This is a genomic window from Collinsella sp. LCP21S3_C7, assembly GCF_052118485.1.
Taxonomy (GTDB): Bacteria; Actinomycetota; Coriobacteriia; order Coriobacteriales; family Coriobacteriaceae; genus Collinsella.
On the sequence record NZ_JBQKHC010000009.1, the window covers coordinates 1 to 57,671 of the forward strand.

At 58.2% G+C, this 57,671-nt stretch carries 49 protein-coding genes, 7 tRNA genes and 1 rRNA gene (1 of these 57 running past the window's edge); 28 read left to right on the forward strand and 29 right to left on the reverse strand.

What is annotated here, in order from left to right:
- The 11 genes from ACTQ1E_RS04870 to ACTQ1E_RS04920 form a co-directional block, all read right to left on the reverse strand.
- Window positions 1–109 (reverse strand): 16S ribosomal RNA (locus ACTQ1E_RS04870); the annotation flags it as partial.
- A 596-nt stretch (window positions 110–705) separates the two neighbouring features.
- Window positions 706–781: transfer RNA gene (locus ACTQ1E_RS04875), tRNA-Lys, on the reverse strand.
- 28 nt (window positions 782–809) lie between these two features.
- Window positions 810–2,090 (reverse strand): aminopeptidase, encoded by a 1,281-nt coding sequence (locus tag ACTQ1E_RS04880; RefSeq protein ID WP_441565076.1) that lies wholly within the window; start codon window positions 2,088–2,090, stop codon window positions 810–812.
- 93 nt (window positions 2,091–2,183) lie between these two features.
- Complete coding sequence (locus tag ACTQ1E_RS04885) at window positions 2,184–2,759, reverse strand: hypothetical protein (RefSeq protein WP_427717870.1); 576 nt, start codon at window positions 2,757–2,759, stop codon at window positions 2,184–2,186.
- Complete coding sequence (locus ACTQ1E_RS04890; RefSeq protein WP_154516897.1) at window positions 2,760–3,638, reverse strand: phosphoribosylaminoimidazolesuccinocarboxamide synthase; 879 nt, start codon at window positions 3,636–3,638, stop codon at window positions 2,760–2,762.
- Between the two features lie 118 nt (window positions 3,639–3,756).
- Window positions 3,757–5,322, reverse strand: a complete 1,566-nt coding sequence (locus tag ACTQ1E_RS04895) for a sensor histidine kinase (protein ID WP_154516828.1) — start codon at window positions 5,320–5,322, stop codon at window positions 3,757–3,759.
- A gap of 11 nt (window positions 5,323–5,333) precedes the next feature.
- A complete protein-coding gene (locus ACTQ1E_RS04900; protein ID WP_006236208.1) occupies window positions 5,334–6,056 on the reverse strand; it encodes a response regulator transcription factor in 723 nt (240 codons plus the stop codon).
- A gap of 152 nt (window positions 6,057–6,208) precedes the next feature.
- A complete protein-coding gene (locus ACTQ1E_RS04905; protein WP_441565114.1) occupies window positions 6,209–7,372 on the reverse strand; it encodes a hypothetical protein in 1,164 nt (387 codons plus the stop codon).
- A gap of 47 nt (window positions 7,373–7,419) precedes the next feature.
- On the reverse strand, window positions 7,420–7,683 hold the full coding sequence (locus tag ACTQ1E_RS04910) for a TIGR03905 family TSCPD domain-containing protein (RefSeq protein ID WP_441563780.1): 264 nt from the start codon (window positions 7,681–7,683) through the stop codon (window positions 7,420–7,422).
- A 129-nt stretch (window positions 7,684–7,812) separates the two neighbouring features.
- A complete protein-coding gene (purB, locus tag ACTQ1E_RS04915) occupies window positions 7,813–9,159 on the reverse strand; it encodes an adenylosuccinate lyase (protein WP_427729011.1) in 1,347 nt (448 codons plus the stop codon).
- 383 nt (window positions 9,160–9,542) lie between these two features.
- A tRNA-Gly gene (locus ACTQ1E_RS04920) sits at window positions 9,543–9,617 on the reverse strand.
- A 298-nt stretch (window positions 9,618–9,915) separates the two neighbouring features.
- Between ACTQ1E_RS04920 and ACTQ1E_RS04925 the strand changes: the two genes are divergently transcribed.
- Entirely contained in the window at window positions 9,916–13,347 is a 3,432-nt protein-coding gene (locus ACTQ1E_RS04925; protein ID WP_441565078.1) for a SpaA isopeptide-forming pilin-related protein, read from the forward strand.
- A gap of 62 nt (window positions 13,348–13,409) precedes the next feature.
- Here ACTQ1E_RS04925 and ACTQ1E_RS04930 read toward each other — a convergent pair whose 3' ends face one another.
- Together ACTQ1E_RS04930 and ACTQ1E_RS04935 are read right to left on the reverse strand one after the other, a co-directional pair.
- Window positions 13,410–13,628: a hypothetical protein gene (locus ACTQ1E_RS04930; protein WP_441540310.1), complete on the reverse strand. Its 219-nt coding sequence runs from the start codon at window positions 13,626–13,628 to the stop codon at window positions 13,410–13,412.
- Window positions 13,629–13,648: 20 nt separating this feature from the next.
- Window positions 13,649–16,759 carry a hypothetical protein gene (locus ACTQ1E_RS04935; protein ID WP_441565080.1) on the reverse strand — a complete coding sequence of 1,037 codons (3,111 nt, stop codon included), beginning with the start codon at window positions 16,757–16,759 and terminating at the stop codon, window positions 13,649–13,651.
- A gap of 198 nt (window positions 16,760–16,957) precedes the next feature.
- On the opposite strand from ACTQ1E_RS04935, the gene ACTQ1E_RS04940 reads away from it, so the two are divergent.
- Entirely contained in the window at window positions 16,958–17,980 is a 1,023-nt protein-coding gene (locus tag ACTQ1E_RS04940; protein WP_154516810.1) for a helix-turn-helix transcriptional regulator, read from the forward strand.
- Window positions 17,967–18,884, forward strand: coding sequence for a helix-turn-helix transcriptional regulator (locus ACTQ1E_RS04945; protein WP_441565082.1), 918 nt, complete (start codon window positions 17,967–17,969; stop codon window positions 18,882–18,884). Before ACTQ1E_RS04940 ends, ACTQ1E_RS04945 begins: the two co-directional genes overlap by 14 nt.
- On the opposite strand, the gene ACTQ1E_RS04950 is transcribed toward ACTQ1E_RS04945, so the two are convergent.
- Both ACTQ1E_RS04950 and ACTQ1E_RS04955 read right to left on the reverse strand, forming a co-directional pair.
- Complete coding sequence (locus ACTQ1E_RS04950; protein WP_441565084.1) at window positions 18,881–21,775, reverse strand: helicase C-terminal domain-containing protein; 2,895 nt, start codon at window positions 21,773–21,775, stop codon at window positions 18,881–18,883. The genes ACTQ1E_RS04945 and ACTQ1E_RS04950 overlap by 4 nt on opposite strands.
- Window positions 21,769–22,734: a D-alanine--D-alanine ligase family protein gene (locus tag ACTQ1E_RS04955; RefSeq protein WP_441565086.1), complete on the reverse strand. Its 966-nt coding sequence runs from the start codon at window positions 22,732–22,734 to the stop codon at window positions 21,769–21,771. Before ACTQ1E_RS04955 ends, ACTQ1E_RS04950 begins: the two co-directional genes overlap by 7 nt.
- An 85-nt stretch (window positions 22,735–22,819) precedes the next feature.
- Here ACTQ1E_RS04955 and rlmN point away from each other — a divergent pair, with 85 nt between their 5' ends.
- Window positions 22,820–23,872 carry a 23S rRNA (adenine(2503)-C(2))-methyltransferase RlmN gene (gene rlmN / locus ACTQ1E_RS04960; RefSeq protein ID WP_154516799.1) on the forward strand — a complete coding sequence of 351 codons (1,053 nt, stop codon included), beginning with the start codon at window positions 22,820–22,822 and terminating at the stop codon, window positions 23,870–23,872.
- Between the two features lie 193 nt (window positions 23,873–24,065).
- Here the strand turns inward: rlmN and ACTQ1E_RS04965 are convergent, their stop codons facing one another.
- The 9 genes from ACTQ1E_RS04965 to rpmH all read right to left on the reverse strand — a co-directional run bounded on the left by ACTQ1E_RS04965 (window position 24,066) and on the right by rpmH (window position 29,101).
- On the reverse strand, window positions 24,066–24,320 hold the full coding sequence (locus ACTQ1E_RS04965; RefSeq protein WP_154516796.1) for a hypothetical protein: 255 nt from the start codon (window positions 24,318–24,320) through the stop codon (window positions 24,066–24,068).
- Window positions 24,310–25,188, reverse strand: coding sequence for a ParB/RepB/Spo0J family partition protein (locus tag ACTQ1E_RS04970; RefSeq protein ID WP_427795191.1), 879 nt, complete (start codon window positions 25,186–25,188; stop codon window positions 24,310–24,312). The genes ACTQ1E_RS04965 and ACTQ1E_RS04970 overlap by 11 nt, the downstream gene beginning before the upstream one ends.
- Before the next feature lie 19 nt (window positions 25,189–25,207).
- Window positions 25,208–26,008, reverse strand: a complete 801-nt coding sequence (locus tag ACTQ1E_RS04975; RefSeq protein ID WP_427729019.1) for a ParA family protein — start codon at window positions 26,006–26,008, stop codon at window positions 25,208–25,210.
- A 130-nt stretch (window positions 26,009–26,138) separates the two neighbouring features.
- Entirely contained in the window at window positions 26,139–26,870 is a 732-nt protein-coding gene (gene rsmG, locus ACTQ1E_RS04980; protein ID WP_441565116.1) for a 16S rRNA (guanine(527)-N(7))-methyltransferase RsmG, read from the reverse strand.
- A 102-nt stretch (window positions 26,871–26,972) separates the two neighbouring features.
- A complete protein-coding gene (locus ACTQ1E_RS04985; protein ID WP_441565088.1) occupies window positions 26,973–27,542 on the reverse strand; it encodes a Jag family protein in 570 nt (189 codons plus the stop codon).
- 44 nt (window positions 27,543–27,586) lie between these two features.
- Window positions 27,587–28,357 carry a YidC/Oxa1 family membrane protein insertase gene (locus ACTQ1E_RS04990; protein ID WP_441056460.1) on the reverse strand — a complete coding sequence of 257 codons (771 nt, stop codon included), beginning with the start codon at window positions 28,355–28,357 and terminating at the stop codon, window positions 27,587–27,589.
- A gap of 29 nt (window positions 28,358–28,386) precedes the next feature.
- Complete coding sequence (gene yidD, locus ACTQ1E_RS04995) at window positions 28,387–28,611, reverse strand: membrane protein insertion efficiency factor YidD (RefSeq protein ID WP_154516787.1); 225 nt, start codon at window positions 28,609–28,611, stop codon at window positions 28,387–28,389.
- Window positions 28,608–28,946 (reverse strand): ribonuclease P protein component, encoded by a 339-nt coding sequence (gene rnpA / locus ACTQ1E_RS05000; RefSeq protein WP_154516785.1) that lies wholly within the window; start codon window positions 28,944–28,946, stop codon window positions 28,608–28,610. The genes yidD and rnpA overlap by 4 nt, the downstream gene beginning before the upstream one ends.
- A gap of 20 nt (window positions 28,947–28,966) precedes the next feature.
- Complete coding sequence (rpmH, locus tag ACTQ1E_RS05005) at window positions 28,967–29,101, reverse strand: 50S ribosomal protein L34 (protein WP_019127408.1); 135 nt, start codon at window positions 29,099–29,101, stop codon at window positions 28,967–28,969.
- Between the two features lie 366 nt (window positions 29,102–29,467).
- Between rpmH and ACTQ1E_RS05010 the strand changes: the two genes are divergently transcribed.
- The 14 genes from ACTQ1E_RS05010 (at window position 29,468) to typA (ending at window position 44,767) form a co-directional block, all read left to right on the forward strand.
- The gene (locus tag ACTQ1E_RS05010; protein WP_441565090.1) at window positions 29,468–30,823 is read left to right on the forward strand and encodes an ATP-binding protein; all 1,356 of its coding nucleotides are present in this window, start codon (window positions 29,468–29,470) and stop codon (window positions 30,821–30,823) included.
- Between the two features lie 15 nt (window positions 30,824–30,838).
- Window positions 30,839–32,542 (forward strand): DnaA ATPase domain-containing protein, encoded by a 1,704-nt coding sequence (locus ACTQ1E_RS05015; protein WP_441565092.1) that lies wholly within the window; start codon window positions 30,839–30,841, stop codon window positions 32,540–32,542.
- Window positions 32,543–32,780: 238 nt separating this feature from the next.
- Entirely contained in the window at window positions 32,781–33,884 is a 1,104-nt protein-coding gene (dnaN, locus tag ACTQ1E_RS05020; protein ID WP_427748154.1) for a DNA polymerase III subunit beta, read from the forward strand.
- A 9-nt stretch (window positions 33,885–33,893) separates the two neighbouring features.
- On the forward strand, window positions 33,894–35,000 hold the full coding sequence (recF, locus tag ACTQ1E_RS05025) for a DNA replication/repair protein RecF (RefSeq protein ID WP_441565094.1): 1,107 nt from the start codon (window positions 33,894–33,896) through the stop codon (window positions 34,998–35,000).
- On the forward strand, window positions 34,987–35,550 hold the full coding sequence (locus ACTQ1E_RS05030) for a DciA family protein (protein WP_441565096.1): 564 nt from the start codon (window positions 34,987–34,989) through the stop codon (window positions 35,548–35,550). Before recF ends, ACTQ1E_RS05030 begins: the two co-directional genes overlap by 14 nt.
- Window positions 35,551–35,654: 104 nt before the next feature.
- Window positions 35,655–37,685 carry a DNA topoisomerase (ATP-hydrolyzing) subunit B gene (gene gyrB / locus ACTQ1E_RS05035; RefSeq protein WP_427717924.1) on the forward strand — a complete coding sequence of 677 codons (2,031 nt, stop codon included), beginning with the start codon at window positions 35,655–35,657 and terminating at the stop codon, window positions 37,683–37,685.
- 185 nt (window positions 37,686–37,870) lie between these two features.
- A complete protein-coding gene (gene gyrA, locus ACTQ1E_RS05040) occupies window positions 37,871–40,582 on the forward strand; it encodes a DNA gyrase subunit A (protein ID WP_441565118.1) in 2,712 nt (903 codons plus the stop codon).
- A gap of 300 nt (window positions 40,583–40,882) precedes the next feature.
- Window positions 40,883–40,959 (forward strand) — tRNA-Ile (locus ACTQ1E_RS05045).
- Window positions 40,960–41,026: 67 nt separating this feature from the next.
- Window positions 41,027–41,102, forward strand: a tRNA-Ala gene (locus ACTQ1E_RS05050).
- Between the two features lie 4 nt (window positions 41,103–41,106).
- A tRNA-Ile gene (locus ACTQ1E_RS05055) sits at window positions 41,107–41,183 on the forward strand.
- A gap of 257 nt (window positions 41,184–41,440) precedes the next feature.
- Window positions 41,441–41,941 (forward strand): bifunctional nuclease family protein, encoded by a 501-nt coding sequence (locus ACTQ1E_RS05060; protein ID WP_441565098.1) that lies wholly within the window; start codon window positions 41,441–41,443, stop codon window positions 41,939–41,941.
- Window positions 41,942–41,974: 33 nt separating this feature from the next.
- Entirely contained in the window at window positions 41,975–42,331 is a 357-nt protein-coding gene (locus ACTQ1E_RS05065; RefSeq protein WP_441036911.1) for a hypothetical protein, read from the forward strand.
- Window positions 42,332–42,361: 30 nt separating this feature from the next.
- A complete protein-coding gene (locus tag ACTQ1E_RS05070; RefSeq protein ID WP_154516767.1) occupies window positions 42,362–42,811 on the forward strand; it encodes a hypothetical protein in 450 nt (149 codons plus the stop codon).
- Between the two features lie 117 nt (window positions 42,812–42,928).
- Window positions 42,929–44,767: a translational GTPase TypA gene (gene typA, locus ACTQ1E_RS05075; RefSeq protein ID WP_154516764.1), complete on the forward strand. Its 1,839-nt coding sequence runs from the start codon at window positions 42,929–42,931 to the stop codon at window positions 44,765–44,767.
- Window positions 44,768–44,871: 104 nt separating this feature from the next.
- On the opposite strand, the gene ACTQ1E_RS05080 is transcribed toward typA, so the two are convergent.
- From ACTQ1E_RS05080 to ACTQ1E_RS05095, 4 genes are all read right to left on the reverse strand, one after another.
- On the reverse strand, window positions 44,872–46,017 hold the full coding sequence (locus tag ACTQ1E_RS05080) for a polymer-forming cytoskeletal protein (protein ID WP_441565100.1): 1,146 nt from the start codon (window positions 46,015–46,017) through the stop codon (window positions 44,872–44,874).
- Between the two features lie 184 nt (window positions 46,018–46,201).
- Window positions 46,202–46,891, reverse strand: a complete 690-nt coding sequence (locus ACTQ1E_RS05085) for a trimeric intracellular cation channel family protein (protein ID WP_229770653.1) — start codon at window positions 46,889–46,891, stop codon at window positions 46,202–46,204.
- 300 nt (window positions 46,892–47,191) lie between these two features.
- Window positions 47,192–47,282 (reverse strand) — tRNA-Ser (locus ACTQ1E_RS05090).
- Window positions 47,283–47,330: 48 nt separating this feature from the next.
- Window positions 47,331–47,421: transfer RNA gene (locus ACTQ1E_RS05095), tRNA-Ser, on the reverse strand.
- A 493-nt stretch (window positions 47,422–47,914) separates the two neighbouring features.
- Between ACTQ1E_RS05095 and rpsF the strand changes: the two genes are divergently transcribed.
- From rpsF to ACTQ1E_RS05120, 5 genes are all read left to right on the forward strand, one after another.
- Window positions 47,915–48,208 carry a 30S ribosomal protein S6 gene (gene rpsF, locus ACTQ1E_RS05100; protein ID WP_006235831.1) on the forward strand — a complete coding sequence of 98 codons (294 nt, stop codon included), beginning with the start codon at window positions 47,915–47,917 and terminating at the stop codon, window positions 48,206–48,208.
- A gap of 48 nt (window positions 48,209–48,256) precedes the next feature.
- A complete protein-coding gene (locus ACTQ1E_RS05105) occupies window positions 48,257–48,709 on the forward strand; it encodes a single-stranded DNA-binding protein (protein WP_006235830.1) in 453 nt (150 codons plus the stop codon).
- 72 nt (window positions 48,710–48,781) lie between these two features.
- Entirely contained in the window at window positions 48,782–49,048 is a 267-nt protein-coding gene (rpsR, locus tag ACTQ1E_RS05110; RefSeq protein WP_006235829.1) for a 30S ribosomal protein S18, read from the forward strand.
- A gap of 15 nt (window positions 49,049–49,063) precedes the next feature.
- The gene (gene rplI / locus ACTQ1E_RS05115) at window positions 49,064–49,603 is read left to right on the forward strand and encodes a 50S ribosomal protein L9 (protein ID WP_117843040.1); all 540 of its coding nucleotides are present in this window, start codon (window positions 49,064–49,066) and stop codon (window positions 49,601–49,603) included.
- Between the two features lie 218 nt (window positions 49,604–49,821).
- Entirely contained in the window at window positions 49,822–50,904 is a 1,083-nt protein-coding gene (locus tag ACTQ1E_RS05120; RefSeq protein WP_441540327.1) for an IS1595 family transposase, read from the forward strand.
- A 71-nt stretch (window positions 50,905–50,975) separates the two neighbouring features.
- Here the strand turns inward: ACTQ1E_RS05120 and ACTQ1E_RS05125 are convergent, their stop codons facing one another.
- Window positions 50,976–51,470 (reverse strand): nucleotidyltransferase domain-containing protein, encoded by a 495-nt coding sequence (locus ACTQ1E_RS05125; protein ID WP_441565102.1) that lies wholly within the window; start codon window positions 51,468–51,470, stop codon window positions 50,976–50,978.
- Window positions 51,471–51,660: 190 nt separating this feature from the next.
- Between ACTQ1E_RS05125 and dnaB the strand changes: the two genes are divergently transcribed.
- The 5 genes from dnaB to ACTQ1E_RS05150 all read left to right on the forward strand — a co-directional run.
- Window positions 51,661–53,058, forward strand: coding sequence for a replicative DNA helicase (gene dnaB / locus ACTQ1E_RS05130; RefSeq protein ID WP_427718155.1), 1,398 nt, complete (start codon window positions 51,661–51,663; stop codon window positions 53,056–53,058).
- A gap of 92 nt (window positions 53,059–53,150) precedes the next feature.
- Window positions 53,151–54,437 (forward strand): adenylosuccinate synthase, encoded by a 1,287-nt coding sequence (locus ACTQ1E_RS05135; RefSeq protein WP_441565104.1) that lies wholly within the window; start codon window positions 53,151–53,153, stop codon window positions 54,435–54,437.
- Between the two features lie 120 nt (window positions 54,438–54,557).
- Complete coding sequence (purD, locus tag ACTQ1E_RS05140) at window positions 54,558–55,862, forward strand: phosphoribosylamine--glycine ligase (RefSeq protein WP_441565106.1); 1,305 nt, start codon at window positions 54,558–54,560, stop codon at window positions 55,860–55,862.
- A gap of 21 nt (window positions 55,863–55,883) precedes the next feature.
- Window positions 55,884–56,579 carry an NUDIX domain-containing protein gene (locus ACTQ1E_RS05145; protein WP_195838565.1) on the forward strand — a complete coding sequence of 232 codons (696 nt, stop codon included), beginning with the start codon at window positions 55,884–55,886 and terminating at the stop codon, window positions 56,577–56,579.
- Between the two features lie 82 nt (window positions 56,580–56,661).
- Window positions 56,662–57,671 carry the 5' portion of an ABC transporter ATP-binding protein gene (locus tag ACTQ1E_RS05150; protein WP_441565108.1) on the forward strand. 760 nt of this gene lie beyond the right edge of the window, so only the first 1,010 of its 1,770 coding nucleotides appear in the window; it begins with the start codon at window positions 56,662–56,664; its stop codon lies beyond the right edge, outside the window.

A 57,671-nucleotide genomic window follows, 5' to 3' on the forward strand; every position in this document is an offset into this window, starting at 1 on the left:
ACTCAGCCGTTCGCCACTCGCCTCTATCCGAAGATAGGTGCCGTTCGACTTGCATGTGTTAGGCGCGCCGCCAGCGTTCATCCTGAGCCAGGATCGAACTCTCCGTCCAAAGTAAATGGGCCTCGAGCCCGTCCGGTCCTCTCAGTCATCGCTGATCGGTTCCGTTCGATTCATATGGTTCTGTTTGATAGGAAAAGGAATTTCTCGGGGCCGCCTCTCGGCGGCCTTGCGAAAAACGAATCCAAGTCAGACCATTTCAAATGGTTCGATGTCTGCCCGGATGCGACACATCATGTGTGTCCATCCTCGCAGTATCCGGTTCTCAAGGTGCACGCCTGCGCCGGTTCCCGGTTCGACCGGGCCGCGCGGCAAGGAGATATATTGCCAGACCGGAGGGGCCCGCGGGGCGGGAATCCCGCACTCCATATTTTGTTCACAAATAAATTGATCCTTCAGCTGTTCCACTGAAGTCATATCTGAAGCATCGGCTTCCGGTATTGGCGATGACCAGCTGGTTTATAGGTGTTGAGGTATCGGTCATCTCTGGTGCGCTACTTTACTCTAACGGCATCTGGTTTTGGTTTCCTGTCGGTAAAAGGCTGGTTTTGGCCGCCAGGCGTCCTTATATATAGAGAAGATCGGGTTCGAACCCGTGCACCGGCAACAAAAAAGCGGCCGGCATCCGCCAGTCGCTTTTCTATTCTATGGTGGGCCGTCAGGGGTTCGAACCCTGGACCTTGGGATTAAAAGTCCCCTGCTCTGCCAGCTGAGCTAACGGCCCGCGGATGGCATTGTACCACGGTCTGAGACTATTCCCAACTCCATTGGCCGTTCTGGAAAATCACAATTTCACGTCCATCAGGTGTAATGCCCGTAATATCGATGTCGTCCGTGCCAATCATAAAGTCAACGTGCGTGCTCGAAACGTTGACGCCATGCTCCATAAGTTCCTCTTTGGACATGTCATACCCGCTTTCGATGCACTCGGGAAAACCGACACCCAACGCAAGGTGACAGCTGGCGTTCTCGTCATAAAGTGTGTCGTAGAACAGAATGCCGCTTTCACGAATCGGTGTGTTCTTGGAAATAAGCGCAACCTCGCCCAGATGAGCAGCGCCTTCATCGGTTTCAATAATGCTCGCAAGCGTTGCCTTACCCACGCGAGCGTCATAGTCCACTACGCGGCCGTTCTCGAACTTAATCCAAAAATCGTCAACCTTATTGCCGTGGTGAATGAGCGGCATAGCCGAGTACACGATGCCGTCGGCGCGCATACGATCGGGCGAGGTGAAGACCTCCTCGGTGGGAATGTTGGGGAAGAAAGGGTGACCGTCGGGAGTTTTTCCCTTGCCGCCGGCCCACTCATGGCCTTTCGTCATTCCAATCGTCAGATCAGTTCCATTCGAAGCGGTGTAGTGCAGGCAATCAAATTGATTATCGTTTAGGAAGCGCAGGTTTTTTTCGAATGTGGCGTCATGGAGCTCCCAGTCGCTCTCCGGGTCCTGGCCATCAGCACGAGCGGTGTGCAGAATCGCATTCCACAGCTTATAGACTGCAACCTCATCGGCGTCTCCCGGGAATACCTCGCGCGCCCAAGCAGCGACCGGAGCGCCGGCGATGCACCACGGGTTAATGTTGTAGTCCAGTCCACGGCGGAAGACCTTACACTGCATGTTCCTCGCCTTAGAAGCTGCGGCAGGCTTAGCGGGATCGATGCCCTTGAGGGCAGCAGGGTCCGTGCCCTCAATAAAGATAAAGCAGGCTCCGTCCTGAGCCAACGAATCCAGCTGCATGCGCTTCCACTCGGGAGTCTGCTCAAAATAGCTTTTCTCGACATACTCGTAGGTAAGCCTCGTCACGGCATCGTCAGCCCAGATGACCGTCACGTGACCGGCACCGGCGTCATAAGCCTCCGCAACCACCACGCGCGCAAATGACGCGCACTCGACGGGAGACTGAACGACGACCTCCTGACCGGGCTTAACGTTGACGCCCTTGCGGACAACGAGACGCGCATAATTTCTAATCTTGGGCTCCAGGGACTTCATACCCTCCAGAGCCTCTTCGACCGTCAGGGCAGCTCGAATCATGTGCCACTCCATCTATCTACAGGACAGTAAAAAGGCGCGCCGCAAAAAACGACGCGCCTTATATCTTAGCGATATCTATAGGTTGTAACGCTACTACTTCTTCTTGGAGGCCTTCTTGTCCTCTTTGGCAGCCGAGCGCTCGATAATAGCGTTGAGCTTGTTATCGGACATGCCCTCGGCCTGCGCGCGATACATATTACGCAAGGGACGGATGCGCACGAAGTCGTAGATGAAGTCACCCAGAATGACGATGTAGGACAAAACAATGCCGGCCATCTGGACGGGGCTGGACACCATGCCAGCGGGAGCGAAGTACAGCGAAGACCAAATGGCCACGACGAGCACCATGCCGATAGTAAGCACGGCCCACCAGATGCGACGGCGCTTGGTGTAGTCCTCATCCTGCTTGAGAAGAATGCTCGACACCGTGTAGATGCGGTCCTCCTTGGCGCGCCGCTTAGCCTTGCGGGCGCGCTTCTCCTCTTTAGAGAGGCCCTCGAGGCTCTCGCCCTTCTCGAGCTCCTTGCGGCGTGCCTTGGATGATGCCGGCACGACGCGAACAGAACTCGCTGCCTGACGAGCTGGCTTGGCGGATGCGGCGGACTTGCGCGCAACCCCGGTAACCTCGTGGGATTGCGTGCGCTTGTTCGTGGCGCTGCGGGTACTCACTTACGCGTTCTCCTTCATGCTTGTAAACTGGGAGCCCGTGATGATCTGGAAGGCCTCGCGATAGCGCTCGGACGTGCCATCGATGACCTCGGCGGGCAGATGCGGGGTCTCCCCCGTCATATCCCAGTTGGCCTTGAGCCAATTGCGGACGAATTGCTTGTCGTAGCTAGGCTGAATCTTACCCTCCTCGTAGCTGGCGGCAGGCCAGAAACGGCTGGAGTCGGGCGTGAGGCACTCGTCGATCAGCGTGACCTTGCCATCGATGACACCAAACTCAAACTTGGTGTCGGCAATGATGATGCCACGGGTCGCTGCATACTCGGCGGCAGCCTTGTAGATCTTAAGAGACAGATCTCGGATCTGCGTGGCGATGTCCTCGCCAACGATCTCGCAGCAACGCTCAAACGAGATATTCTCGTCGTGATCACCGATCTCGGCCTTCGTGGACGGGGTGAACAGCGGCTCGGGGAGCTTGGAGGCCTCGGTCAGGCCCTCAGGCAGCTGGATGCCGCAGACGGTGCCGTTCTCGTCGTAGGTCTTCTTGCCCGAACCGGTCAGATAGCCGCGGACGATGCACTCGATAGGAATCGTCTGGGCCTTCTTAACCAGCATGGCGCGGCCTGCGAGATAGTCACGATACTCGGCAAACTCCTTGGGGAAATCCGCCGGATCGATGGAGACGAGGTGATTGGGGACGATATCGGCAAACTTGTCGAACCAGAACGCCGAGATACGGTTGAGCACCTCTCCCTTAAACGGAATTTCGTCGGGAAGAATAAAGTCGAACGCAGAAATGCGATCGGTGGCGACCATCAACAGGTTTTCGCCGGCATCGTAGATATCACGAACCTTGCCACGGGAATCCGGACGACGCTCCATCGTTGTCACGTGAGTCACTCCTTACCTAAATACGACAGAAATGCGGGTTCTTTACCGCACGTTTTCGCAAACTCGGAGCGGCAGGGACGCGGTCCCTCCTTCACCGAATAGCGAAAAGCTAGTGCTCCATTGTAGTAGATGCCGCGTCCGCCGTGTGCTCGCGGGGCAGATGAATCGTAAAAGTCGTACCCTTTCCAAGCTCCGACTCCACGGATATGTAGCCATGGTGACGCTCGACGATCTGTTTAGTTACGGCGAGGCCGACGCCCAGGCCGCCAGCTTCGCGGGCGCGGCTGGCATCGGCGCGCCAAAAACGTCCGAAGATACGCGACAGATCGTCCTTGGCAATACCGATACCGGTATCCGAAACGGCAATACTGACATGCTTGCGGTCACTGAGCACCGACACTACGACCCAACCGCCCTCGGGGGTGTAGCGCATGGCGTTGCTCATGAGGTTGATGACGCATTGCGTGATCATGTCGGGATCGGCCTCGACGACATCGTCGTGCCCCTGGGTTTCATCTGCAAAGCGAAGGCGAAGGTCACGGTCGGCAAACAGACGCTCCTGGCCGTTCACAATCGATCGCACGAACGGAACCATGTCCACCGGTTCGAGATTGAGCGGAGCCGTGCTGTTTTCCATACGCGATAGGTCGAGCATCTGCTGCACCAAACGAGCGAGGCGACGCGTCTCGGAAGCGACCGTCTCCAGATGCTCGTCGTCGGTGGGGTACACGCCGTCTTGCATGGCCTCGACCGTTGCAAGCATGGCCATGAGCGGTGTACGAAGCTCGTGTGCGACATCCGAGGTCAGGCGCTTTTCGTGCTTCATATCTTTCTCGAGCGAGGTGGCCATCTCGTCAAAGGTCTCACCCAGCTGATCGATTTCGTCATCGCCGCGCAAGCCCGTACGAGCAGACAGATCGCCGTCGCGAATTTGCTTGGCTGTGCTCGTAATACGATGAATCGGCTTGGTAAGCATGCGCGACACGAGCGATCCGATAACGACCGAGATGCAGATTGCAACAACCGCGGCAAGAGCCATGGCGTTAAAGGTCTTCTCCCTAAACGCAGAATCTGCCTTAGTGAGCAGAGCGTCGGAGCCGATAGCCCATAGCTTTACCTGTCCGACATGCTCGCCAGAGGACGTAACGATTTCGACGTTGGCAACGCTATCGGAGTCGGTGGGCGCTGACGAGACCGGGCTATGCGAGGCCTTTTTACCGCTCGAGCTGCTCGACGGCAATTCGCTCTCGCGCACATCGGCGGTCGCACTTGCCGAAGGCCATGAGTCGTCATAAACGACAACGCCCTTTTTGTTGACGACCTGCATACCCAGGTCGTCGGACACCAAGCTCGATGTCGCGACCGTGCGCAGCTCGCCCGCAGTCCAATTGCCGTTTTCCTCATACGACGTCGCAAGCTTTTCGGCAGCAGAATTGGCGATCTCGACGATATTGGAGCGCGTGTAATCCGAAAAGACGGTACCCCACACAACGGAGACAACGCCCACCAGCACCAATACCGTCATGAGCGATGTCAGGGCAAAAGCCAAAGCCATACGCGAGGGATAGCTCATCGCCGGCCGTGAATCGGAACGAGGCGTGTTCCAACTTGCCTTGGAACCCGCCTCGTTCTCCTGCTTGTGCTTTTGTCCGATTTCAAAGCGCGCAGGTGTCATATGTGATTTACCTATTTCTCGTCCGACTTATCGGTCTTGGCCGGAGCCTCGAAGCGATAACCGACGCCGTGAACGGTATAGAGCCACTTAGGCTTCTTGGGGTCGTCGCCCAGCTTGGCGCGAAGGTTCTTCACGTGGCTGTCGATGGTGCGCTCGTAGCCCTCAAAGTCGTAGCCGAGCACCTTCTCGACCAGCTCCATACGGTTATAGACGCGACCGGGATGGCGAGCAAGCGTGGTAAGCAGCTTAAACTCGGAAGCGGTCAAATCAACTTCCTTGCCCTCGACCAAGATCTTGTGGCCCGAGATATCGATGACCAGATCGCCAAAGTCGAGTACCTCAACGGCGGGCTCGTCTGCCTGGTGAGCACGACGGAACAGGGCGCGAACGCGGGCGACGAGCTCGCGCGGCGAGAACGGCTTGATCAGGTAGTCGTCGGCACCAAGCTCGAGGCCGATGATGCGATCCTCGATCTCGCCCTTGGCGGTAAGCATGATGATGGGCACATCCGAGGTATCGCGGATAGTGCGGCAAACGCGCTCGCCGGGGATCTTGGGGAGCATAAGGTCGAGCACAACCAGGTCGAACTGGTGCTTCTCGAACTCCTCGATCGCAGACTGGCCATCGCCAACGCCAACAACCCAGTAGCCCTCGCGCTCGAGATAGGCAGCGACAGCGTCACGGATCGCCTTCTCGTCCTCGACCAGCAGAATCTTTTTTGCATCTGAAGCCATAACACGGCCCCCCTGTCTCAATTAGCTAAGAACAAGCCCATTTTAACGCACCTGAGCCCACCGGGCATCGCATGGGCGCGACAGCTCGGCGGGCGGTACTCACGGTTACAATGGGCTTATTCCCCCGTTGGCGCCTTTTTAACCCCTCGGCGCTAAAGAGAGAACAGGCGAGCGGTAACCGTCTCGGGAATTCCTTGGCTATTACGCACCGTGGCATAGGTTAAAAACGTATTCGATTTTCCCGCCGTAGCTGGATAGTCGCCATATTCGAGAGCGCGGTCGGGCGACAGCAGCGAACCATAGGTTTTAGCGGAGGTATCGATCAGAAAATGCGACGCCTGAACCTTAACCAGATATTTGCCCTTCCTGCCGGCGGCGCACGCAAGCGGTTCGCGCGATAGAAATTGATACGGGCCGCCCTCGTTACCAATGTAGGTACCCATATTGCCCAGGCCGCCCACGCCGGCATAGGTCGCCTCAATGGAGAACACAAACGTATCGCCCATATATACGGCCTCGAAAGGTGATACCGACGAAGGAAGGACCAGCTGAGCCCTCTTGGTATTGTTGCCGTCCGTCAGGTCGATCGCCGTCATGCCGTAGTAGACGCCCTCGTCATTGCGCACGCGGGGTGAGATAGTCAGGATGCCATCGCTCACGCGCGGTGCAGACGCAAAGCGGCCTGTCGACTTCCAGATTGCCTCCGCTTTAGATTCATCGAGCGAACGGCGGTAGCAATATGAATCGCTGCCGGTCTTATTGCCACCGGTCGAAGGCATCTTGTACCAGATGACCGACGAGTCAAAGGCGGTAAACAGCGGAGGGTCGTAGTCCTCACCACCGCGATCAAGCTCAACGGCATTACCAGTAAGCGCCGCGCCCGACAGGGTTTGCGCATAGAGCTTCCACGACGAATTCGCGTAGTTCATCTCAACCCACGCATACACGCTATCGGTGGCGCGAACGTCGTAAAACGCATAACCGGAACCCTCGACAGGATCGTCAATCAACGTGGTGAGTGAGCCGTCCCCCATGTTGAACACGCCAAGCGTGTTGGCATGCAGCGCAGATGCGGGCGCCATCATCGCCGCAGCGTAACCGCCATCGCAGTAGTACAGCAGCGTCCCCAATGGCAACGTCCACGACGCCGTCGGCTTAAGATCAATGTCGACGGCCTCATACTCTTCGGTAATCGAGACGATCTTGGAATCATCTTTGATAACCTGCGGCTCACCGGCAGCATCATCGCTGGTGCCCGTTTTTTTCGAGCACCCCGCAAGCAGCGTGGCAGCACTCGCGGCAGCACCACCCAACACAAATCCTCGGCGCGTTACCCCATTCTTAACGCGATCAAAAATACTCATTAGGCAATCTCGGCACGCGCGGCCTCGATGGCACGCGTAAGCTGGTCGGCACAGGAGGTCTTTTTCATGCCGCACGTATTGCCGGCCAACACCTCAATCACGCGATCGGAAGAAACACCTTCGACCAATTTAGAGATGGCCTTGAGGTTGCCGTTGCAGCCGCCGGTAAACTCAACGCCCAGCACTTTGCTGCCGTCATCGGAAAGATTGAGGTGAATATTGCGAGTACACACGCCCTGGGGCTTGTAATCAAACGAAATCATGCGATCTCCTTCTCAGAATGTCATTCGAGACGACTATTATCCCCGTCTTTCCATAAATGCAACGAGGCGCTTTACCGGCAACACACATTACCAGCAAAGCGCCCTAAAAAGCTAACGTTATGCCCGAACCTACTCGAAGCTCAGCTGCTCCAGACGATCGAAGACCGTATCGATGCGGGTGAGGAAGTCCCACGGATCAAAGATCTCGTCGAGCTTCTCCTGGCTGACGGTGCAGCGCGGATCGGCCTCGAGGCGCTCCTTGAAGGTGGGGCCGGAAACGCAGTCCTGCACCTCATGCCAGGTCGCCATGGCGTTTTCCTGCACGATTGCGTAGGCGTCCTCACGGGTAATGCCCGTATCGACGAGGGCCAACAGAACCTTGGAGGAGAAGATGAGACCGCGGGTCTTGTTGAGGTTGGCCATCATGCGGGCCGGATACAGCTGGAGGCCATCGATAACGCGGATAAGGCACTGGAACATGTGGTCAAGCGCGATAAAGCTATCGGCCTGGGCGACGCGCTCGGCAGAAGAGTGCGAAATGTCACGCTCATGCCACAGGGCAACGTTGTCGAAGGCGACCTGGGCGTTGGACTTCACGATGCGCGACAGGCCACAGACCTTCTCCATGGTGATGGGATTACGCTTGTGCGGCATGGCGGAACTGCCCTTTTGACCCTTGCGGAACGGCTCCTCGGCCTCGAGTGTATCGGTCTTCTGCAGATTGCGAACCTCGGTAGCGATGCGCTCGCAGGTGGCAGCCGTGGTGGCAAGGACGCCGGCGAGGTAGGCATGATGGTCGCGGCTGATAACCTGCGTGGACAGCGGGTCGTGAACCAAACCCAGGTGCTCGCAGACATACTCCTCGACAAACGGCTCGATGGAGCTGTAGGTGCCAACGGCACCCGAGATGGCACCGAAGGCGACGTTCTTGCGAGCGTCCTCAAGGCGATCCAGATCGCGCTTGAGCTCCCAGGCCCAAGAGCCAAACTTCATACCAAAGGTCATAGGCTCGGCGTGGATGCCGTGAGTGCGACCGGCGCAGAGCGTGTTACGCTCCTCGAAAGCGCGACGTTTGCAGATCTCGCCGAGTTTCTTGACGTCCTCGATAATTAGGTCGCAGGCCTGGGTAAGCTGATAGCACAGGGCCGTATCGCCCAAGTCAGAGCTGGTCATGCCATAGTGAACCCAACGGCTGGGTTTAGGCTCGCCCTCGGGAACATCGGCGTCGATATACTCCTTCATATTGGTCAGGAAGGCAATGACGTCATGGCGCGTGACTTCTTCGATCTCGTCGACCTTCGCCTTCTCAAAGTTGGCGTGGTCGCGGATCCACTGAGCTTCTTCTTTAGAAATACCGATCTTGCCGAGCTCCGCCTGGGCCTCGCAGGCCAGAACCTCAATCTCCTGCCAAATGGCGTACTTGTTCTCGAGGGAGAAGATGTGTCCCATCTCCGGGCGGGTATAGCGATCGATCATAGCGGCTCCTTTTTGGTTATTGGCACGTTGGTCGTAACTCAACCATTGTACCGTGCGCAGGTGCAAGTATAGGCAGCAGGTATTGACCTAACATTTTGCCATTTGCTTAACGCTCACACCCTGTCGGGTTCGAGTCCGGGCACTTTATTGAAAAAAGCACGGTACCGCAGCGGTGCCGTGCTTTTATTTTTTGGAGCGGGCAACGGGACATCCGCGCATTTGCTTCGCAAATCCGCACCGGCTTCAGGCGCCTGTCGGCGCCTTCACCTGCTCGCTACAAACGCTTCGCGTTTGCTTAACGCTCGCACCCTGTCGGGTTCGAGTCCCGGCACTTTATTGAAAAAAGCACGACACCGTGATGGTGCCGTGCTTGTACTTTTAACTGGAGCGGGCAACGGGACTCGAACCCGCGAGTGTCAGCTTGGGAAGCTGATGCCTTACCACTTGGCGATGCCCGCATATGTGGGGGATAGTATAACGCGGTTGTCTTGTTTGATACAAGGGCGCTAACCCTTGTTTTACGCATGGAAAATCATCTTCTTGTTGCTCGAATTGCGAAAACAGGGACTCGAGTAACCTGTTTTACACCGTCTTCTACCTGCTTTTTTGTTTGATTATCTAAAACCGGTCTCCATTTGTTGGGAACTTGGCAAGTTCTTGGTCAGCTCGCGGTACTTACCCGTATGACCCCCGGCGCTAATCTCATCCCACGCGCCGCAATCTCCCAGCGCGGCGCACAAAGGATAAGGAGCAGCCATGTCCAATGCACCCACGCACTCTGTCCACAGCGCAATCGCAACAGCACCGCTGCTCCTATTCCTCTTGTTGTTTCTAGCCTGCGCCACGCCTGGTACCGCCTGCGCCGTCGATGGAAACGATACGCTTAGTTTTCGCACCATCAGCGATATGTGCGGACCGTTTGGCATTGGCAAGTACGAGGCACAAGACGCCTCGATTTCTTACTGCATGAACCAAGACTGCCCCGGCCCCAGCAGCCCAGGAGGACCCTGGCGGACCTACAATCAGGGTTGGACATGGCTCGACAACGAGTTTGCCGCCGTCATCTGCCATGGATACCCCTCCGCCACATCATTTGGCGGCCATAACCTAACGGCCGAACGCGCCCGCGCCGCAACCCAGATTGCCGTGTGGATGCTCAAAGGAACCACGCGCCCCGATGGCTCTTTTGCGTATACAAACAACGCCGGCGTTGCCAAAAGCGGCAAGTTCGATCAAGACGCCGAGGTTGTCGCGGCGGCGCGCTGGCTCTACGACAACGCAAAAGCCGGAAATATTAAGGCCGACCCGCATCGCGCCAGACGCTATCACGGACCCGTCTCTAACGAAGGCCGGCACCAGGATATGCTCTACGTTTTGCCCACCATCAACGTATCCTTTGAGAAAAGATCTGCAGACACTGTCATTACCAGCGGGAACGATACGTATCAGTTAGGTGGGGCGACGTTTAACATCTTTGAGGAAAACACGGACAAACACGTCGGCAGCATCAAAATGGACGGCAACGGTCGTGCACGGGCAACACTTTTGCCCAACACGGCATACTACCTAATCGAAACCAAAGCGCCGACAGGCTATCTGTCCCGACGCGATCGCATTGCCTTTACCACCGGAAAGAGCGGCGGACATGTCACAATCAACGAGCAGCCAGGTTCTATCACGCTGCGTGTCGTCAAAACCGATGCCGCCACGAGTGCCGGAGCGCAGGCGGGAACCTCGCTCGCCAAAGCCGAATTTACCTGTGTCTCGCAATCTACCCCTGGGTGGACGCGCACCTTCACGACCGAAGGCGATGGCCAGGCGACCTTAAGCGGCATTCCCCTGGGAACCTTTACCCTCTACGAATCGAAAGCACCAGAGGGCTACCTGCTCCCCCATGACAGCTGGACCTATACAGTCGGCCCCAATCAACTAAACGACATGGGCGTCGTTGAGCTCGAACGCCGCATCCCCAATACTCATGTTGCGTTTGACCTCGAGATTTCCAAGTTCAAGGATTACGGGAACGGCGAGCAATCGGGATTAGAACAGCCAGCGGAAGGCGTCGTCTTTGAAATTGTCAGCAACAGCTCTAAGCAGGTCGTAGGCACATTGACGACAAATATCTATGGCTTCGCATCCACCAAAGACCAGACCAAGGCCTGGTTTGGCGCGGGCACACGGCCGGACGGCGTCCATGGAGCCATCCCCTACGATCGTGAGGGGTATACCGTTCGCGAGGTCCCGGAAACTGTTCCCGCAGGCTTCAAGCGGGCAGAGGATTGGATCATCGCGCCCGAGCAAATCGCCGACGGAGCCAAGCTTCAGTACATAGTGGACAATCACACCCTTTCGACACACCTCCAAATCATCAAACGCGATGCCCAGACGGGAGCTTCCGTCCCCCTTGCCGGCTTTAGTTTTCAGCTGCTCAACAGCAACCGTGAACCCATCTCTCAAACATGCTGGTATCCGACGCACAACGTTATGAACACCTTTACCACCAATGCGACCGGCACCGTCACGTTGCCAGAATCGCTCAAGCCGGGCACATATTACGTACGAGAAGTCGCAGCCAAAGCGCCCTACCTTGTGGGCGACGAACTGAAGGTGACGATTCCTGCCGATGCAGATCTCACACCTATCGCCGCCGTCTCGTATTTCAACAGCGCGGCAACCGGAAGCATCGAGATCGCGAAGGCTGACGCAGTAGACGGCAGTGCCCTATCTGGTGCCAAGTTTGAAATTCGCGCTGCCGACGATATCGTTTGCCCCGATGGCCACATTGCCGCCCTTGCCGGTGAAGCCGTTGCCGCCGTCACAACTGATGAACAGGGTAAAGCTCGCGTAGACAACCTTTCGCTGGGTTGCGGAACGGCACGATACGAAGTCGTTGAAACCCAGTCTCCCGACGGCTATCTACTTGATCGGACAGCACATATCGTTGAGCTTACTTATATCGACCAGAAGGTCCCCGTGGTCGAGTCGCAGATCGAATTGTCTAATGATTACACCAAGGTCGATTTCTCCAAGGTCGATATAACAGACAAGCATGAAGTTAAAGGCGCCCGACTGGTCTTATGCGACGCCGATGGAACAGAAATTGATTCTTGGATATCATCCGAGCAGCCCCATCGCGTGGAGCACCTTGAACCCGGTTCTTATACCCTACGCGAAACAATGTCCCCGCGCTCCTATGACCTCGCTGAAGACGTATCCTTTGAAGTCGAGGATACGGGGAAGATCCAGGCCGTAACCATGACGGATGCACCGATTGAGATTAAGGGGAGCGTCGACAAGCGACAAGAAATCGCGCGGCCAACCGCAAAGGGAACAGTGGCGAACGGCGACGGTAAAAACCGGGCGGCGACGCAACCCGACAGTAAGGGCTCCTATTCCTACACCATCGACGCTCAAAACGAATCGAGCACCTGGGTCGACGAGTTCACCGTCACCGACGATCTCGAATGTGCCAAAGACGGCACGGCCAAACTTGTCGCCATTAAAACCCCGATCGCCGTCGGCGACTTAAACGGGCTCTGCAATGTTTGGTATCGAACGTCACCGGCAGACAAGTTGGGCATAAAGGAAAAGGCCAACGCCACACTTGACGATGAACACACCAACCCGTGGCTCGAGACAGCCGAGGTCAAAGAGCGGCTGGGCGAGGATGTGCGGATTGTCGATTACGATGGCTGGAGTCTTTGGAAAGCCGATGTCTCGACCATGGAGTCTTCCACCCTCGAAGTAAAGGACCTTACGCTTTCGGACGACGATGTTATCACGGGGATTCGCTTTGAGTATGGCTCGGTTTCCGCAGACTTTACGACCCGGCGCGACAACGATTCTTGGAATCGCAATGGGCTTAAAGACGAGCATGACGACCTTGATGATGCGACGGCATCCCTCAAATCGGATTTACACGGAGCAATCATCCGGATGTGTGCAACCTCATCCTATACGCCCCAAACCGCACTCGCCAACAGTGCCCGTGTTGACCTTTGCCGCAACGGAGGAGGCGAAAAACTCGAGTCGCACGATAAAGATCGTGTTGTTCAAAAATGCGCCATTCCGCAGGATCTTCCAAATACGGGCAATGCACCCATCATCTCTTTTCTCACCGCATTATTGACCGCCGGTGGCACAGCAATTTGGCTCACTTGGCTAAGCTCGGCATCAAAAGAGGAGTAGGTAGAAATAACGGGCGAGCCGATATGCCGGCTCGCCCGTTATCTGGCATATGTAACCAAAGGCTATTCCGTAGGCGCAGACCCGCCGTCAACAAGTTCCAGATCGCCATCCGAAATGCCGTCGGCACCCAAACTCTGCTCTTGCTCCACCTCTTCGCTCATCGTGGACCTGGGCGTCGACCCCTTAGCGCCCACGATATATGCGGCCCCCAGACCCATAGCGATGGCGATCAAAAACAGAACCACATAGACGGGCCAATGGCGTTTGATGTATGAAAACACGCTAACTCCTTAGAGGTCCGCTACGAACGGCGGATGACCTCGGTGACAACCTCGGACACCGTAGCGATGTTCGTCGGGTTGACGTTGTACGGCAAATCGTCTTCGGTGCGCGCGCAGGCAAGACGCGGGCCATCGACACCGGCAATTGTGAGGGCGCGACGGCTCGCCTCGAGCGCGGCATAGGCATCGGTCTTGGCATAGGGCATCTCAAACGCGCCACAATCAACGTGGAACGACTTGCACACCTTGCTGACCAGATTCATGATGCGGCGATCACCCTTGAGCAACTGTTGCTCGCCTTCGACCGTCACGACCGAAAGCCTACCGGCTCCAATGGACTCAAGATTGATAAAGAACACACCACGCAGCTTATCGCGATGGGCTTCGAGGAACGCCTTCATACCGGCGCCGTCACAATCCGAGGCACCCGTTGCCACAAACCAGATATCGTGACCAAGCAGCTCGTCATCACCCATGGAGGCAACAGCCGAAAGCATGTCCTCGGCAGAAGCGCCGTCAGAAGAGGTGGCACCGCCCTTCCAGCCGTTATCATCGTCCTCAAAGTTATCCCAAGAGCCGATACCGCGGCCAGACTTCTTGGCATCGTAGTCATCCTCGACGCCCAGCCAGTCGCTCATGCTGTTCTGCTCATTCTTCTTTTTGCGTCCGAACAAGCCGCCCAGACCGCGCTTCTGAGGCTTTGCCTCCTTGGCGACGGGAGCCGAGATGGTTTCGATGGGCTGAGCGCCCGAAGAAACGGGCATGGAGGGTGCAACCGGTGCCGACGTGGGCTCGGGCCCCTGAGCCGTCGCGAAAGGATCGTCGGCCTGAGCCGAGGGGTCGGGGAGATCGAAGAGGGATGTGCGGGATGCGACGTTGGCCTGCTGCATCGAGGGCAGCGATGGATCGGGGACCGAGGCAAGCGGCGAAGAAGAAGGTGTGAGCACCGAAACAGAAGCGGGATCGGGGATATTCATCTGCGGACGCGGTGCGGCCTTGGATGAAATCTGTGCCATGAGCGAATCAACCGTCTCGACCTGCGCCGATGCGGGGTTGGCAACCGTGGAGCCGGGATCGCTCGGGGCAGGCATGGTAAAGATCTGCGTAGAGTACGGCCTGGACTCATCGGCGTTAGAAATCACCGGTGTCTCTTCTTGCTCAACGACGACCGTCGCTTCGGCTTCAATCTCGTCGGCGGTGTTCGGCTCGGCGTCAACGTTCTCAACCTGCTCGGCATCGACACTCTCAGCCGGCTCGGCTTCGGGCGCCTCGATCTCATCTGCAGCATCCTGGGACTCATCGGAAACAGAAAGGGGCTCGGCGATGGCAGTACCCTGCTTCTCGAACGTTATCGTGGCATCGAACTTCGCGGCATCGAGCGTCTCGGTGGCGTCGATTGGCTGCTGGGCCTCAAAGGACGTCGTAGCCTCGGCGACCTCCGTCGCGGCAGGCTGCTCAGCCTCATGCTGTTCAAATTCCCGCGCCGCACGCTCACGCTCGGCCTCGGCAGCCTGCTGGTGGGCAATAGCCTCCTGCTCTGCCACCTCGCGCGCAGCGGCACGCTTTTCCTCAAGGTCGTCGACAAGTTTTTTACCCTTAGCGAGTGCGCCCTTAAAGAAGCTTGAAGCGCTGGCTCCAATCGAAGAGAACGCAGATGCTATATCGGCATGGGGCGTCGCGACCGGTAGATCGGCCGAAAAATCGGTATCGCTCTCATAGGAAACGCGCTGCGGATACTCATCGTAATCGCTGGCGGAATCGTCGTACACATCCTGAACCACCGGAGCGGGTGCAGCGGTGTCCGGCTCGGGTGCAGGGCTGGGCTCGGGTTCCGTCTCGGGCTCGGTATCGACGACGGGCTCGTCGGCGGGCGCGGCGACAGGTTCAACCGAAGCAGGCGCGGGATCGATCGTCGGCTCCTCGCCCTCTTCGTAATCAAGCGTGCACGACTCGGGAAGCATCCCCAAGGCACGAATGGCATCAGAACCAAAGCGAATATTACCGGCGGCATTGCGATACGGCTTGGGCTCGGGCTCGCTCGGCTCAGCGACAGCGGGCGCACCAATCGACTCGACGACATCCTCATCCGCGACCGGCTCGGCAGCAACCTCGGTTTCAGCCTGAGCCTCGGGAGCAATGACACCAATCAGGGTTTCGTCAGCTGAGGCACCCTCAAAGCCATCGATCTGCTCGTCAAAAACTTCGCCCTGCTCGGATTCGGGAGCGATCGGCTGGCCAAACTCGTCCTCGGTGTAGGAGGGTTCTTCGTACTCGATCGTGTTGCCGTAGTCGTTTTGCTGCTGGGCAGCGGCATACTCAGCCGCCGCGCGCGCCATCTCCTCGGCACGACGCTTTTGCTCACCAAAATAGTCATCAAACGGAATGTCGTTGGGGAACTCGTTTTCGCCCTGGTAAGGGGCAACGTTATCCATGACACCGAGCATCGCGGCTACAGAAGACTTATTGCAGACCGCACCGGACGTATAGGGAAGAACAAAACGGTTGGCAATGATATTGGCCGCGTTGGCGAGCGCCACAAGAGAGGCGAGGATCGCAACGATCCAAAGCAGAACCTTAAGAGCGCCGGGGAGCGGCAGAATGCGCAGAATGGCGACGGCAGCGGGGACAATCGTGGCGACCGGCAGCATCTTGGCGATGAGCGCGCGATACGGCGCGTACGGTTCGCGAGCGAGCAGCTCGGCACGCGGAGAATCGTAATGGGCGACAACAACCACCGGACGGTTGCGCGGAGATGCAAGCGGACCTGTGGCCTTGTGATAGGCAATGACATTTTGACTCACGCCCGTCTTGCCCAGGCGAGAGATAACAGGGCGACCGGTACGTTCGAGCACATACAACACGGCACCGGCGATGGCCAGCAGAACACCGATTAAGCCGATGCTGCCGCCAATACCCATAAGCAGGGCACCGGCAAAAGACAGGATGCCTGTGACGGCAAATGCCAGCCTGCTGGGTGCAGGAGCGTTAAATTCCTGGACTTCGGGATCAAAGCCATGATTGCGGAAGATCTGGGCGATATCCTCGGCAGCCAAACGCTCTTCTTCGCTGCACGCCGGCGTGATGCCCGTGCCCTGCAGCAGGTGATTGATATAGTTCTGGGTGTTCGCCATGTGCGCTCCACATCCATAATCCGACAAATAGGCCCAATGCTTGCACATTAGAACCGTATATAGTCGAAAGTATACCCCGAGCGAACGCAATCGGCCGAAATCTGGGCATCTTAACGCACTGAGCGGACAAGGATATAGCCTAATCTCCATATCGGATTAAAATCATGGCATCAAATAACCTTCCCATGCGAGGATTCTATGACGGTAAGCGATATGACCGCGACAAACAAAACAAATGCGCCAGAACCCGGTTTCGACAAAACCGCCCAGCGTATCCTCAACCTTTTCTTTGTCCTCAACAGTTCCCCCGAGCCCTTAACAACCGAGCAGATCGTGCTGGATTCTGACCTAGGCTACGGATCGGGCAACGTCGACTCGGATAAGCGAAAGTTTCGCCGCGACCGCGACAAGCTGCTCGAGCGGGGCATTGTGATCAAGGAAGTTCGCGCCGCGGGTGCCCAGGAGACCGAGGAGAGCGCCTGGACAATCGACCGTGAGCATACGTTTGCCGCGGGCGGCTTGATCACCGCAGACGATGCCGACATTCTGCTAAACGCTATCGATCAGACCCTCACCACGGGCTCTTCGGCCTTTGCGACCCCACTCGCCGACATACGCTCCAAAATTGCCTATCTTACCGGCGAGACGAATACGGCCGAGCCCCCCGTTGTTCACTCGCCGACGGTCGATGCGGTATGGAGCGCGTTTGCCGACCGATGCGCGCTGCGTTTTTTGTATCAAAACGGACGGGGTGAGCAACGACAACGCACTGTTTGCGTCTACGGCATGTTCGAGCGCGAAGGAACAGCCTACTTTTGCGGCCTCGATGACGCCACCGGAAAAATCAGAACCTTTCGCTGCGATCGCATCGTTCGTGCGTGGCGTCCATCGCGGGCCTACGCCATTCCCGCGGACTTCAATCTCAACGATTACCTCTTCTTTGAATTCGATTTCTCCGATTGCCAGCCCGTCACGGCAACTTTCTCGTTTGCTCCGCAGGCTCAATCCGACATGGTCCACGGCCTCACACGTGGGCGAGGAAGGCTCGAGCACGCCAAAGACGGCTGGACCTGGACCGTTGACGTTCGCGACCTGAATGCGGCGGCGTCATTTTGCATGGAACACAGCGTTGACGGTATGAGGCCCGTAGCGCCCAACGAACTCAAGCAGGCGTGGAACCGCCTCATCGAAAGGACAGTGAGCGCTCATGGCCGTGCGTAAGCTCACCAGCGAACAAAGGCTCTCGCGCTCCATCGACATTATGGAGGCACTCTATGCCGCCGGCGAGGCGGGCATGACGCGAGACGATATCTGCAGTCGCTTCGATATCTCCGGAGCTTCGCTCGACGAGATCATCGGCATCATCTCGACGCTCGCAGACCGCGAATCGGGCGCGCGCATCATTTGCGAATGCCGCGATGAACGTGTGGTTCTCATCGGCGATGCGGGCCGTGTGCTGCCGCTTCGCCTGAGTGCCGCCGAGGGCGCCGTACTCAACCATGAATTGGAGTCGCTCGGAATCGAAGAGTGCGCGGCGGCGCGCATCCGGCGCGCACTCCTTCCGGCGGAACTCGGATACAACCAACGCGTTGACGATACCGTCGCCCGCGGATCTTATTGGCAGCAACTCTGCTGTGCAATTCAGGATGGCGTGCGATGCCTCGTCACCTACCGCTCCCTGGACGACCAGCATCCACGCAGGCGATTGATCGACCCCCTAAAGATCACGACCAACGGCGACCAAACGTACCTGATTGCCTGGGATGTCGAGGCAGACGGGCAGCGCTCCTACCGTATGGACAAGATCGAGGAGCTTCTGCTGACGGAAGACTCCGTCGTGCGTCACACGACCGAAACCACGTCCCTGCACGATTCCCTTGCACAGGCAAGCCAGAGCGTTAAGCTCCTGATGCCGCTCGATATGGCAGAACGCGTGAGGTGGGCAGGTATCAGGTCAATTAAAGCCGATGGGGAGGATACGGCAAGCGTGACCGTTTGCTATAGCTCCGAAAACTGGCTGTTTAGCCAGATTATCGCAGCGGGCGGAGCTATCCGCATCGCAGACGACCCCGCCCTTTCAAAGCGCCTATGTGATGCCGCCGAGGCAATGGCCTTCCGTTCTTAGCGATGGCATTCGTGCGCTTGGCGCCATAACTGAAGATAGCGGCCGATCTGCGCCGTTTCGATACGCTGATACGAGCTCGTAGGCAGCGATGTCAGAAATTTCTTGCCGTAACCCTTCGTCACCAGACGCGGGTCGGCCAAAATCAACACGCCGCAATCGGTCGATGAACGAATCAGGCGACCAGCCGCCTGCTTGACCTCGAGAACCGCCTCGGGCAGCGAGTAGCGTACCCAGGCGCGGTCCTCGCGCAGATTGCGCTCGCACGAGAGAGGATCGGTGGGGCTCGAGAATGGCAGCTTGGGGATAATGACGCATCTCAGCGTTTCGCCGCTGGCATCGAAGCCCTCCCAAAAAGCCTTGAGAGCAAAGAGCGACGAGGTCGGCTCGTTGATAAAGCGATCGCGCAAGCGACGGGGAGACGAATTGCGCTGCTGACAATTGAGTTCCAGGCCGGCACGCGCCAGCTTGGGCTCAACCCGAGCATACAGGTCTTCCATATCGCGGCGATTGGTGAACAGCGTGAGTACCGACCCGCCCATGGCAAGATGGGCATCGACCAGTACGCGCTCGAGCGCGGACAGATAGCCCTCGCGGTCGCGAGGGTCGGGAATGTCCCCCGCCACGACTACGGCCATGTTCGAATCGAAGTCATAGCTCGAATCCAGGTGCAGTGACGAGGATGCCGAAGCGCCAATGCGATCGAGGCCTACGGCATGGTTAAAGTGCTCAAAGCTCTTGGACACCGTCATGGTTGCCGAGGCAAAGATGGCCGTATGCACCTCGGGCAGCCACTCGTTCGCCAGGGCCTCGCCGATGTCGATGCGCTCGGCGGTCATGGATTCTCCGCCCGCACGTAGGCGGCGGTTGACCTGCAGCGAGTACACATAATGCTCGTCGGTGCCGTCAATGATGAGCTTGAGGTTCTCGGCCAGCTCGTGCAGACGGCGCGAAATATCGCCCAGGTCGACGACGACCTCGGGTTTATCGGCAGCGACAGCCTGCACCAGCGCGGCAACATTTTTATCCGCCTGCTCCAGGGCATCGATAGCAGCGCTGGCAGACTGCAAGAAGTCATGCCAGTCATCCGACTCGCGCAACTCGGGGCCAATCCACAGATTTGCGCTGTCGTAGCCACCGCGGGCGCGACGGCCGAGCTCACGCACGCCGTCAAACACCTCGGCGAGTGCCATGCTCGCGCGTGCGACCGTAGACGTCGCCTTCGCGGTGAGCCCCAGATAAAGCGTGGAGCCTTCGGATGTCGCCAAATCACGAGATACCTGGCTCAATGCACCGGAGCTCGACCCGCCAAGGCGCTCAAATAGCACGCGAGATTCGTCTGCCGAGACCACGCGCGCCCACTGGCGGCGCGCCTCGCGCTCGATGGAATGGGCCTCGTCAATTACCCAGTGGCGGATGGGAGGCAAAATTCTCCCTTCGGCCGCAACGTTGCGAAACAGCAGGGAATGATTTGTGACCACGACATCGGCATGCGCCGCGCGACGACGGGCACCGTGGACGAGGCATTTATCGGGGAAGAACGGGCACAGGCGGCGAGCGCATTCGCGTGAGGCCGTCGTAAAGTCGGGACGGTTGACGCTGCGCCAGCGAATGCCGAGCGAATCGAGGTCACCATCGGCAGATTGGCACACATACGCCATGATCACCGCAACCGCTGTGAGCGTGTCGGCAGGATCGCGCTTGGTGGTAATCTCGGCCTGACTTCGGCTCATGCGCTCGAGTTTGCGCAGGCACGGATAGTGGTCATATCCCTTGAGCGCACAGAATGACAAGCCTCCGTCCAGCTGTTCGGCGAGTTTTGGCAGCTCGTGGTACATAAGCTGATCGGCAAGATTATTCGATTTGGTCGCAATGCCAACGGTAATGTTGTTTCGGCGGGCGGCCTCGGCAAAGGGCACGAGATACGCCATCGATTTACCGACGCCCGTACCGGCCTCTATCACGCGATGCGTATCCGTAATCAACGCGTCGCGTACCTCGAGCGCCATGGCAATCTGCTCGTCGCGCGGCTCATAAGTGGGATACATGCGATTGACTAGACCACCGGGGGCATAATCCGCCTCGATCTCTTCGCGGCTCGGCATGTTAAGAACCGGCAGCTCGTCGGCATCCACGCGATCATCGGCGCGATCGGCCTTGAGCACGTCGGCGCGGGCGGCGGCAAGCGAGAAAATCGAGCCGGGGTTTTGACCTGCCAAAAACGAGAAAATGGGACGATAGGACCAAGGAACATCCGCGTGCATATCCGCCAGACGCGCCATAAGGCCCTGCGGCAAGTCCGTAAGGGCAACCAGCAGCACGCGCCACACCCCACACAGGGCATCGACATCGGCATTTGCACGGTGCGACACGGAGTCGCAGCCAAACAGATCGGCCATAAAGGACAACTTGTGCGATGCCAGGCGCGGCAGCGCGATACGGGACAGCGCCAGCGAATCGATCCAGATGTCGCTGACGTTGACACCGCCCTTGACCGATTCGATGAACGATCGGTCAAACGTGGCATTGTGCGCGATAACCGGGCACCCGCCCACAAAATCGGCGAGCGCAGCCACGGCCTCTACAGCCGAGGGGGCATCGGCCACATCGGCGTTTGTGATGCTTGTGAGCTCAGTGATTTCGGCAGGGATCAGCTGCTTGGGATGCACAAACGTGTCAAAGCGGTCAACGACCTCACGGCCCGAAAGACGGGCCGCGGAAATCTCGATAAGCTCGTTGTCCTGGACCGAAAGACCCGTGGTCTCGGTATCGAGGACGATAATATCCTCCTCGATAAGGCCAAACGATTGTGTGCGGGCACGCTCGGCAAGCGTTGCATAGGAATCAATGACAAACTGCGGCGTTCCAGGAGATACAGCATCCTCGATTAGCATGCAATGCCCGCTCGACGGAGACCCATGCGAATCAGACTGTCACAGACCTGCGGGAAGGTCATGTCTTTGGTATGACGAATCTCGTCCGGATACAGCGACGTATCGGTCATACCGGGAATCGTATTGGTCTCGAGGATGACGGGGCCGTCCTCGCTCACGATAAAATCGCTGCGCGAAATGCCCAGACAGCCGAGGGCTCTGTGGGCCGCACAGGCAAGTTCCTGGGCAAGAGCATAGTTTTCGGGCGAAATCTGCGCCGGAATACGGTGGATATCCGTGGGATCGACGTACTTCACATCCAGGTCGTAGAACTCACAGTCCTCAGGCTTGCGAATCTCGACGATCGGCAGGGCGCGCACGTCATCCTCGCCGTAGACGCCTACGGTAATCTCGGTTCCCTCGATGCACTTTTCGACCAGCACCTTATCGCCGTACTCAAAGGCCTTGGCGATGGCGGCAGGCAGCTCAGAGGGCTCGTGTACCAGGGAGATGCCGTAGCTGGAGCCGTTGACGGCGGGCTTTACAAAGCAACGCTCGCCGCAAATCTCAACGATGCGATCGATATCAACCTCGTCGCCCGCCTCAAGCGCCAAACCGGGGGCAATGGGGATGCCTGCCTTGGCATACAGAAGCTTTGAAACCTCTTTATCGGCGCCACACGCGCTGGCGAGCACACCCGACGCCGTATAGGGGATACCCAGCGTCTCCATGGCTCCCTGCATGGCGCCATCCTCGCCGCCGGCGCCGTGCATGGCGATAAACGCCACGTCAAAATCGCCAGTTGCCATAGTCACCATAAAATCATCGGCAGCCGTATCGAGCAGCTCCACCGAAGTGTAGCCAGCCTCCTTCAGGGCCACCACGACGTTCTTTCCCGAATTGAGCGAAATCTCGCGCTCGGCGGAATGGCCGCCCGCCAAGACCGCTACGTGCATGTTCTCTAGGCTTTTACCCGGCATGGGCAGACTCCTCCTCTATGATTTCTGCAGCTGATACCATATTGTAGCGATACCCCTTACGTTTCCCCAAAATCGAAAGGCTTCCATGAATCCCAGGACTAAATCTCAGGACATTCGCGACTTGAGCCAAAACGATATTCGCGAGCTCGTGGCCGAACTCGGCCAGCCCGCTTTCCGCGCGAAGCAGCTCATTGAATGGGTTTTTGAGAAGAACGTTTGTTCGTTTGACGATATGACCAACCTTCCCAAGGCTTTCCGCGAGCAGTTAAAGGAGGCCTTTGCCTTCGACACGCCGACCGAGCTCACCAAGCAGGTGTCCAAGGACGGCTCTCGTAAATATCTACTCGAGTACCACGATGGCATTTCTGTCGAGACCGTCGGCATGCCTCGTCGTAACAAGCTCTCTGTCTGCGTATCCACCCAGGCCGGCTGCGGAATGGGCTGCGCTTTTTGCGCTACCGGCCTCAACGGCCTCAGGCGCTCGCTGACCGCCCAGGAAATCGTCGACCAGGTACTTCATGTTTCCAATGACTTTGGCGAGCGCGCGACAAGCGTAGTGTTCATGGGCCAGGGCGAGCCTTTTGCCAACTACGATGAGGTTCTTAAGGCGCTGCGCATCCTTAATGACCCCGACGGTATCGGCATTGGAGCGCGCCATCTCACCGTTTCTACCAGCGGTGTCATTCCTGGCATCCGTAAGTTTGCCGACATTCCCGAGCAGTTCACCCTAGCTGTCTCGCTGCACTCCGCTATCCAGTCCACACGCAATAAGCTCATGCCCGGTGTCAAGAAATACACACTCCTGCGCCTTCACGAGGCACTGCAGCTCTACACCGAGAAGACCGGCCGCCGTCCGACGTACGAATATGCCATGATCGAGGGCGTCAACGACACCAACCCCGAAATGCAGGCGCTCTGCGACTTCTGTGAGGGCACACTGTGCCACGTCAACCTGATTCAGCTCAACGATATTGAGGGCAGCCCGCTCAAGCCGTCACCGATCCATAAGGTAGAAGACCTTCAACGCCGTCTTGAGTCCCGTGGTATCGAGACCACGATCCGCAACTCTCGTGGCAACGATATCGATGCGGCTTGTGGCCAACTCAAGCAGCGTTTCAAAGTTCAGAAGAACGCGTAGGGGAGACCAGCCTAAACGTTTCATGTGAAACATCAGAAACAGCCCCGGTTGCTTAATTGCAACCGGGGCTGTTTCATATTCATCGATTATCTGCATCATACGATTGTCCAGCATTTTTTAGGACGAAATTAGGAATCCCTGTTCTAGTGATCAGACAATGGCCACTCAGAATAGGCGATTAATTGTTAGGTACCTAAAAGCCTACATTTTCCCATTGATGATTAACCCAATCTTGGTTGATCTTGGGATTCTTAGTCATCTGGGCCGTACGCATGGCAACGTCCTCGGTCATAACATCCATTTTCTTTTTTGAGGTATCAACGATATCCTGCGCTCCGCGAAGTAAACGACCACGCAATTCATCATCTGTCGCAATCTTATAACCGGCAAAAGCGCCAACTGCAACAGTAGCAGCCAAAGCGACAGCAGTCAGAACTTTATTCCTCATCCTGACCTCCTTGATCAAACTGAATGATTTCGCCAAGAATGCGAGAGAGTTCCTCTTCATCCTTAAATTCAATCTCGATCTTGTTCTTGCCGCGCGAGCTCTTTACGCGAACGTTCGTGTTAAACACCTGACGCAGAACGCGTGCCGCCTTCTTAAAAGACTGAGGCGTTGCGGTTCGAGGCGTTTTTGGTGTCTCTCCGGCAGAAAACAACGGAGCAAGATTTTCTGTCGCGCGGACGGACAATCCTTCCGCAACAACCTTCTCAGCTAACTTAATGCGTGCATCTTCGTATGGAACCGCAAGAATTGCTCGAGCATGGCCAGCAGTCAGCTTACCTTCAAAGATCATCTGCTGAACAACCTCTGGAAGATCAAGTAGGCGCAGCGAATTGGTGATTGCAGAGCGAGACTTGCTAACAGCCTTCGACAAGGCCTCTTGAGTCATGCCACTCGCATCGATGAGCTGTCGATACCCCTTAGCCTCTTCGACGGGATTGAGATCAGAGCGTTGCAGATTTTCAATCAATGCAAGCGCAAGCATCTGTTCATCATCAACATCTTTTATGATGACAGGAACTTCCTCAAGTCCAGCAAGCTTAGAAGCCTGATAACGGCGCTCACCCGCGATAATCTCATAACCATTACCGTGCTTGCGTACAAGAAGCGGCTGAAGAACGCCATGCTCCTGAATCGACTCACTCAACTCTCGAAGCTCGGTCTCATTAAAATGAATTCTGGGTTGGTTTGGGTTCGGAACGATATCTTCGATTGGAAGTTTAGTTTCCGAAGCAGTATTGGATGCGGACGTCGCAGATCCACCGGTCTCATATTCTGCTTCGGAGACCAATGCATTGAGTCCGCGACCCAAACCGCCACGCTTCCTAGGACTAGGCACGCTTGATCACCTCTTTGGCAAGGTTCATATACGCCTTTGCACCCTTATTTTGCGGCGCATATGTAATTACCGGCTCACCGAACGACGGTGCTTCTGATATTTTAACAGTACGCGGAATCAAGGTCTTAAATGCCTTATCGCCAAAGTACGATTGCACTTCTTCGACAACCTGATTTGAGAGCGATGTTCGCGAATCATACATCGTCATAAGCACGCCATAGGTATCAAGGCTCTTATTTAGGCGTGTTTTGACCATCTTCATCGACTCAAGCAGCTTGGTGACACCTTCGAGTGCGTAATACTCACACTGAATCGGAATCAGAACACTGTCCGCCGCCGTCAACGCATTAATGGTCAACAAGCCAAGTGAAGGCGGACAGTCGATAAATATAAAGTCAAACTCATCCTTAACAGGCTCAAGCAGATCCTTCAAGCGTGTTTCTCGTGCAATTGCGCTTACAAGCTCAATTTCCGCACCTGCAAGCTGGATAGTAGCCGGAATTACAAATACCTTACTGCAATTTGTATCCAGAACAAGCGATTCTGCCGGAACATCATTCAGCAATGCATCATAGATGCAGTTATCAAGTTCTTCTTTTTCGATTCCAAAGCCGCTCGTGCTATTACCCTGTGGATCAAAATCGACAATCAGCGTCTTTCGACCCTGTTCACCCAGTGCTGCTGCAAGGTTTACTGCTGTGGTGGACTTACCCACACCACCCTTTTGATTGATGATTGCAATGATACGCGTGTCTTTTGCGCTCTTTGAACGCTTAACGTCGCGAAATCCCACGGTCCCTCCTGGTGTATTTTAAGCTGTTAAACGGAGGATGTTTCACGTGAAACATTCCGATTCATCATCTGTTATGTTTCACGTGAAACATAACAAGTAATTACTATCCATTATGTTTCACGTGAAACATCTAGGCAAGCGGATTCTTCTTCGCCATGCCATTAGCACGTGGAAGCGAAATAGCTGCCGGACGAGATTTTTTTAGAATGATAAACTCGCGATGACCCAAGCCATTTGGCAAATCTAAATCATCTGTCATAAGTGTGGTGAACCCGCATATGCTAGAGGCAGTTAGACCAGACTGAAGTTCGACGTCTGACGGGTTTCCCTTAGTAATAACAAAGAGACCACTATCTATTAGAAATGGTGAAGCGTACTCAACGAGAACTGGTAACGGTGCAAGTGCACGAGCAGTGACAACAGCAAACTGTTTCTTATGGCTTCGGGCATATTCTTCAAGACGATCATGAACCGCGTGAGCATGCTTGAGACTGAGAGCCTCAACAAATGAGTTAACGGCATCAACCTTCTTGCCAACCGAATCGATATAGGTAGCCTTACGTCCGCTAGCAATTGTCAAAGGGATACCAGGAAACCCAGCACCAGTACCCATGTCTAACAAAGCGCCTTCTGGAGCTATGTCTATATAGGGAAGCAACACAAGCGAATCAAGAATATGAAGAACAGCCGCATCTTCGATATTTAGGATGCGCGTAAGATTGGTGGTCTTATTAGCCTCCAAAACAAAATCAAGATGCTCAATACAGGAGCGAAGGGCATCATGGGAGACCTTCAAAGAATAGTCTTCGCAATACGAAACTAGACGACTAAGCATCTGGCTTGTCTGTTCATCGGTTAGCACAAACAAGACAAACTCCTATCTGACAAAAATCGATGTATCAAGAACTTTTGACAAAAAAAGGGGACGTGGAAACCACGCCCCCTTAAGATAAGCTCGTTTAGGTTATCGAGCAACAATCACAACATGACGATCGGGGTCAGAACCCTCAGAATGCGTGTCGACGGCGTCGTTGCCGCGAAGAGCGATATGAACCAGACGGCGCTCGTAGGCATTCATGGGAGGAAGCGAAACGCTTTTGTGAGTGCGAACTGCCCGCTCGGCAGCAGACTGAGCCATAGAGGCAACCTTGTCCTGGCGGCGGCTCTTATATCCCTCGACGTCGACGACGACCGGATACCTAAAGCCAAGCTTGCGGCTCACCAACAGCGAGAACATAACTTGAAGGGCATCAAGGGTGCGACCATGACGACCAATAAGGACGGCAAGGTCGGGAGCCGTTACATCAAGAATCAGTTCGCCCTCGTTGCCCTCATACTCATCGATAGGAGAGTTGGCGGCGTCGAAATGCGAAAGGATGGAACGAAGAATAGAAATCGCAACATCAGCAATGGTGTCGAGCTCTTCATCCGTAAGCTCTTCACCAGCCTTGTAGCGCTGTGCAATCTCGAGATAATCGCCCGCGGCCTGCGGGGCAACCTCCTCAAGCATATCCTCGACGATCTCTTTAGACATAACGTACTCCAAAAGTTAGGTACCTAAATAAGATTACTATACCGCTACTTCTTCTTGTGCGGGCGCGGCTTCTTCTCGCGACGCGTGACCTCAACCTGCAGCGGGGCGTTCTTAAGACGCTCCTCCTCTTCGGCCTTAGCCTTCTCGATAACCTTCTGCGTCACAAAGATCTGCTGGATGACCTGCCAGGCAGAAGACACGTCGTAGTACAAAAGAACACCAACGGGCAGGCTCCAACCCATCCAGAGCATCATGACGGTCATGACGACGGCCATCATGCGCATGCTCTGGGCCTGCTGACCAGTCTGATTGCGCGACATGTACAGCTGCGGAATCAGGGTCAGGACAGCAAACAGAATCAGGCAAACCAGCGCAGGCAGTGCGACCATAAAGCCATCGGCAAAAGAGGCACTCGGCGTGGTAGTCAGATCGGGCAGAATGTTGAAGAACGAGAAGGTGCCCTCGTTAAAGTACTGCGGCAGGTTGCGCAGAAGCGTAAACAGGGCGATGAGGATAGGCATCTGAATCAGAAGCGGCAGGCAGCCGGACAGCGGATTGAACTTGTTCTCGCTGTAGAACTTCTGCATCTCCTCGGCCTGACGCTGGGGATCGTCGGCGTAGCGCTCCTGGATCTCGAGCATCTTGGGCTGCAGCACCTGCATACGGGCCGTCGACTTGGTCGACTTGAGCATGAGCGGCGTCAGCAGCAGACGGACGATGACCACCAGGATAATGATGGACAGGCCCCAGTCGACCGCAAAGGTCTGGATGAGCTTGAGCAGCTCGAAAAGGATGTTAACAATCCAATCCCACATGTAATTTTTCCTCCGATAGCGAGTGCCCGCTAGGGCACAGGGTCATAACCGCCGACGTGCAGGGGATTGCAGCGAGCGATGCGCCTCACGGCAAGCCAGCAGCCTCTACAAACACCGTATTTCTCGATAGCCTGGACGGCGTAATGAGAACACGTTGGATAATAAATGCAGGCGTCAGGCAATAAGGGCGAAATAACCTGTTGATATATGCGAATAGGAGCGATGGCAACACGTCGCAAAACGTGATTGCTCATCGCTCCTCCCCGGCAACGCCGGCGCGTATCACAAGCGAACGCAATGCCTCGTTCATCTCCTCCGGCGACGAGATCCTCGTCTTAGGGGTCGCGAACAAGATGATGTCATAACCCGCAACGGGAAATCCGCAGCTGCGGGCGGCCTCGCGCATCACACGCTTAGAACGATTGCGCACAACTGCGCAACCGAGTCGTTTAGCACCAACGAAGGCGACCCTTCCAGAGTCGCCTTCGCCAACCGATTCACATATGGTCATTCGAATCAGAGGATGATTGAAACGACGCCCCTGACTGAACACATGCTCGAAATCTTGCCGAGACTTAATAGTCTTCATGCGAGATGTGTGTATCGCTGCTAGACAGTGAGACGCTTGCGGCCCTTGGCGCGGCGACGGGCGAGCACGGCACGACCACCCTTGGTGGCCATACGGGCACGGAAGCCATGGGTCTTGGCACGCTTACGCTTATTAGGCTGATACGTACGCTTCATCTTAAGTTCCTCCTGCTGCATTTCGAGTGTCCGCGAGGGCGCGGACGCAGATATAGACACGTGAGCTTGAAGATTGTAGGGAAATCAATGTTCAAATGTCAAGAAATCAAAGGTAAAAGGTTGCGCAGTTCACACGGTTCCGCCATAAGCCGGATGAGTTTTTGAGTATGACTTCAACTTTTCACGATATTTCACCGAGTTTTCGACAGGTCATGTTGGCAATGTTGAGAACTTTTCGCCCATTTTCCAAAGTTTTCAACATGTTTTGAAAACTTGTCGAAAGATGAGAAACATTGCGCGGTGAGCTACTATTTATCCGAAACCTTTTGAAAGATTGCGAGCGGCATGTCTGACGACTTTTACACCATGGTCGATTCCGGTGACCCGGCACCCGACAACGAGCACATCAACGGCGTACGCGAAGAGCGCGAAGATGGCGAGCAGACATCGAAACAGACACCGAAAACCATGTATGCGGCGCGCATCGCCGTCTATGACGACATGCTTTCGACCCCGCGCGTGATCGTCATCGAGCCGCAAGACATCCGCACGTATCTGGAAGAGACGACTAACACCGTCTACCAGTGCATGAAAGAGCAAGGCGGACACATCTCACTCATGGTTATCCGCGAGATTGTCGAAAACTTTATCCACGCCCACTTTGCCGAGCCCATTATCTCGATCCTGGACGGCGGGGAAACTATCCGCTTTGCCGACCAAGGTCCGGGCATCGACGACAAAGAGCGCGCCTTCGACTTTGGCGTCACCAGCGCAAACAGCAAGATGAAGCGGTATATACGCGGCACCGGGGCAGGTTTTCCCATGGTGCAGGAATACCTGGAAAACGCCGGCGGGGCAGTCTCCATCGAAGATAACATGGGCAACGGCACCGTCGTCACGGTGAGCCTCGACCCCAAGCGCGTGCAGGAAATTGAGCGCGCGGGAGGGCGCGGGGCAGCCGTGCGCCCCGAGGCCCAGGGGTCGGAATACCCACTGCCGGGAGCATTTCCACAGCAAGCAATGATGACTCCGCAGCAAACCATGGCCGCGTCCCCACTACAACAGCCCATGGTTTCGCAGCAGATGCATCAACCCGGCATGCCGCCCATGCAGGACCCCCAGCCCGCGGGACAGACGACAACTCAAGGCTCGGCAGAGACCATGGTCCCGGCCGATTTGGATGCAGCCGCGATGCAGCAGGTGACGGGCATGCAAGGAGCTCGGCAGATGGGCTTCCAACCGTACCCGCAGGCATATCCGGGACAATATATGCCGCAGCAGGGATACTCCCAGCAATGTATGCAGCAGTATCCCCAGGGCTATCAGCAGCCGTATCAGCAGATGCCGCAGCCGTACCATCCCTGGGCCCAGCAGATGCCGCCGCAGCCATACCAACAGTGGCCGCAAAGTTTTCAACAGCCGATGCCAACCATGCAGAGTTCTCAACAACCAGCAGCTCAAATGATGTATCCTAATGCGGCGAATCAATACGCACAGCCGCAACCGGACGTATTTGTGAGCGAGCGCGGCAACGCGGCGCTGGGATATCTGGCTCAAAACCAAGAGTGCGGCGCCACCGACCTGGCGCGAGCATTTGGAAACTCCGCGCCCACGTGGTCACGCACACTCAATGACTTGGCGCAGGCCGGGTTGGTAATCAAACACGGTCAGAAATACCATCTGACCGAACTCGGCAGCGCTCGTGTGCGTGCCCAAAGTTAAGGAACGGGAGAGACAGTGGACGAGGAAGCAAGCATCATCCTGGAGGATGCCATCGCCTTTTGCCAGCGCGACGGCCAAGATGCACGCCTCATCAACATGTTGGGGCAATCGCGTGCCGTGAGCCTGACCGAGGACACCTTGACCATCGAGGCACCGTCGCGCTTTGCCATTGCGCAGCTCAAAAAGCACCAGCCGACTATCGAGCACTACCTAGAAGAGATTGCCTTTGCGCCGATCGCGCTCAACATCGTGGCTCCACAGGGTCCCACGACAGGCGCCACAGGGGCGGCACCCGTCCCTCCCCCTTTGACGACCGTCGCCCCCGTGGCGGCTCCGGAGACCAACGCGAGCGATGTTTCCCGTGAAACCATGCCCCACGCAACAGCCGTGCCGGTAGCAACCGCCCCCAGCGTTTCGCACATGCCCGTCGCGCACGACGCGGCGCCGGGCGAAGAACCGGGCGTCGCGATTAAAAACACGCTGTCGGCCGACGATTTCCGCCGCATGATGAATCAGATGAAGGGCGTGGCACCCGCCAAGAGCGCGAAACCAGCCTCGACATCGCCTGCGAGCGTCCCCACGGCTGCGGCGCCGGGCGAGCAGAACGCCGACGGCGCGCCCCTCGTGGCCAACTCAAAATTCACCTTCGAAAACTTTGTCTACGGCCCCGAAAACAGCCACGCCTATCGTTCGGCACTTAAGTTCGCCGCACTCGCAGACGAACGCGGTACTTGCACATCCCTGTTCATCTATGGCAAATCGGGCTTGGGCAAGACCCACCTGCTGCTCGCTATCAAAAACGAGCTCGCCGAGAAGTCGCCCGAAATCAAAGTGAAATACGCCAACTCACAGGCATACATCGATGATCTGATGACAGAATTCGACCGCCAAAAGAAGAGTAACGCTCCCATCATGCAGGCATACCACGGCGTGGACGTGCTCATCATCGATGACATCCAAAACATCATCGGCAAACGCGCGAGCGTGGACTACTTTTTCCAGCTCATGGACGAGTTTATCCGCAACAACAAGAAGGTCGTGATTGCCGCAGACCGTGCGCCCAAGGACCTGAACATGGACGAGCGCCTGACCAGCCGCTTTAACGCCGGCATGCTCTGCTTGGTAGCAGAGCCCAGCTACGAGATGAAGTACAAGATTCTGCAGCGCTATTACGAGAACACGATCGCGGCGGCGCCCGAGGCGGGCGACGACTCGCTGCTGGCGGCCTACGGTGGCGACAGCGGACATCTGACCGACGAGCACTTTAAACATATGGCGGAGGTATCGGGCACCAACATCCGTGAGCTCGAGAGCTTCTGCGAGCGCTGCGCCGGGGAGGCGGGCGACCGCGAGCGCGAGGGTAGCGAGCTGAGCTTCGACGACATCGATGCCATCGCCAGCCAGTACTTCGACACGTCGGCCAAAAGGATCAACGTGCAGACAGTTCAGTCTGTTATCGAGGAGCAGTACGGCGTGACGCATGAGGAGCTCATTGGTCCGCGCCGCAATGCCAATATCGCCAAGGCGCGCCATATCGCCATCTACCTAGCGATCGAGATGTGCGAGATGACAACCACCGCCGTGGGTGCGGAGTTTGGCAACCGCAACCACTCGACCGTCAGCACGAGCTACAAAAAAGTCCAGAAGATGATCCAGGAAGACCGGACCGTGACCGAGGACCTCAAATCGCTACGAGACAAAATTACACTGCGCTCGTAGGGAAATAGGCACACCTGTTGAAAACTTGTCGAAACCGCGGGCATAAGGTGTCTAAAACCCAGCCCGCTCCGATGAAAAGTTTTGCGCAGGTTTTGAACGTGGAAAACGACCCCTGTTGCACACAGGGAACTGTCGATTCTCTTTTTGGGTTTGACCTGCATGTTTGGGAGTAATCAACAGTTTCGTCAGCACTATTACTATTATTAAGATATTTATATCTATAGAAAGGTATTAAAAGATGAAGTTCACCGTCAGCCAGAGCTCGCTTACGCAGGCAATCGGCGTCGTCATGAAGGGTGTCGCTTCGGCATCCACCCTCCCTATTCTGTCGGGCGTGCTCATCAAGGCACAAGACGGCATCTTGGAATTCCAGACCTCTAACTACACTATCTCGATTCGTCACCGCATCGCGGCACATGTGGAAGAGGAAGGTGAGATGGTAATCCCCTGCAAGATGCTCTCCAACATCACCAAGACCCTTCCCGATGCCCCAGTTACCTTTGAGCTTTCGGAGCGCCAGGTGCTGATCGGTTGCGAGAAGAGTTCCTTCCGCCTGAATACGCTCGATGCCAACGATTTCCCCGAGTTCCCGGCCTATGCCATCGAGAGCGCCGTTGAGCTCCCGACCGACATTCTGTCCGAGATGGTCAGCCGCGTGTGGCGCGTCACCTCGACCGACAAGGCCCGCCCCATCCTGGGCGGTGTGCATATGAGAGTCGAAAACAACACCGTGCGCCTGGTGGCGACCGACTCCTTCCGTCTGGCCGTGTGCGATACGCAGGTGGAGACCTCGACGCTCGAGGGCTCCTTTGAGCTCAACGTGCCCGCCGATGCCTTCAACGACGCTCTGAGCATCATGGCGAGCCAGGCGACCATTATGATCGGTGCCACCGACACCCAGGTTGTCTTTGAAGCCGGCAACACCACCTACGTGTCGCGCCGCATAGAGGGTGTGTATCCCAACTACAAGCAGCTCATCCCCGATTCGTGCGTAACGAGCGTCAAGATCGACGTGGCGGCTTTTAATGCCGCCCTCAAGCGCGTGGCGGTCATCGCGAGCGCCAACCCCGCCGTCAAGTTTGAGATCGATGTCGAGAACGGCCAGATGGGCCTGTCCTCCATCTCCAATGACCAGGATCTGGCGCAGGAGACGATCGATGTCGAGGCCGAGGGCGAGTCGGGCACCATTGCCTTTAACTACCACTACATCTTTGGCTGTCTCAACGCCCTGTCCAAGGAGAAGGAGATCACGCTGGAGCTCAAGAGCTACTCGCAGGCCGGCATCTTTAAGTCCTACGACAAGATCAACTATCTGTACCTGGTCATGCCGGTGCGCATCTAGCGGCGCCCTATGGCCATGTTCGCCCGCGATCTTTCCGTCGCGCGCTACCGCAGCTTCGATAGCTATCGCCTGGAACTGAGCGATGGCGTGACGGTGCTCGCGGGGCCCAACGCGGCGGGAAAGACCAACCTCATAGAGGCGCTGCAGCTGCTAACGAGCGGCGCCTCGTTTAGGCATTCCACTGCCGTCGAGCTTGTGCACGACGGCACGGGTTTGTGCAAGGCCGAGCTTAGGCTCGAGGGCGATGGCCGCGTGCTGGACATGGGGCTATGTGTGGAGGACGGTAAGCGTTCGTTTAGCCGCAACGGCAAGCGATGCGCCGCCTCTGGCGTGCGCGGCGTGCTGCCGAGTGTTTTGTTCTGCCCCGATCATCTGGATATGGTTAAGCGTGGTGCCAGCGTGCGTCGCGCCGCGCTCGACGACTTTGGCGTGCAGCTGAGCGCTCGCTATGCCGATCTGGCAAGCGCCTACGGCCGCTGCGTGACGCAGCGCAACGCCCTGCTCAAAGAGACATGGTGCTGCCGTGAGATGCTCGGTGCGTGGAATGAGTCGATTGCCCGCGCCGGATCGGCCCTGCTGGTGCACCGCTTGGCCCTGCTCGATCGCTTGGACGCCCACGTGCGCAATGCCTACGGGCTGGTTGCGTCCGGGGAGGAGGCCGATGTGGCCTATGCGTCCACGTTGGGGGAGCTGCCCCAGACCGATGACCGCGAGGAGCTGAGGGGCTGGGCATACGAGCGCATGCTCGCGGCGCTCGACGAGCGTGCCGACGAGGAAATCCGCCGCGGCGTGACACTCGTGGGTCCGCACCGCGACGAGATTGAGTTTTCGGTCGCCGGCCGCTCGGCTCGCTCGTTTGCCAGTCAGGGTCAGCAACGTACGTTGGTTCTGGCTTGGAAGGTGGCCGAGGTGGCCGTAGCCCGCGATATTCTGGGTACCGCCCCGCTGCTGCTTTTGGATGACGTGATGAGCGAGCTCGACGGCGATCGCCGCGCCGCTTTTTTGCAGCTGATCGGCGACGACATCCAGACAGTCATAACCACCACCAATTTGGGATACTTTACCGATGAGTTGCTTGATCGAGCCAGGGTGGTGAGCATGGGTGAGGCGTGCTAATTACGAGCGTGAGAACGGCACGGCTGCCTTCAGTGACTTTTTGGGTGCCGAGCGCCAGCGCATCTTGGCGTCGGCTACGCCCGAGCGTCGTGCGCAAATGGAGGCCGCCGAGGAATCGCGCGCGGTCTACCGTGCTTGGAACGCGGTGTGCTCGGGCACGCGCGAGGGCCGGCATGTGACGGGGCTGCGTTATCTTCCCGAGTCCAACGAGCTGCTGGTGTATCTCGATTCGCCCTCGTGGACACAGGAGATGACACTTTTGCGCGAGATAATCCGCGCACGCATGGAGCGTGCCGGCGCGCATGTGGATGGCCTGGTATTTAAGACGACCCGCCCCGGCCACACGCCGCCCGCGGCAAAAGAGCGCCTGCGCCCGGTCGCGACCGAGCGCCCGCCCGCGCCGCATGCCGACCTGAATGAAGCCGAGCGCGCCGAGATCGAGCGCCAGGTGTCGCCCATCGAAGACCAAAAACTGCGTGAGGCCCTCCAGAACGCCATGAGGGCCAGTGCCGAGTGGGCCAAGGGCGTGCAAAGCAAAAAAGAGTCTTAAATCGCATCTGGTGGCCTTGTATAGGCAAATACCCTCGTCCCCGAGGGTATTTTTTACGATAAAATAGTAAGGCTATACAGATTTTCTTAACCGAAGGAGGACGTGTGGCAAACGAAAACGATTACGATGGCGGCGAAATTAAGATCCTCGAGGGTCTCGAAGCCGTCCGTAAGCGCCCGGGCATGTATATCGGCTCGACGAGCGCCAGCGGTCTGCACCACCTGGTGTGGGAGATCGTTGACAACTCCGTCGACGAGGCCATGGCCGGTTTCTGCACCGAGATTCAGGTGACGGTCCACGCCGACAACTCCATTACGGTCGTCGATAACGGGCGCGGCATCCCCGTCGACGAGCACCCTGTCAAAAAGATTCCGACGCTCGAGGTCGTCATGACGATCCTTCACGCCGGCGGTAAGTTCGATAACTCGGCCTATAAGGTTTCCGGCGGCCTGCACGGCGTGGGCATCTCCGTTGTCAACGCCCTGTCCAAGCGCGTGGTCGTGCAGGTGCGCCGCGACGGCAATATCTACGAGATGGAATTCTCGCGCGGCAAGACCGTCAAGAAGATGGAGGTCGTGGGCACCTCGGATTCGACGGGCACCACCGTCTCCTTCTGGCCCGACGACGAGATCTTCGAGACCTGCGTCTACGATTTCGATACACTGCACAATCGTCTGCAAGAGACGGCGTTTCTCAACAAGAACCTCAAGATCGTGCTGACTGACGAGCGCGAGGCGGCTCCCCGCGTGGAGGAGTTTTGCTACGAGGGCGGCATCATCGACTTCGTCAAGTTCCTCAACGACGGCAAGGACGTCCCCGAGGCCTTTAAGGAGCCCATCTACATTGAGGGCAAATCGGACCCGGATGCGCCCGTGGCCAAGATGGGCGAGGTCGAGGTGTCCCTGCAGTGGAACGCCGGTTATGGCGAGAACGTCATGTCGTTTGCCAACGACATCTACACCCCCGAGGGCGGCATGCACCTCGAGGGCTTCCGCACCGCCCTCACCCGCGTGATTAACGATTACGCCCGCAAGCAGAACCTGCTTAAGGAGAAAGAGGCCAACCTGAGCGGTGACGACGTGCGCGAGGGTCTCTCGGCCGTCATCTCGGTCAAGCTGCCCGATCCGCAGTTTGAGGGCCAGACCAAGGCCAAGCTCGGTAGTTCCTACATGCGCGCGCTTACGCTCAAGATCGTGACCGACGGTCTTGCCGACTACCTTGAGGAGCACCCCAAGCCCGCCCGCGAGATCGTCAAGAAGGCGCAGCAGGCCTGCAAGGCCCGCAACGCCGCCCGCAAGGCGCGCGAGGCGACCCGTCGCAAGAGCCTGCTCGAGACGGCGTCGCTGCCCGGCAAACTCGCCGACTGCTCGGTGCGCGATGCCGAGCTGACCGAGCTCTTCATCGTAGAGGGCGACTCGGCAGGCGGTTCGGCCAAGGACGGCCGTCGCCGAGACATCCAGGCGATTCTGCCCCTGCGCGGCAAGATTCTGAACGTCGAGCGCGTGGGCGACCATCGTGCGTTCTCGAGCGACACCATCCAGTCGCTGATCACCGCGATCGGTTGCGGCGTCACGACGAGCGCCGGCGACGGCGGCGACTTCGATATCACCAAGGCGCGCTACCACAAGATCATCATCATGACCGATGCAGATGTCGACGGTGCGCATATCCGCATCCTGCTGCTGACGTTCTTCTACAAGTACATGCGTCCGCTGATCGATGCCGGCTATGTCTATGTTGCCTGCCCGCCCATCTTTGGCATTAAGGTGCGCAACAAGATCCACTACGTGTATCCCAACGGCCGACAGCCCGAAGACGAGATTCTGCGCGACACCATTCAGAGCCTGGGCCTGAACCCCGACGACAACGACGAGGACGGCAAGGCCAAGGATGGCAAGATCACCAAGAAGCGCAAGGGCTATACCGTCCAGCGCTACAAGGGCCTGGGTGAGATGGACCCCAAGCAGCTTGCCTCGACGACGATGGACCCCAAGACCCGCATTTTGCAGCGCGTGACGATCGAGGATGCCGTGGTGGCGGACCGTGCCGTACGCGAGCTCATGGGTTCCGAGGTGGGCTATCGCCGCGAGTACATTGAAAAACACGCGCATGATGCACGCTTCTTAGATGCCTAACCTGTTCGGCTTTCCCAGCCACCGCACCTTCGCCCTCAATCGTCGGTTGCGTACCCAAGTACGCTTCCCTCCTCTTTCGGGCGAATCTGCGGCACCTGGAAAAGCCGTCTCCGTGGTAGGGAACTAATGGACCACGCAAACCATGAGGAGGTAACGTGGCAGACGATATCAACAGCAACGAGGGTATGGACGAGGCCGGCGACGCCGGTATGCCCGATGATCTGAAGCGCCTGCTCGCCCGCGCCGAGCAGGGCGAGGACGGCGATCCGGATTCCTACAACCCCGATGTCGAGGATGAAGAGGAAGAGGATGACGACGCCGAGCTCGAGGAGAGCTTTGGCGCGGTCGATCGCGGTGCCTCGGCCGGCGAGGACATCAACGGCGGCCAGCTCCAGATTTCGGAGTTTGGCCGCGAGATGAAGCAGTCGTTTATCGAGTACTCGATGTCGGTCATTACGGCACGCGCCCTGCCGGACGTGCGCGACGGCTTAAAGCCGGTGCACCGCCGCATCCTGTACGCCATGAACGAGAGCGGCATCTACCCCAACCGCCCGCACAAGAAGTCGGCCTGGACGGTCGGCGAAGTTATCGGTAAGTACCACCCCCACGGCGACTCCGCGGTCTATGAGACCATGGTTCGTCTGGCGCAGTGGTTCTCCATGCGCACGCCGCTTATCGACGGCCACGGCAACTTTGGCAACATCGACGGCGACGGTGCCGCAGCTATGCGTTACACCGAGAGCCGTCTGGCAAAGCCCGCCATGGAGCTGCTCCGCGACCTGCAGAAGGATACCGTCGACTGGCAGCCCAACTACGACGAGTCGCTCGCCGAGCCCGTGGTACTGCCCGCACGCTTCCCCAACCTGCTGGTTAACGGCAGCCAAGGCATCGCTGTAGGCATGGCCACCAATATCGCCCCGCATAACCTCACCGAGGCGATCGAGGCCACCTGCTACCTGATCGACAACCCCGACGCCACCGTCGACGAGCTCATGCAGATTATGCCCGGCCCGGACTTTCCCACCGGTGCCATCATCATGGGTAGCGCCGGCATTAGGCAGAGTTACGAGACCGGCCGCGGTTCCATCACCGTGCGCGCCAAGGCCCATGTGGAGTCCACCAAGACCGGCCGCAGCCGCCTGGTCTTTACCGAGATTCCCTACATGGTCAACAAGGGCACCCTGCAGGAGAAAATCGCCCAGCTCGTAAACGACAAGCGCATCGAGGGCATCTCGGACATGCGCGACGAGTCCAACCAAAAGGGCATCCGTCTGGTCATTGAGCTCAAGAAGGGCGTTATCCCGCAGGTCGTACTTAACAACCTGTATAAGTACACCTCGCTGCAGACCACCTTTGGTGCCAACAATCTGGCGCTCGTCAATGGCGTTCCTAAATGCCTGAGCCTGCGCGAGATGCTGCAACACTACATCGACCACCAGGTCGACGTAGTCACCCGCCGCACCCACTTTGACCTTAAAAAGGCCCAGGCCCGTGCACATATCCTTGAGGGCTACCTTATGGCCCTCGACCATATCGACGAGGTCATTAGCATCATCCGCTCCTCGCAGACCGATGCCGAGGCCAGCAGCCGCCTGATCGAGCGTTTTGGCTTTACGCCCGAGCAGACCACGGCCATCCTCGAGATGAAGCTGCGTCGCCTGACCGGCCTGGAGCGCGACAAGATCCAGGAAGAGCTGGACGGCCTGCGCCGTGCTATCGCCTACTACGAGGACCTGCTGACGCACGAGGAGAAGATTCTGGGCGTCATCAAGGAAGAGATGCGCGAGATCTCCAAGAAGTTTGGCGACAAGCGCCGTACCGAGATCAGCCAGGTCGAGAAGGATCTGGACGTCGAGGACCTCATCGCCGACGAGGACATGGTCGTGACCATCACCCACACCGGCTATGTGAAGCGTATCCCGGTGGCCGCTTACCGCGCCCAGAAGCGCGGCGGCAAGGGCGTGTCGGGCGTCAACCTTAAAGAGGACGACGTTATCGACGAGATGTTTATCGCGTCCACCCACGAGTATGTGCTGTTCTTCTCGAGCAAGGGCAAGGTCTACCGTCTGAAGGTGCACGAGCTGCCGGTTGGTACGCGCCAGGCGCGCGGCACCGCAATCGTCAACCTGCTTCCCTTTGAGGAAGGCGAGAAGATCGCGAGCGTCATTAGCTGTCGTGAGTTCCCCGCCGATGAGTACCTGATGTTTGCCACCAAGAACGGCATGGTCAAGAAGACCGTGATGAGCGCCTATGATCGCAGCCGCCGCGATGGCCTAATCGCCATCAACCTGAGGGACGACGACGCGCTGCTCGCCGTGCGCCGCGTACGCGAGGGCGACAAGATCATCATGGCCACCACTGCGGGCAAGGCGATCATGTTCCCCGAGGACCAAGTTCGCGCTACCGGCCGCGACACCAGCGGTGTCCGCGGCATTGGCATGAAGGACGGCGTGAGTGTCCTGGGCATGGAGGTCACCAACGGCGAGGGCGACCTGTTTGTCATTACCGAGTGCGGCTACGGCAAGCGCACGCCGGTCTCGGATTATCCGGAGCAAAACCGCGGCGGCCAGGGTGTCTACACCATCCAAATGACCGAGCGCAAGGGCAACCTTGCGGCCATGAAGGCGGTCGGCCCGCAGCATGAGTTGTTTATCGTGACGGAGGGCGCGACGGTCATTCGCGTCAAGACCGACGAGATCAGCCAGACCGGTCGAACCACGCAGGGTGTCAAGATGATGACCGTAAGCGATGACGACCGCGTGTGCGCCGTTGCCCGCATGACGGCCGCCGAAGAGAAGCCCGAGGGCGAAAGTGCCGAGACCGCAGACGTCACCGAAGAGGCCCCAGTCGACCCAGGCGACGGCAACGACATACCAGAGGATCTCCTAGACGAGTAAGAGGCCCTAGCTGGTAAAAATCATCAGACCCCATATATCGGCGGTCGGCGCGCAGTGCGCCGACCGCTTTTTTGACAATCTTTGAACCCCACGCCGGCCCCGGCTGCCCGGCGGCATGCGAAGTCGATCGCGAGTTCCGCATGAGCCGGAGAGCACTTAATGTGCTCTCCGTGCGAGCAGGACTGTCCGAGCAGGCGACTTCTCATGCCGCCGGGCAGCCGGGGCCGACACCCTTCAAAGATTTTCAAAAAAGTTGTTGACGTGCGCGTAACGACTCGTCTAATATATCCCTTGCGCGATGGACCTGTAGCTCAGTTGGTTAGAGCGTCCGGCTGATAACCGGGAGGTCACAAGTTCGAATCTTGTCAGGTCCACCACTTTCTTTCGCAATAAACACCCCAGCGAGAGCCGAGTCGCCGCTGGGGTGTTTATTACTGTCTCCGTGGGGGTTTAGCTCAGCTGGGAGAGCGCGGGCTTTGCAAGCCTGAGGTCAGGGGTTCGATCCCCCTAACCTCCACCATGATGGACCTGTAGCTCAGTTGGTTAGAGCGTCCGGCTGATAACCGGGAGGTCACAAGTTCGAATCTTGTCAGGTCCACCATCAAAACGTTAAGAGCCCTGGGGCATTGCCTCGGGGCTTTTTTCTTACCCGTTGGAGCAGTTAATTTGGGACGGGGCTTTTTTGGCTACCCTGTTCTGCGCAGCCTCAGTTTCTAGACCTGCCGCTGGGTAGCTAAAAAAGCCCCGTCCCAAATTAACTACTTTGATTTTGTGTGCTGGGCGAAAGTTTGGGTAGTATAGCTATTCAACGCGGCGGAGCTGCCGCGCATGCCAATCACAACGTACCGGAGGTGTTCCATGGTTCGTGTCGACATAGAGACCATCGTCATGGCCGCCGGTCCCGTGCCATCGCTGATCGTCTTGCGCGAGCGTTGCCGTAAGTCGGATTCGTCCGCGCCGCTGCGCTCTGTTTCCATCCAGACCGGTTCCTACGAGGCAGCGGCCATCAGCCGCGGTATCGATACCGGCCGCACCGATCGCCCCATCACCCACGATCTTTTGCTCGATACCATCGAAGTGGTGGGAGCAAAGATCGAGCGTATCGAGATCGTGCGCGCCGAGCCGCCGGTGTTCTACGCGACGGTCGTCGTGCACACCGATAGGGGCGAGCGTATGCTTGACGCACGACCGAGCGACGCTATCGCCCTTGCCGTGCGCAGCAATGCCCCCATGTTTGTGGAGGACGATATCATGAATCGCTTGGGCACCGTCTCTCCGCTTGCCGACGAGGTTGACGACGAGAGTGAGTTCGAGAAGTTTGACGAGTTTGTCCACACGCTCTCGCCCGATGATTTCTAAATGTCGGTTGAGCACGATGCACGGAGAGCGCTGATGGGCACCAGCGTGTCGGCCGAAGCAGCCGCTATCGCGCGTGAGGCCCATATGCGCGCCGAGGCATTTGAGGCCGCGCGCATTGCGTATGTGACGCAGGCTCGCACCCTTCGCGAGCGCCGTGACTCCTATATCAAGATGGTTGTTGTCTCCGCGCTTGCCGCGGTAATCTTGTCGCGGCTTCGTGGTACAGTTGGTGCGCTTGGGTTTTCGATTTCGACGGGCCTGGTGATCTGGGGCGTGGTCGATGCGGTAATGCTGACCAACCAGATCAAGGTGCTCGACAAGCGCGCGGCGGATATGGTTCGCGCCCGTGACGCTGCCGCCAGAATCGCGGCCGAGGCACAGGAGTTATAACGACGCCGAATGCGATGGGAAGGTCAAAAGATGGCACAGGATATGCAGGACGCCGGTAACGTCTCCGCCGAGCTCGACGCCATGGTGTGCGATCTGATCGGTGCGTTTTTGGACGACCTTGCCGCCGGTGAAAACCCGGGCGTTGTCGTGGCGATCGAGGATGCCGCCTCCAACCGCTATCTTGCGGCTCTCGACGAGGACGGTGAGGAGGCATGCCTGGAGGCTGCCACCAACTTTATCTCCGAGCACAAGATGGGTCTCAAGGACGAAGGCCTGGGCCGCATCGCCCGCTATGCCATCGGCTACACCGGCTGTGTGGAGATCGAGGGCGGATATCACGACGCTTTGCTCGTTAGCTTCTTCGAGACCACGCTCGAGAGCGGTTTTTCGGCATATGTGCTGTACGAGGGCATGGGCGCCGGCGATGGTTTTATGTGGAGCGACCCTGAACCTGCAGGTGAGGAAACCCCTCTCATCTAGAATCGCTAAAATAAACGAGTTTTCGGTAAAAGGCTCAATATTCCCGCCGAGCGTTGTGTTGCTGGACGGGTCACATACGCGTGCCGTTTGTATATAGATAGAAGATAGGGGAACTACATGCGCGTAGACAATCTGAGGAACATCGCCATTATCGCCCACGTCGACCACGGTAAGACGACGATGGTCGATAAGCTCCTGCGTGCCACGGACGCCTTCCGTGCCAACCAGCAGGTCGAGGATCGCGTCCTGGACTCCAACGACCAGGAGCGCGAGCGCGGCATCACGATTCTCGCCAAGAACATCTCTATCGAGTACAAGGACGTTAAGATCAACGTCATCGACACCCCGGGCCACGCCGACTTTGGTGGTGAGGTCGAGCGCGTGCTGCGCATGGCCGACGGTGCCCTGTTGCTGGTCGACGCCTTTGAGGGCCCCATGCCCCAGACCCGCTTTGTCCTACGTCACGCCATCGACACCGGCCTTAAGATCATGATCGTCATCAACAAGATCGACCGTCCGGGCGCCAACCCCGAGAAGGCCTACAACGACTGTCTGGACCTTATGGCCGACCTGGGCGCCACCGACGACCAGCTCGAGTTTGCCATGGAGCACGTGGTCTATGCCAGCGCCATGAATGGCTTTGCCCGCCTTGACCCCAACGACGGCAACATGGACATGTACCCGCTGCTCGACATGATCATCGACGACATGCCCGCGCCCGAGGTTGACGAGACCGCGCCGCTCGCTATGCAGTGCGTGACCATCGACCACTCCAACTTTGTCGGCCGCATCGGCATTGGCCGCGTGTACTCCGGCACCATTCGCCAGGGCGATCAGATCCTGGTCGTCAAGAACGACGGTTCCAGCGCCACCGCTACCGTCAAGCAGCTCTTTACCTTCGACTACCTGGGCCGCACCGAGTGCCAGGAAGTCGGCGCCGGCGACATTGCCGCCGTCGTGGGTATCGAGCGCACCGACATCGGCGATGTCTACACCGATCCCGAGAACCCCGTCGAGCTCGAGCCTATCGAGATCGATCCGCCGACCCTGTCCATCGTCTTCGAGGCCTCGACCTCTCCGCTCGTCGGCCGCGATGGCGACATTGTGGGCGCTCGTCAGCTCAAGGAGCGCCTGTTCAATGAGGCCGAGAACAATGTGACCATGAAGATCGAGGAGCTCGAGGACAAGAGCGGCGTCGAGGTCTCGGGCCGCGGCATTCTGCACCTGTCCGTCCTGATGGAGTCCATGCGTCGCGAGGGCTTTGAGTTCCAGGTCGGCCGTCCCCGCGTTCTGTTTAAGAAGGATGAGAACGGCAACAAGATGGAGCCCGTCGAGCAGGCTGTCGTCGAGTGCCCGGACGAGTACTCGGGCAAGGTCGTCGAGGTCTTTGGCACCTCTGGCGGCATTATGACCAGCATGGACACCTCGGGCATCGTGACGCACCTTGAGTTTAAGATCCCGACCCGCGGCATCATGGGCCTTAAGAACCGCATCATGAACGTCACTCACGGCGAGGGCGTGTTCTATCACACCTTCCTGGAGTACGGTCCTTACGCCGGCGAGATCGGCAACCGTCAGAACGGCGCCATGATCTCCATGACCACCGAGAAGGCCGTTGCCTACGCTCTGGGCACGCTGCAGGAGCGCGGCCAGCTGTTTGTTGAGCCGGGTGTCGAGTGCTACGAGGGCATGATCGTGGGTGAGCGCAGCAAGGCCGGCGACATGGTCGTCAACATCGCCCGTACCAAGAACCTGGGCAACCAGCGTTCCTCGACCTCCGATATCTCCGTGCAGCTGGTGCCGCCTCGCACCTTCTCGCTGGAGGAGGCACTGGAGTACATCGCCGATGACGAACTGGTGGAGATCACCCCCAAGAACATCCGTCTGCGCAAGCGTCTGCTCAACGCCACCGATCGCAAGAAGGCTGCCGTTCGCGCCGGTCAGGTCAACAAATAAGCGCTGAGCTCTGTAGCATTCACAAGAAAGGGCGTCGACCATCGCGGCCGGCGCCCTTTTTGTACCACCACAAAGAGGAAGGACACCTTTGCGGTGGTTGGCGGTTAGGCGGAGGGAAGGCCCGGGGTGTTGGGGGCCTTTTGCGGTTTGACGTGGGCGTTGCGCCAGATGATCTGAATGAGATAGCCCAGCATAAAGACGAAGGCTACGCCGCTGATAAAGTTGCCCATAAGGGGAAGTGCTGTAAGGGCGCCGGCGATGGCGCCGCCCACGGCGGCCATGGCGTAGCGGTTCTGGCTGTGCCCGACCATGCGTGCGACCGCGGTGCCCGCAAAGGCCGCCGAGACCAGGGCGATGCCGATGACGCCGCACATCAGGGCTCCGGCGAGCGACAGGCCGGCAATAGAGATGATGAGCAGCAAGATGGCGGGAACGGCGGCTACCGTGCCCAAAAGACCGCTCACCCACAGCGGGGCGGGGTGCCGGTGAAGCATGCCGGCCGCGCTGGCTGTTGCACGCGGAAAGACGAGCTCAAGGAGAATCGCGACAAAGCAGGTGGAAAGAGCTGCGGCAACGATGCCGCCGATGACGTCGTTGATGGTGGAGGTATCCTCGTTCTCGGTGCGGTCGATCTTGAGGGCTCCCACTTTGGCGCCGTCGGCGCGTTCGGGATCCTGTGAGACATGAGCGTTTACGGTGCCGGTGATGTTGGCGTTTTTGCCGAGCACCAGCTTGTCGGCCCAGACCTCAACATCGCCATCGACAGTGCCGTCGATGGTTACCGTACTGCCCGCGAGCACTGCCGACTTGGCGGAGCCGCGCAGGGCAACCGTCTCACCTGCGGCATAGAAGCAATTGGCGGTACTGCCGGAGTTAAGTACGACGTGCTGAGCGGCAACTGTCACGCTTCCATCAATGGTGGTCTTGGCGATATCGATGGTGCGCGCCGCCAGGCGAACGGCGCCGCCTACGGTGCAGTCGCGAATCGACAGGCTTTCGCCGGCGGCGATGATATCGCGGTCGATGGACGCGTCGTCCAGGCTAAGGCTTTGACCGGCCCAGTACAGATCGCCCCCGACGCCGGATGGACTGGAATCCCCGTCGGACACGAAAACATTGCCCGCGGTGTCGGTGCCGGCGAATGCCATGGAAGGCAGCGCGGTAAACGCCAGCGCGATAAGCGCGAAGGCCATAATGAGGTGTCCGCGCATGTTGTGACGTTGCGCCGCCGCGGGTTGGTTGTGAGGCATGGTGAATCCTTTGCTTGGTGATTTGCATACGCCCAATATGGTACCCATTGCGCCTTCGCTCTAAAAGAAACTCGTGGTTGCAGTATTCTGCATGGGCAATTGCCTACGTAAGGCGTCGCGGGATATCGGGCCTGCGGCCGGTTGTAGATAGGCTGTCACCTTGCGATGGGTCGGGCCGTGCAATCTATTTTTTACGATGTAGGAAACGCGCGATATCGTCCTCGGTGGGGCTTTTGATGTCAAAGCGCAGCGAGAGCCAGCGCAGGCCCATGGTCACTGCGACGCAAACGACCAGCGCGACGACATTGCTGACCAAGCCGCTCATGACAAGGCAAACATAGCTTGCCGATCCAGCGATAGCCGCGATGGCATAGAAGTTGGTGCGCTGGAAAATACCCGGCACCACACCCATAAAACCATCGCGCAGCATGCCGCCGCCTACCGCGGTAAAAAAGCCCATCATGATGCACACGACCGGTGCAAATCCGTACACGAGCGCCTTATCTGCGCCGGTTGCCGCATAAATACCCACCGAGATGATGTCGAGCAGGGGGATGAGCTTGTCGGGCTTGTCGACGATGGCAGGGAAGATGTAGATGATGGCCGCCGTGGCGATGGACAGCGGCAGCGCCATGGGCTGGTTAAGGATGTAGACGTTGCCCACCTGGAGTGTCATATCGCGCAAAAGACCGCCGCCCAGACCGCAGACCACGGCGAGCGCGACGGCGCCCACCAGATCGAGTTTGTGCTCGCGCGCAACCAGTACACCCGAAATCGATGCCGCGACGACAGCGAACATCTCGAGCCAAAACGGGATGGCAACCATGGCATCCGAGGCGTGTGCGGTAACGATTACAGTGGCGATGACGGGCAAGGTGGGTTCCTTTGGGTAGTTGGATTGGAAAATGCCCGTACATAGTACATGGTTGTGGGAGGTCGTGACCCCATTGCTCGGTAAACGGTCGGAACTGGGTGCGGTCACAGGTTCCAAACATGTACATCAGCATCCAAAAACGACATTTTTTGACATCTTTGGAGGGTGATGCACATGTTTAGAGATCTGGGTTGGTGTTGAACGCCCTGGCGGGTTCGAACCCCTCCTCCGCCGCCGTATTTGTCTGTAAGGGACTCAAAACAAAAAAGCTCCCTTTGTTGGGAGCTTTCTCAACCAAAATGGCGGAGGAGGAGGGATTCGAACCCTCGTGACCTTATACAGGCCAAACGGTTTTCGAGACCGCCGCATTCAACCACTCTGCCACCCCTCCGCGTGGGGTAAAAACAAAGCAGGCACAAAGGCCTGCTTTGGAATTAACTGGCGGAGAGTCAGGGATTTGAACCCTGGAGACGCTTTTGACGCCTACACGATTTCCAATCGTGCTCCTTCGGCCACTCGGACAACTCTCCGTTAAATGCGAAAGTCAGTATACACGAGGAATCGCAAAGTGCAAACCAAAAACTTGGCATTTTTTAAATTGCATCGCTCCGTCGTTTGCCCAACCGTGCCGAAACCAATCGATGACCTGCGTAATCGGCCCAGGCGAACTGTTCAAATGAGGTAGTTACGGACGGTCGGGAATCAAGTTTAATAATTCAAAATGTCGCGTTGTACCGCTGGTATGCATTTTGCGACCGCAGCCATGCTGCGAGCGACTTGCGGTTATCTGGCAGAAAGTCGGTATGTACCCGCCCTTGTCCTCAAATCCGTCAAGCTCTTGGCCAGCATTTGGTTGGAATACGCAAGAAAGGCCGTGCGAGTATGGGCATATGTGGAGGTCATGAGGTTGTAGCTGCATATTCTTGCAGCCTGGGAGGTTGAAAGATACTATTACCAAGTCTTTTCCTGCTTCAGGCGCACCTTCACGACCTGAAGCCACATTTGTCCAGAGGAGGTGACAATATGAAGGCTTATGAACTGCTGTTCTTTGTTGACCCGTCGCTCGACCCCGAGACTCGTCTCGCTGTTATGAAGCGTATCGATACCACGATCGCTGAGGGCGCTGGCAAGGTCGACTCCGTTGACGAGTGGGGCAAGCGCAAGCTCGCCTACGAGATCAACGACCTCACCGATGGTGACTACACCCTCATCAACTTCCACGCAGATCCTACCCAGATCGCCGAGCTTGATCGCGTCCTGCGCATCACCGACGCTGTGGTCCGCCACATGATCGTCCGTCGCGACGACCAGGAGTAAGACTGTCGTTTTGGACTGGGCTTGTGCCCCAAGAGGAAGTAGTGAGTAATGAGCATCAATCGAGTGAACATCACCGGTAACCTCACCCGCGATCCCGAGCTGCGCGCCACTGCCGGCGGAACCCAGGTTCTGTCCTTTGGCGTCGCCGTGAACGATCGCCGCCGCAATGCGCAGACTGGCGAGTGGGAGGACTATCCCAACTTTGTCGACTGCACTATGTTCGGCACCCGCGCCGAGGCCGTGAGCCGTTTCCTGGCAAAGGGAAACAAGGTCGCGATCGAGGGCAAGCTGCGCTACAGCTCTTGGGAGCGCGACGGTCAGCGCAGGAGCAAGCTTGAGGTCATCGTCGATGAGATCGAGTTTATGAGCTCCCGCGGTGGCCAGGGTGGCTACGATCAGGGCGGTTACGCCCCCGCTGCTCCCGCGCCCGCAGCACGTCCTGCCGCACCGGTGGCTACGCCGCCCGCGGTCGATGTCTACGATGAGGACATCCCGTTTTAAGGGTTGTTCACCTATTTTTGAGTGAGAGGCGGCTTCGGTTCGCCGAAGTTGCCAAATGAAAGGTATTTTGACATGGCTAATGATTTTTCTGCACGTCAGCCGCGTCGTAAGTACTGCCAGTTCTGCAAGGAGAACACTGAGTTCATCGACTATAAGGACACTCAGCTTCTCCGTAAGTACATGACCGACCGTGGCAAGATCAAGCCCCGTCGCGTCACTGGCGCTTGCACGCAGCATCAGCATGACATCGCCAACGCCATCAAGCGTGCCCGCGAGATGGCTCTCCTGCCGTACACCGTCCCCGTGGTTTCCTCTCGTGGCAACCGCGACCGCGGCTAAGAAGGGAGACGCATCATGAAGGTTATTCTTCTCGATGAGATCAAGGGCAAGGGCGGCGAGGGTGACGTCGTAGAGGTCGCTCAGGGTTACGCTGAGAACTTCCTGTTCCCCAAGAAGCTCGCTGTTGCCGCCACCAAGGGCAACCTCAAGCAGCTTGACGAGCGTCGCAACAACATCGCCAAGCGCGAGGCCGTCCGTCTGGCTACCGCCAACGAGACCAAGGCTGCCCTCGAGGGCAAGCAGGTCACCGTCGACGTCAAGGTCGGCGACGAGGGCATCCTCTTTGGCTCCGTCACCGCCGCTATGATCGCTGACGCCATCAAGGATCAGCTCGGTATGGACATCGACCGCAAGCGCGTCGAGCTCGGTAAGCCCATCAAGGTTGCCGGTGCCCACACCGTTGCCATCTCGCTGTACCGCGAGATCAAGGCCGAGGTTGTCGTTCTCGTCGGCGTTACCGCCGAGGAGCTCGCTGCCGAGGCTGAGGTCGAGGAGGCCGCTGAGGTCACCGAGGCCGAGACCGCCGAGGTCGAGACCGAGGCTGCTGCCGAGTAGCATTTGCTGCAACGCAACAATCTTGTTCTAAGAAGGGCGCTCTGGGAGACCGGGGCGCCCTTTTATTTTTTGCGCTGAGTGGGTGTCACGTCATACATGGAGATGTAGTCCCACATAAGCGTTGTGTTAGACCGCTTTGGATAAGTGTCCTATGCACAGTACACGCAGCAGGACCCCCAATTGCGACAATTCCATCATCAGGAAAGATGGAGGTTGCAATGGAAGACGTGCTCACCCAGCTGACGAGGCAGTTCCTCCCGCAGATGACGGCTGCCGAGAAGAGCAGGGCCCTGAGATCGCTCAAGGCGCTGATAGACGCGGAGCTTTTCGACCTTGCGGCAAGCGAGGGGGCGGAAGACGATCCCGACAGAGCCTGCCCCTGGTGCGGCTCCCCGCATTACGTGAAGAGGGGGCGAGACGGGCGCGGCCGTCAGCGGTTCCTCTGCCGAGGGTGCGCCAGAACCTTCACCGACGCCACCATGCGCATCTTCTCCACCACCAAGCTCGACAGGTCGGCCTGGATGAGGTTCGCGGAGTGCCACGTGGACATGCTCCCGCTGCGCGAGTCGGCGGAAAAGTGCGGCGTGTGCCTCAAGACGGCGTTCTTCATGCGCCACAGGCTGCTCGAGGCTATGGCCAAGCGCATGCCCGCCTTCCGCGTGGAGGCCGGTGGCGGGGCCGAGCTCGACGAGTGCTTCTTCAGGGAGAGCTTCAAGGGAAACCGCTCCAGGTCGGAGTCCGGCATGCCCAGGAAGCCCCGCACAAGGTCGCAGGGAACCGACGGGCACGAGAAGATATGCGTGCTCACCGGCATCAACGACGCCGGCGACATCTTCTACGAGATCGCGGGGAGGGGCGGCCTCGACGAGGCGGCAGCCAGGGAGCTGCTCGCCGACAAGCTCGCGGTCGGCGCGATAATCTCGACGGACCGTGCGCACGTGTACCGCCGCGTCCTGCCCGCCCTCGGCGTCGGCGAGCACATCGCCAGCAAGAGGGAGGAGCACGCCATCAACAGGGTGAACAGCCTCCACTCCCAGATGAGGCACTTCATCGGCAGGTTCCGGGGCGTCTCCACGAGACGCCTCGAGAACTACCTCGCCTGGTTCAAGTGGACGTGGTGCTTCAAGGTCCGCAGGAGCGCGGACGAGCTCGCCGAGCTCATAGTGAGGCAGGCGGCCCGCGGCACGTACGAGAAGACCTGGCGCCAGTACAAGGTGACCCCCTATCCGTTCTACGAGTACTGGATCAAGCAGGCGAAATGGGACTCGCGTGCGCGGAGGGCCATATACGGCGTGGCGTGATGTCCAGGGCGGTCTGGCGCAGCGCATCTGCGGCAAGCGCTGAAGTCGTGACCCGATGCAAAAAGCAACAGCTAGCGATATTCTTCGGGAACGTCGAAACCGTACTCACGGCATAGGAGCATGACATCGTGGACGTCGTGCTCGTCATGCTGATAGCCAAAGTGAAACAACAGCTGGCTTTCGGGGTCGATGCACGACACCTCCACCTCGCCGATGCGCCCCCTCCCCGAAAAGACCTCCCCGGGAAAACGATCTCCCTGATACAGAATATCGCCATTCTCGGCGAAATCGAAGCAATGCAGGTCGACGATGCGCCCCGCCTCGTCTTGCCACACCGTGTGATCTTCGGTGGTGAAAGATGCAGCCACCTCGGAAAACCCCTCATCAGCAATTAGATCCACGAACCTTTGGTAATCCCCGCGCTGAACGAACAGGTCGATGTCGTTATGAGCCCTGGTCTCACGCCCGACAAGCGCATCGACGCCCCAGCCGCCATCAAGATATACGCCAATGCCCGCACCTGCGGAAAGGCCGATTATCCAACACGCATCATCCTTGGTGACCATAGGAGCTCCTTCGCTTTCGCCTGCTATTTAAGCAAGAAAGATTATAGGAAAAGTCCCAGTATCCAAAGTGGTCTAACACAACGCACATAAGGGACCGTTCATCCGTTTGGTTCGGTGATGATTATTAAGGCGCGCCTCGATTTAAAGCTGTGGCTGATACTATGGATGCTCGCAAGCGATATGAATGAGGATGCTCATGGCATACGACGATAGGGAGACATGGCTGACGGTCGAGGACCGCGGCTCCAAGTTGGGTCTCCCCCAAAACCAAGATGCAGAGGCCAACGTACTGGCCGCCATGCTGCTATCGCCCGAGGTGGTCGAAGAAGCCCAGGTCGAGCTGCAGCCCGACGATTTCTACCGGCCCATTCATAAGACCATCTATACCGCGATGGTCGATATGTACAACAGTCGCATTCCCATCGACTCCATCTCGCTGATCGATTACCTGCGAAGCATCAACAAGCTCGATGCCGTGGGCGGCGAGGCGTACATTTTGGAGCTGATGGGTCAGACCCTGTCGCTCGTCAACTGGCAGCACCATGCCGCCATCGTTCGTCGCGACTCGATGCTGCGTGAGCTGATTGGCGCCACCAACGAGATTAACGCGCTGGCCTATAACGCCCCCACCGATACCAAAGAGGTCGTGGAGCTGGCCGAGAGCAAGCTGCTCAAGGTTACGGCGCGCGAGGTTAAGTCGAGCTACAAGACACTGACCGAGTTTATGGTCGAGGCCTATAACGAGGCCGAGGAAGTGTGCCAGGCCGGTGGCCAGGCAGCGGGCGTTCCCACGGGCTTCCCGTCACTCGATCGCATGCTTATGGGCTTCCGCGAGGGCCAGCTCATCATTATCGGCGCCCGCCCCGCCGTGGGTAAGACCTCGTTCGCTCTAAACCTGGCGCTCAATGCCGCCGCTGCGGGCTACACCGTCGGCTTTTTCTCGCTGGAGATGTCGGGCAAGGAAATTGCCCAGCGCCTGATTTGCGCCTATGCCATGATTTCGATCAGTGATTTTCGCATGGGTCGCATTAGCCCCGAGCAGTGGGCCAATATCAACGAGGCCACGCAGACCTTGTCCAAGCTCGATATTCTGATTGACGATACGCCCGGCACCACGGTGACCGAGATTCGCGCCAAGAGCCGCCGCATGCTCCACAACAAGGAGAAGGCCATCATTATCTTGGACTACCTGCAGCTGGTGAGTCCTCCGCCAGGACGCCGTTCCGAGAGCCGCACCGTCGAGGTCTCCGAAATGTCTCGTGGCTTAAAGATTATGGCCAAGGAACTCAAGATCCCACTGATCGCGCTATCTCAGCTGTCGCGTCAGGTCGAATCCCGTACCGGCAAGCGCCCGCAGCTTTCCGACCTGCGCGAATCGGGCTCCATCGAGCAGGACGCCGATATCGTCATGTTCTTGGACCGTTCCGCCGACGAGGCTGAGGCCTCGCGCGACGACCGACCCGACGAGGGCGTCACGCGTATTGTCGTGGCCAAGAACCGTTCGGGCCCGATCGGTGACGTCGACCTGATGTTCCTGCCGGCATCTACCAAGTTCTATGAGCTTGATGGGGTGCATACCGAGGAGTAGGACAGGCGCCCGTTGCACGGGTATACTGGGAATGTTTTGTGCTTCTGCCCGCCGTGTGGCGCGCAGACAGTCCATGTATGTAAGGAGTAAACATGCCGTCAACCGTTTTGGTCGGTGCCCAGTGGGGCGATGAGGGCAAGGGTAAGATCTGCGACCTGATCGCCGGCGACTTCGATGCCGTCGTGCGCTATTCGGGCGGCAACAACGCCGGGCACACCATCGTTGTCAACGGCAAGAAGTACGGCCTGCACCAGGTGCCCTCCGGCATCATGTACGCCGACCACGTGTCGGTGATTGGCAACGGCTGCGTCGTCAACCCCAAGGTTGTCCTTGAGGAGATCGACATGTTCGAGGCCGATGGCATCACCACCAAGAACCTCAAGATCAGCGGCAACGCACACGTGATCATGCCGTATCACGTCGACCTGGACGGAGCCTTTGAGCAGAAGCTCGGCAAGAAGAGTATCGGTACCACCAAGCGCGGCATTGGCCCGTGCTATCAGGACAAGATGGCCCGTATTGGCCTTCGTATGCAGGACATGCTGGACGAGGAGCTCTTCCGCGACAAGCTGGAAACCGCTCTTGCCCGCGTGAATCCCGAGCTCGAGCTGCTTTACGGCCTGCCCACCTACACCGTGGACCAGATCTGTGAAGAGTACCTGCCCATGGCCGAGCGCCTGCGCCCGTACATCACCGAGACGAGCCTGCTGCTCAACAACATGATCGATGAGGGCAAGACCCTGCTCTTTGAGGGCGCCCAGGCAACATTGCTCGATATCGACCACGGCACCTATCCGTTTGTCACGTCTTCCAACTGCACCGCCGGCGGCGCGATCACCGGTTCTGGTGTTGGCATGAAAAACGTCGACCGCGTGCTGGGCGTCATGAAGGCCTACATCACCCGCGTCGGTGCAGGCCCCATGCCCACTGAGCTTTCCTACGAGTCCGAGGCCGGCCATACGCTGACCGAGGAGGGCTATGAGTACGGCGTGACCACCGGTCGCCGTCGTCGCTGCGGCTGGTTTGACGGTCCCATCGCCAACTACGCCTCGCGCGTCAACGGTCTTACCGACATCGCCCTGACCAAGCTCGACGTGCTTTCGGTCTTCGACACCATTAAGGTGTGCGTGGCCTATGACGTCGACGGCGAGCGCTACACCAGCGTGCCCGAGCACCAGGTGCGCTTTGAGCATTCCAAGCCCATCTACGAGGAGCTTCCCGGCTGGAAGTGCGATATTACCGGCTGCCGCAGCTTTGAGGAGCTGCCGCAGGAGGCTCAGGACTACGTGGCATTTGTCGAGGATCTGGCGCACACGCGCGTGACGTTTGTCGGTGTTGGCGCCGGCCGCGAGCAGATCATCAACCGATTCTGGAAGTAATCGGCGTTATTTGGTTATTGCGATATACCCCTTCGCAGCCCGGACGGGCGGCCGAGGGGTATATTTGCTTGTAATGGGCCCGCATGGTTGACGGGCCGTTAATCCATAGAGGAGGCACCCTTGAAGGCGGACACTCAAACCATCGACATCCTGTTGTTGGGCAGCGGCGGCCGCGAGCATGCTTTGGCAGCCAAGCTCGCGGCATCACCGCGCGCCGGCAAGCTCTACATCGCCCCGGGCAACGGCGGCACCGCGAGCTGCGGCGAGAACGTGGTTCTCGACGATTGCGATCCTGCTGCCGTGGCGGCGTTTGCACAGAGCCACGGATGCGGACTCGTGGTGATTGGCCCCGAGGCTCCGCTCGTGGCGGGCGTGGCCGACGCCGTGCGCGCGGCGGGTATTCCCTGCTTTGGCCCGGGTGCCGAGGGCGCTCAGATGGAGGGCTCTAAGCTGTTCTCCAAGCAGCTCATGGAGCGCGCGGGCATTCCGACGGCCGCCTACGGCTCGTTTACCGACGAGGCTTCGGCTCTCGCCTATGTGCGCGAGCAGGGCGCTCCGCTGGTCGTGAAGGCCGACGGTCTTGCCGCGGGCAAGGGCGTTATTGTGGCAACCGAGCTTTCGCAGGCCGAAGAGGCCGTGCGCGAGTGCTTTGGCGGCACCTTTGGCGACGCCGGCAACACCGTGGTTATCGAGGAGATGCTCGTTGGCCCCGAGTGCTCGCTGCTGGCCTTTACCGACGGCAAGACCGTGCGCCCCATGGCCACCTCGCAGGACCACAAGCGCGCGCTTGAGGGCGACCTTGGTCCCAACACGGGCGGCATGGGCGTCTACAGCCCGGTGCCCATCGTGACCGACGAGGAGCACGCCACCATGGTGAAGGTCATGGAGCAGACCGTGGCCGAGCTCGCCGCCGAGGGCATCGATTACCGTGGCTGCCTGTACGGCGGCTTTATGCTTACCCCCGCCGGCCCCAAGGTGCTGGAGTTTAACGCCCGCTTTGGCGACCCCGAGACGCAGGTCGTGCTGCCGCGCCTTAAGAACGACCTGGTCGAGGTCATGCTTGCCTGCGCCAACTGCGAGCTCGACCAGATTGAGCTCGATTGGCGTGACGAGTGGGCGGTGGCCGTTGTCCTGACGAGCGCGGGTTATCCCGGCAGCTACGAGAAGGGCAAGGTCATCACCGGCATCGAGGATGCCGAGGCCATGGAGAACGTGACCGTGTATCACGCCGGCACCGCCGTGGTGGACGGCCAGCTCGTGACCAACGGCGGCCGCGTGCTCGCCGTGACCGCGCTGGGCGACACGTTCGAGAACGCTCGCAACCTTGCCTACGAGGCTTGCGAGAAGATCGATTTTGAGGGCAAGACCCTGCGTCACGACATTGGCCTGCGCGCGCTGCGTGGCCGCGACGCCTGGGGTGCCTAAAATCCGAGAGGAATGAGACGGATGGACGAGAAGAACGAAGAGCTCGTGGACGCGCAGATCGTCGAAGAGGACAGCCGCATGTATGGGCACGCCGAGGGCGAGCCTGGTGGCGAGGTCGCTGACGAGCCGGCGCTGGTGCTGGGCGACGACGACCCGCACGATGCCGAGCTGCACGAGAAGATTCTTTCGGAGGAGTGCGCCTGGAAGGGCAAGATCCTCGACGTCCACCGTCTTGAGGTTGAGCTGCCCAACGGTCACCGCAGCGCCCGCGATATCGTTCGCCATCCGGGTGCGGCGGCCGTTGTGGCGCTGACCGAGAGCGGCAAGATCGTACTGGTGCGTCAGTACCGCACCGCCATCGACCGCGTGACGGTTGAGATTCCCGCCGGCAAGCTCGACCCAGGCGAGGACCCGCTCGATTGTGCCAGGCGCGAGCTGCATGAGGAGACGGGCTTTAAGGCCGGGCGCATTCGCTTTTTAACGTCTATTGTCACGACCTGCGGTTTTTGCGACGAGATTATTCACATCTACCTGGCCACCAAGCTCGAGTTCGATGCGCCCAACCCCGACGATGACGAGTTTGTCAACGTTGACCTGGTGCCGCTGCACGAGCTGATCGATGCCGTGCTCGACGGCAAGATCGAGGATGCCAAGACCGTCGTGGGCGCGCTCGCCTGCGACAGCATCGCGCACCGCCTTGGTGGTTCTGAGCTGTAACGAGTGGGGATAGCCCTGGGACAAGTACTACTGATTGCTTTGTCCCAGGGTCTTACGTTGCTGATATTTCTTTGAGGATCACATGCTGAAGCGTTTTCTGTCTTACTACAAGCCCCAGATGGGGCTTTTTGCTGCCGATACCATTTGCGCCCTGGTGCTCGCCGCCATTGACCTGGCGTTTCCCATTATCCTGCGCAATCTGTGCGGCGGGCTGTTTACCCAGGGCCAGACTGCCATTATGCAGGCGCTCGGTATGATCGCGGTGGGACTGGTTCTGATGTATGCCACCCGCTGCGCCTGCCGCTACTTTGTGAGCTATTGGGGCCACGTGATGGGCGCGCGCATGGAGTCCAAGATGCGCGAGGACTTGTTCGATCAGTACGAGCGTTTTAGCTTTGCGTACTTTGATCGCAACAGCTCGGGTGACATGATGAGCCGCGTGGTCAACGACCTGTTCGATATCTGCGAGGCGGCGCACCACGTGCCCGAATGGATCATTATTTGCGGTATCGAGATCATTGGCTCGTTTGTGATTCTGTTTACCATTGCGCCGGTGCTCGCGCTCGCCATGGTCGTGGTGACGGCGGTGTTCGCGGTCATTATGTTTTGGCAGAATATGCGCATGCGCGAGGTCTTTAGCGATAACCGAAAAAAGATCAGCGGCATCAATGCGCAGCTGCAGGATTCGCTGGCGGGCATGCGTGTGGTCAAAAGCTTTGCCAATGAGCAGACCGAACGCTCTAAGTTCCGTGCCTCTAACGATCGCTACCTTTCGTCCAAGGAAAACATGTATCACGCCATGGGCGTCTACACCGCGACGTATGGTCTGCTCTCGGGCGTGCTCTATGTGATCGTGGTGCTGCTGGGCGGTTGGCTCGTTGCCCAAGGCCAGCTGCAGGCGGTCGATATGGCAACCTTCGCGCTCTACATTTCGCTGTTCTGCACGCCGCTCGAGACGCTCGTCAATTCGGCCGAGACGTATCAGAAAGCCATCGCCGGCTTTAAGCGCATGGACGAGGTGCTCTCGACTGTCCCCGATATTCAGGATAAGCCGGGTGCTGCGGATCTGCAGGTGACGGCCGGCGCTGTTGA

Bases quoted from the DNA above. Each gene is read 5' to 3' on its own strand.
- ACTQ1E_RS04935 (WP_441565080.1), bottom strand. From the start codon at position 16,759: ATGGCGAACACCCAGAACTATATCAATCACCTGCTGCAGGGCACGGGC.
- recF (WP_441565094.1), top strand. From the start codon at position 33,894: ATGGCCATGTTCGCCCGCGATCTTTCCGTCGCGCGCTACCGCAGCTTC.
- purB (WP_427729011.1), bottom strand. From the start codon at position 9,159: ATGATCGATCGCTATACCCGCCCGGAGATGGGACACATCTTCTCCCTC.
- yidD (WP_154516787.1), bottom strand. From the start codon at position 28,611: ATGAGCAATCACGTTTTGCGACGTGTTGCCATCGCTCCTATTCGCATA.
- rpsF (WP_006235831.1), top strand. From the start codon at position 47,915: ATGAAGGCTTATGAACTGCTGTTCTTTGTTGACCCGTCGCTCGACCCC.
- ACTQ1E_RS05060 (WP_441565098.1), top strand. From the start codon at position 41,441: ATGGTTCGTGTCGACATAGAGACCATCGTCATGGCCGCCGGTCCCGTG.
- ACTQ1E_RS05065 (WP_441036911.1), top strand. From the start codon at position 41,975: ATGGGCACCAGCGTGTCGGCCGAAGCAGCCGCTATCGCGCGTGAGGCC.
- gyrA (WP_441565118.1), top strand. From the start codon at position 37,871: ATGGACGAGGCCGGCGACGCCGGTATGCCCGATGATCTGAAGCGCCTG.
- ACTQ1E_RS04965 (WP_154516796.1), bottom strand. From the start codon at position 24,320: ATGAGGAATAAAGTTCTGACTGCTGTCGCTTTGGCTGCTACTGTTGCA.
- ACTQ1E_RS05145 (WP_195838565.1), top strand. From the start codon at position 55,884: ATGGACGAGAAGAACGAAGAGCTCGTGGACGCGCAGATCGTCGAAGAG.
- rnpA (WP_154516785.1), bottom strand. From the start codon at position 28,946: ATGAAGACTATTAAGTCTCGGCAAGATTTCGAGCATGTGTTCAGTCAG.
- ACTQ1E_RS05125 (WP_441565102.1), bottom strand. From the start codon at position 51,470: ATGGTCACCAAGGATGATGCGTGTTGGATAATCGGCCTTTCCGCAGGT.
- ACTQ1E_RS05120 (WP_441540327.1), top strand. From the start codon at position 49,822: ATGGAAGACGTGCTCACCCAGCTGACGAGGCAGTTCCTCCCGCAGATG.
- ACTQ1E_RS04900 (WP_006236208.1), bottom strand. From the start codon at position 6,056: ATGGCTTCAGATGCAAAAAAGATTCTGCTGGTCGAGGACGAGAAGGCG.
- ACTQ1E_RS04925 (WP_441565078.1), top strand. From the start codon at position 9,916: ATGTCCAATGCACCCACGCACTCTGTCCACAGCGCAATCGCAACAGCA.
- dnaN (WP_427748154.1), top strand. From the start codon at position 32,781: ATGAAGTTCACCGTCAGCCAGAGCTCGCTTACGCAGGCAATCGGCGTC.
- ACTQ1E_RS04990 (WP_441056460.1), bottom strand. From the start codon at position 28,357: ATGTGGGATTGGATTGTTAACATCCTTTTCGAGCTGCTCAAGCTCATC.
- ACTQ1E_RS04910 (WP_441563780.1), bottom strand. From the start codon at position 7,683: ATGATTTCGTTTGATTACAAGCCCCAGGGCGTGTGTACTCGCAATATT.
- ACTQ1E_RS04940 (WP_154516810.1), top strand. From the start codon at position 16,958: ATGACGGTAAGCGATATGACCGCGACAAACAAAACAAATGCGCCAGAA.
- ACTQ1E_RS04895 (WP_154516828.1), bottom strand. From the start codon at position 5,322: ATGACACCTGCGCGCTTTGAAATCGGACAAAAGCACAAGCAGGAGAAC.
- ACTQ1E_RS04950 (WP_441565084.1), bottom strand. From the start codon at position 21,775: ATGCTAATCGAGGATGCTGTATCTCCTGGAACGCCGCAGTTTGTCATT.
- rplI (WP_117843040.1), top strand. From the start codon at position 49,064: ATGAAGGTTATTCTTCTCGATGAGATCAAGGGCAAGGGCGGCGAGGGT.
- rlmN (WP_154516799.1), top strand. From the start codon at position 22,820: ATGAATCCCAGGACTAAATCTCAGGACATTCGCGACTTGAGCCAAAAC.
- ACTQ1E_RS04880 (WP_441565076.1), bottom strand. From the start codon at position 2,090: ATGATTCGAGCTGCCCTGACGGTCGAAGAGGCTCTGGAGGGTATGAAG.
- ACTQ1E_RS04985 (WP_441565088.1), bottom strand. From the start codon at position 27,542: ATGTCTAAAGAGATCGTCGAGGATATGCTTGAGGAGGTTGCCCCGCAG.
- ACTQ1E_RS05135 (WP_441565104.1), top strand. From the start codon at position 53,151: ATGCCGTCAACCGTTTTGGTCGGTGCCCAGTGGGGCGATGAGGGCAAG.
- rpmH (WP_019127408.1), bottom strand. From the start codon at position 29,101: ATGAAGCGTACGTATCAGCCTAATAAGCGTAAGCGTGCCAAGACCCAT.
- ACTQ1E_RS05070 (WP_154516767.1), top strand. From the start codon at position 42,362: ATGGCACAGGATATGCAGGACGCCGGTAACGTCTCCGCCGAGCTCGAC.
- ACTQ1E_RS04945 (WP_441565082.1), top strand. From the start codon at position 17,967: ATGGCCGTGCGTAAGCTCACCAGCGAACAAAGGCTCTCGCGCTCCATC.
- ACTQ1E_RS05080 (WP_441565100.1), bottom strand. From the start codon at position 46,017: ATGCCTCACAACCAACCCGCGGCGGCGCAACGTCACAACATGCGCGGA.
- ACTQ1E_RS05010 (WP_441565090.1), top strand. From the start codon at position 29,468: ATGGTCGATTCCGGTGACCCGGCACCCGACAACGAGCACATCAACGGC.
- dnaB (WP_427718155.1), top strand. From the start codon at position 51,661: ATGCTCATGGCATACGACGATAGGGAGACATGGCTGACGGTCGAGGAC.
- typA (WP_154516764.1), top strand. From the start codon at position 42,929: ATGCGCGTAGACAATCTGAGGAACATCGCCATTATCGCCCACGTCGAC.
- ACTQ1E_RS04890 (WP_154516897.1), bottom strand. From the start codon at position 3,638: ATGGAGCGTCGTCCGGATTCCCGTGGCAAGGTTCGTGATATCTACGAT.
- ACTQ1E_RS05105 (WP_006235830.1), top strand. From the start codon at position 48,257: ATGAGCATCAATCGAGTGAACATCACCGGTAACCTCACCCGCGATCCC.
- ACTQ1E_RS04955 (WP_441565086.1), bottom strand. From the start codon at position 22,734: ATGCCGGGTAAAAGCCTAGAGAACATGCACGTAGCGGTCTTGGCGGGC.
- rpsR (WP_006235829.1), top strand. From the start codon at position 48,782: ATGGCTAATGATTTTTCTGCACGTCAGCCGCGTCGTAAGTACTGCCAG.